The following is a 55,753-nucleotide window of genomic DNA, read 5'->3' on the forward strand; positions in this document are numbered from 1 at the left end:
CAGATGGTTGATCGCATAGAACGGCACGTTCCAGGCTGCGGCATATGCCTTCGCGGCGGCGACACCCACGAGCAGCGCGCCGGCGAGACCCGGGCCGATGGTGACACACACGGCGTCGGGCTTGGCGACGCCGGCAGCTGCCAGCGCACGGCGCATAGTCGGGACGATCGCCTCGAGATGCGCGCGGGACGCGATCTCCGGCACCACACCACCGAAGCGGGCGTGTTCGTCGACACTCGAAGCCACCTCGTCGGCGAGCAGTTCGAGCGTGCCGTCGCCGACCCACCGGACGATGCCGACACCCGTCTCGTCGCACGAGCTCTCGATGCCCATCACGATCACGGCCTTGGCTCCTCTCGCCGGTCCGGCCGGCACATGGTGTACGCGTCGGCGCCACTCGGCTGGTAGTAACGCTTCCTGGTGCCCACGATCTCGAAACCTTCACGTCGGTACAACGCGATCGCGGCATCGTTGTCGGTCCGAACCTCGAGGAACACCGGCCCACCCCACGCGTCGGCGACACGCAGCAACTCGCCGAGCAGCGCACCGCCGATACCCCGTTGCCGCAGGCCCGGGTCGACGCCGATCGTGTGCACCTCCGATTCGGGATGCACGCCGGTACCGAGTCGAGCCAGACCGGCGTACCCGATCAGGCGACCGTCATCGTCGCGGGCGGCGACGTAATGGTTGTGCGGAGACGCCAGTTCGGACCGGAACGCGTCCGCACTCCACGGGTCGTCCCCGGGAAACAGGACCTGTTCGAGTTCCGCGCAACGCTCGACATCGTCCGGGCGCAGCGCATCGACGAGCACACTCATTTCTTGCGGGCCGCCGTCTCCACCGCATCCGGCCGTCGCAAATACAACGGCACCAGCGGCTGCGGGGCGGCCCGGGCGGTCAGTTCGGACGCGGCCACCGTGACCAGACCGGCCGGCGACGGTGAATGCACCGGAACCACCGGCAGGTCGAACAGTTCGGCGTGGGCCGGCGAGCCCGCAACCCGCCGCGACGGCGCGGCCGTCACCTCTGCGGGTTTCCGCACCTCCGGGCCCTCCACCCGGCTACCACCGGAGTACCGCGCCCAGTACACCTCACGGCGACGGGCATCGGTGACGACGAGCAGATCGGAACCGGGGGGCACATCGGCCGCGAACACGTCCGCGGCGGTCACATCGGCCGCGAACACGTCCGCGGCAAGTGCATCGAGGGTGCACACTCCGTGCACGGGAATGCCCAGTGCATCACCGAACGCGGCGGCGGTCGCCATCCCGACCCGCAATCCCGTGAACGGCCCGGGACCGACACCGACGACGACCGCATCGAGGTCTGCCGGCTCGCATCCTGCTTCGGCGAGGCATTCGAGGATCAGGGGCGTGAGGACCTCGGCATGCGCCCGTGGATTTTCGGTGACCCGAACCGCAAGCGTCTCGAGATCCTGCGCGGCTCCGTCGCCGAGGCGGACCAGCCCCGAGGTCACGGCAGGGGTGGCGGTATCGACGGCGAGCACAAGCACGATTACCCAGGATACCGCCCTCATGGACGAGGGCAGCGACGGGGAACGGCTACCCGGGCGAGCGCAGCGACGGGGAACGGCTACCCGGGCGACTAGCCCACCCAACGCCAGGTGGCCCGGCGTACATCGGATTCCGGGTCGCGCCGCAACCGCACCCGCAGATGCCGGTCGGTGAGCTTTTCCACCAGACCCTCACCCCATTCGACGACGACAACGGCGGCGGTCAGGTCGGTGTCGAGATCGAGTGCGTCGAGCTCGTCCAGTGCACCGGGCCCATCGCCGAGCCGGTAGGCGTCCACGTGCACGAGTCCCACCGGTGTCCCGCCGGGGCGATTCCCCGGCCGGTGCTCGCGGGCGATCACGAACGTCGGCGATGTCACCCGCCCCTGCACGCCGAGTCCTGCGGCGATTCCCCTGGTCAACGCGGTCTTACCGGCGCCGAGCGGACCGTCGAGCACGACCAGGTCTCCCGCCTGAAGGCTCGCCGCGAGCCTGCGGCCGAGCGCTTCGGTGTCCTCGACCGTCGACAGTTCGGCGTGCTGCTCGGGCTCGGCGTACTGCTCGGGCACTGGGTCGTCCTTCACGTGTTCAGACACCCACAGCCCGCCGGTTGGACGCATCGTGTGCGAAGGCCCGCTGCACGAGCCGGTCCACTGCCTTGGACACGACCTCCGGGAACTCCAGTTGCACGAGGTGTCCGGCGCCTCGCACGCGCTTGAGTTCGCAGTGCGGCAACTCCGCGGCGAGCTCCTCGGAGCCCGAGAACGGGATCACCATGTCCGCGTCACCGCACAGCACCAGAACCGGCACCCTGCTGAGGGTGGGCAGCGCGGCTGATTCGTCGTGCAGTTCCAGAGTGCGAAGGAAGTTGACGATGGTGAGCACCGACGTCTCGCTGAGCATGCGGTCGGAGAACTCCACCAATCGGGGGCTCACGACGGTGCCGTACGACGCGGCCCGCAGGATCGGCGAGACGATTGCCTTCGCGGTACCGCGGGCGTACTGCACGAATCCAGGCGCGGTGCGAGCGGCGTAACGGAACCCGTCGATCACCGGGTTCTCCAGGTTGCGGCCGAGGCCGGTCTTGCTGAGGCCGGCCGCGGTCGTCGACAGCAGGCCGACACCCACGATCCGGGAATCGAACAGGTCGGGGCGTTGCGCGGCGAGCGCGATCGTGGTCATGCCGCCCATCGAATGCCCGACGACCACGACGGGCCCGCCCGGCGTGGTCTCGTCGATGACGCGGCCGAGGTCGCGTCCGAGCTGGGCGATGGTGCAGGACTTCGCTCCGGCAGCACCGGATTCGCCGTGCCCGCGCTGGTCGTAGAACACCGTGCGCACGTCACCGCCCCACCGCTCGGCGATATACCGCTGCTGCAGGTGCCAGGACTGCATGCGCAGGCAGTACCCGTGGACGAACACGATGGTCAGAGGCGCGCGAGGTGATCCGAACTCGCGCACCGCGAGCTCGACGCCGTCCTCGGTGACGACGATGCGCTTGGGTGCGGCGAGCATCGCGTCGAAGTCCTCGTCCGCGTAGATCTCCGGGGCGGGCATGCCCGCCGACCGCACCGCATACAGGCCGGCCGCGGAAGCGAGCGTGGCCAGACTCGCGGCGAAAAGCCCCATTCTGCCCATCACACTCATCGCGTCCTGCCTCCTTCGCCACCGATGTAGGTCCGCACGGTGCGCCCGCCCACCCCGGTCACGACCTCGTAGTTGATCGTGTCGAGGAGTTCCGCCCAGTCTTGAGCGGACGGTTCACCGTGACCGCCGTTACCGAAGAACAACGCATGGTCGCCTTCGTTTACTCCGCCGCCGTCCGGCCCGAGATCCACCACGATCTGGTCCATGCACACGCGGCCGAGCTGAGGACGGCGCCGGCCACCGAGAAACACCTCGAATCGGCCACTCAGATTCCGCCGGATCCCGTCCGCATATCCCATGGGCAGCACCGCCACCGTGGTGTCCGCGGGTGCCACCCAACGGTGCCCATAGGACACCCCGGATCCCGCCGTCAATCTCTTCACGAGTGCCACCCTCGTCCGCAACGTCATCACGGGCCGGAAACCGTAGTCGCCGATCTCCGGAATCGGAGACAACCCGTACATCGCGATTCCGGGCCGAATCATGTCGAACCGCAGGTCGGGGCGGGTGACGGCGGCCGCGGAGTTCGCCAGGTGCACCACCTCGGGGGCCATGCCGTGTCGGCGCAGATCGGCGACGGCCTCGATCAGCCGGTCTCGTTGCGAATCGATCTCCGGGTGGTGGAGTTCGTCCGCGTGCGCGAGATGGGAGAACGCCCCTCGGAACCGCACCGCGCCCTCGGCCTGGACGCGACCGAGGTCGTGGAGGAAGTCCGGCCATTCGTCGCGGGCGACGCCACCGCGGTTGAGTCCGGTGTCGATCTTGACGGTGACCACCGCAGTGATCCCGGTCTCGCGGGCGGCAGCGGCGACCGACGCGAGATGCCGGGGCGAGGACACACCGATTTCGACGCCGGCGGCGATCGCGGGCGCGAAATCGGCGTCGACGGTGTGCAGCCACGCCAGGATCGGCGCGTCGATACCGGCCGCACGCAGAGTCAGAGCTTCGGCAAGTGTGGTGACCCCGAGTTCCCGGGCGCCGGCGGCGAGCGCGGCCTTCCCGACCTGCACCGCGCCGTGGTTGTAGCCGTCGGCCTTGACCACGGCCATCACCGCGGCGTCCCCGGCGTACTCGCGCAGCAGGCGAACGTTGTCCGCGACCGCATCCAGGTCGATCACCGCCTCGGCCTGGGGCTGGGCGTGACGGTGCTGTTCCTGGGTGCGTTCTGCGGCGGTCATGACTTTCGATCCTGCCACTCCCGGATTCTCGCGCCGCGCGCCGGTGGCGGAGTTCGGATCACAATTCGGACATATATGCCCGCAGCGTGCGCACCGCAGCCCTGACCTGCGTCAGGATCGCGCTTGCGGACACCGGGGCGGCCCCCACACCGTCGCGGGCGGCCAGGTTCGCGGCGAGCGCATGTGCCCGCGCGCCGGCCGCCGCGGCGAGATCGGGTGCCATCCCCGCCGACATCAGCGCCCCGATCAGGCCGGACAGCACGTCGCCTGCGCCCGCGGTGGACGCCCACGACCCCCCCGCGTCGTTGACGAATGCGTGCCCGTCGGGGCGGGCGATGAGGGTGGCTCGGCCCTTGAGGAGCACGTGGACCTGCCAGTCCGCGGCCAGGGCCCGCACAGCGGCCACCCGGTCGGGTTCGGGGCGCGACCCGGTGAGCCGGGCGAATTCCCCGGCGTGAGGGGTGAGCAACGTCGGTGCCGGACGGTTGCGTACCGGGGACGGGTTCTGCGCGAGCAGCGTCAATCCGTCCGCGTCGACGAGCACCGGCAGATCCGTGGCCAGCACCTCCCGCAGGGTCCGCGCGGCCGCCTCGTCGGTGCCGCCACCCGGACCGACGACCCAGGCCTGTGCACGACCGGCTGCGGCGAACGACGGTGCCGCGACCACTTCCGGGTACCGGGCGAGAACCGCATCCGCTGCGGTTCCGGCGTACCGGACCATCCCGGACGTCGCGGCTACCGCGGCACCGGTGCACAGCACACCGGCCCCCGGGTAGGTGGCGCTGCCCGCGATGATGCCCACGACACCTTGGCTGTACTTGTCGTCGTCGGCACCCGGGACCGGCCAGATCGCACCGATCTCGGCGGGTTCGGCGGCAACCAGCTCGGCCGTCGGCAGGTCCAGGCCGATATCGACGAGTTCGACGCGGCCGCAGCGCGCCCCGGCGAGCGCGTGGACCGGTTTGAGAGCACCGAACGCGACCGTGACCGCGGCGCTGACGGCCGGGCCGTCGACGGCCCCGGTGTCCGGGTCGACGCCGCTGGGGGTGTCGACCGCGACGATCGGGGCGGTGATCGCGTCGACCAGGGCCGCGGCCGCTGGCCGCAGCGGGCCTCGGCCGGAAATGCCGACGATCCCGTCGAGCACGAGATCGGGGTCGCCGAGAGCATCCGGGACTGCCGGGGCCACCCGCCCCCCGGCCGCCCGCAACGCGGACAGTCCCGCGGGATGGGCACGGTCGGGCGCGAGCAGCAGCGCGGTCACCGCGACACCCCGGCGACGCAGGTACGCCCCGGCCCACAGCGCGTCGCCGCCGTTGTCGCCGGATCCGATGAGCAGGACCACGCGCCGCCCGGCGATCCCGCCGGTCCGGGATCGCAGTTCCGCGGCGGCGACCCGGGCGAGGCCGTGCGCGGCCCGTCGCATGAGTGTGCCGTCGGGTAGCGACGCGAGCAGCGGAGCCTCCGCCGCCCGGACCCGGTCGCACGGGTGGTAACTGCGCATCACCCCTCCGATCGGAGCGCGGGTCTATTCGACCGTGACGGACTTGGCCAGGTTGCGGGGCTTGTCCACGTCGTAACCGCGCGACTGCGCAACCTCGGCGGCGAACACCTGCAGAGGAACCGTCGACAGCAGCGGCTGCAGCAGCGACGGGGACGACGGGATCTCGATGAGATGGTCGGCGAACGGGCGCACGGTTTCGTCGCCCTCCTCCGCGATGACGACGGTGCGGGCGCCGCGCGCCTGGATCTCCCGGATGTTGCTGAGCAGCTTGCTGTGCAACACGGCACGGCCCTTCGGGGACGGCATCACCACGATGACGGGCAGACCGTCCTCGATGAGCGCGATGGGTCCGTGCTTGAGCTCGCCGGCTGCAAAGCCCTCCGCGTGCATGTACGCGAGTTCCTTGAGCTTGAGGGCACCTTCGAGCGCGACGGGATAGCCGACGTGCCGGCCCAGGAACAGCACCGCCGGGGACGCCGACAGTTCCCGGGCGAGCTCGCGCACCGGTTCCATCGTGGTGAGCAACTGCGCGATGCGTTCGGGCATGGCGGCGAGATCCTCGTACTCGCGGGCCACCTCGTCCGGGTACTTGGTGCCGCGGGCCTGCGCCAACGCCAGACCGACAAGCAGGTTCGCCGCCATCTGCGCGAGGAACGCCTTCGTCGACGCGACACCGATCTCGGGGCCGGTGCGGGTGTAGAGCACCGCGTCGGCCTCGCGCGGGATCTGCGCGCCGTTGGTGTTGCACACCGCCAGCACCCGAGCCTTCTGTTCCTTCGCGTGCCGGACGGCCTCGAGGGTGTCGGCGGTCTCACCGGACTGGGAGATCGCCACGACCAGTGTCGATCGGTCGAGCACCGGGTCGCGGTAGCGGAACTCGGAGGCCAGCTCCACCTCGACGGGCAGGCGCGTCCAGTGCTCGATGGCGTATTTGGCGACGAGACCGGAATGGTAGGAGCTGCCGCACGCGACGACGAACACCTTGTCGATGTCTCGCAGTTCCTGATCGGACAGGCGCTGTTCGTCGAGGACGATACGACCGTCGACGAAATGCCCGCGCAGCGTGTCGGCGACCGCTCCGGGCTGCTCCTCGATCTCCTTGAGCATGAAGTAGTCGTGGCCGCCCTTCTCGGCGGCGGCGAGATCCCAGTCGATCGTGAACGGCTGCGTCGGCACGTCCGGATTGCCGTCGAAATCGGTCACCACGTAGGAGTCCTTCGTGATGACGACGACCTGGTCCTGACCCAGCTCGACGGCGTCACGGGTGAACTCGATGAACGCCGCGACATCGGACGCGATGAACATCTCGCCGTCGCCGACACCGACGACCAGCGGCGTGGAGCGGCGGGCCGCGACGATCGTGCCGGGATGGTCGGCGTGCGCGAAGACGAGCGTGAACGCGCCCTCGAGCCTGCGCAGCACGGTCCGGGCGCTCTCCACGAAGTCCCCGGCCGTGGGGCCCTCGGCGTAGGCGCGGGCCACCAGGTGCACGGCGACCTCGGTGTCGGTGTCGGACGCCAGCTCGACACCCGCGTGCTCGAGTTCGGCGCGCAGCGGAGCGAAATTCTCGATGATGCCGTTGTGGACGACCGCGACGCGGCCGCTCGCGTCCCGGTGCGGGTGCGCATTGCGGTCGGTGGGCCGTCCGTGGGTCGCCCAGCGGGTGTGTCCCATGCCGGCGGTGCCCGCGAAGCGGTCCCGGCCGACCTCGTCGAGCTCGGCCTCGAGATTCGCCAGCCGACCCGCCTTCCGCTCGACGGCCAACCCCCCGCGACCGTCCAGGATCGCGATGCCAGCCGAGTCGTAACCTCGGTATTCCATTCGCCGCAGTGCCTCCACCACGACGTCGAGAGCATTGCGGTGCCCGACATAACCCACGATTCCGCACATGGTTAGCAGGGTACTGGGCGACGAGCGGGCGGTAACAACTCGTCGGAACCCCGCGGGCCCGGCTCGCGGCCGGTGGCGTACCGGGCCGCCGGGCGATCCGCTAACGTTCACTCCGTGGCGGCGAACCCGAAATCCCTGGCTCAGCAGCTCTCCCGGCGCGGACCGCATTCGGTTCTGCGCGGCGACCTGGCGCTGGCCGGTCAACCCGGCGTCGTCTACACCCCCGCCGAAGGATTCGGACTGCCTGCGGTGGCGTTCGGTCACGGCTGGCTGACCGGAACCTCGAACTACTCGGCGCTGCTCGAGCATCTCGCGTCGTGGGGCATCGTCGCCACGGCACCGAACACCGAGCGCGGACCGGTGCCGTCGGCGCTGGGTCTGTCCACCGATCTGATCACCGTCCTCGACATCTGCACGAGCGTCCGGCTGGGAACGGGCCGGATCAGCGTTCACCCCGACCGTGTCGCAGTGGCCGGTCACGGACTGGGCGCGGGAGCGGCAGTGCTGGCCGCGTCCCGGCGCGACGTGGCGGCGGTGGCGTCGCTGTTCCCAGCCCCGACCGCGCCGTCCGCCGCGGCCGTCGCGCCCCGCGTCGATGCGCCCGGGCTGGTCCTCGTCGGCGCGAAGAGCCTCGGCTCGATGAACAGCGACGCGGTCGCGGTCGCGCAGGGGTGGGGCGGCGACGTGCTGTTGCGGTCGGTCGACAAGGCCTCCGACGACGGTCTCGTCGAGGGCCGCAAACTGTTGTCGTACATCGGGCTCGGCGGCGGTGAGCGCCGCACGCAGCAGCGCACCCGCGCGCTGCTCACCGGGTTCCTGCTGCATCGCCTGACCGGCGACAAGAGCTACGCATGCTTCTCCGATCCGGAAGCCGAGATCCCCGGCTCCGAGGCGATCGCGGATCCGGCGGTGATCGAATCCGATCCGGCCGCTCAGATCAGCCAGCTCTTCGGCCGGTAGTACGGCTCGTCGCCCTCCGGTTCCTGCTCGCGCTCCGGCAGCGGCGGAAGCTGCCGGGGTAGGCGCACCGCCTCCAGCTCGCCGAGCCTGCGGCCGATCGCGGCTCGATACTCGGCGACGATCCGCTCGATACGCGCGTTCACAGCGGACCCGCTTCGGGGAGGATCACGCCGCCGTCGGGCATCGGTTCGGCCGCGTCCGCGGGACCGCGATCGCCCGCGGGCACGGTGCCGGTCCGTTCCGGCGCACCGCGACCGCCGCGACCTCGATCCGTACCGGACACACCGGAACCGGGTACGGGGGTCGCCGCCGGTGGTCCCTCAGCGGTCGGGCCCACCTGCGGGGTGTCCGCGGGCGGTGTCGGCGACGTGGGCGGTGTCGGCGACGTGGGCGGTGTGGTGTCCGTCGGCGTGGGGCCCGTGGACGGTGCCGGATCGGGCGGGCACTCGATGGGTGGCTCCACGGCCGGCGGGATCGTCCCGGAGCGGAGTTCGGACGCCGGTTCGGCGGCGGTCCCGTCGACCCCCGTGGTAGCCCCGTCGACCACCGCGGTCACCCCGTCGACCACCGCGGTCGCCAGTTCCACGACGGCACCGCTCAGCTCCCCGACCGCCGCGGCCAGTCCGAGTCCCGATTCGACCAGCGACACCCCGGCCTGCACCGCATCGGCGCGCCCTGCTTCGGCCTGCCCTGCTTCGGCCTGCGATGTGCCGGGCGAGCCCCACGCCGGCACGACCTCGCCACGGGACTCGGCGACGCGACCACCGGTCGACGGCATCTCCGTCCCGACTCCGGGAAACCGGTGCTCGTCGAGATTCTCGAACGCGCGTGTCAGTTCGTCGAATACCTCCCCGATCGCCCGGTCGGCGTCGTCGCACAGTCCGGCGAACGCGGCGGCGGCGGTCTCGACCCCCGGAACGAACACCTCGGTCAGCCATCGGGTACACCACTGGGCCACCGCCGGCGCGTCCGCGTCGGCGGCGAGGCCGGTGGACCAGCGGGAGAGCTGCTCGACGGTCGGGCCGGTGCCCGCACCGGACGCGCCGGCAAGAACCGCGTCGACGTCGGCCGGACCCAAGCCCCCGATCACGGGGTCAGCGAAAGTTGCTGCAGCACGGGACTTCTCGTCGACGATTGCACCGATCGCCGCGACGGCACCGGCCGTCGTCGCCGCGAGGACACCGACCGAGTCGTGCAGGCTCCGCGCCCGTTCGGCGTGGGCCGCGAGCGACTCGGTGGCGGAGCACGATGCGCCGCCCTGCCATGCCGGCGGGACCGCCGCGAGCCAATCGCGCTGCTCGTCGGCACCCGAGCCGACCACTGTCGAAAGCACCCTCAGGGCGTCCGCGTCGGATGCGAACCGCGCGATGTCGAAGCCGCGTTGCGCGTCGTACCGGTCCGTCAGGTGTGGCACCGTCACCGTCTGCGCCGCTCCCACCCGGTGTGCCCGCGGCAGGAACTCGACGAAGAATCGGAGACCGACGGCGCCGGCGTCGAGCAGGCCGTCGATACCCGCCGGGCCGGTCACCGGGGACCCCCCGCGGCGGGGTCGACGCGGGTCAGCGCGGCCACCTGCCGATCGACCTCGTACCCGTAGCTGTCGGCCGTGCGACCCAGGAGTTCCGCGACGCCGGCCGCCTCGTCGGACCACGCCTCGAGCACCCGCCGCAGCCGACGGTATCCCGCGTCCACCGCATCCCCGCGACCGCGGTGACCCGGACCGGCGGCGCCGGCATCGAATCCGAGTCCACCCACCGCGTGCTGCCACTGCCGCTCGGTGCCGGCGACCGCGCGACCGAGTCCGGCCGCAATCGCGCGGACCTCCGGCACGTCCACGCTCATGCCGTCGGCGTTCGTTCCCCCGTGCCCCACGCGCACCTCCCCCCGCGGCACCGCCACCGTGGCAGCACCGTCGTAGGGATTGGACGCAGCCGCGGGAGCATCGGTTCCCGCACCCCGAGTTTCCGCACCCCGAGTTGCCGGGGCCGGGATCAGACCGCGGCGACCGCGTCGGCGAGACGATCGGCGAGGACCCGCGCGACAGTGTCGTCGGCCGCTTCCACCATGACGCGCACGAGCTGTTCGGTCCCCGACGGACGCAGCAGCACCCGGCCGGAGTCCCCGAGCTCGTGTTCGGCGGCGGCGACCGCCTCGACCACCGCGGGATGGCCCGCGACCGCTGTCTTGTCGGAGACGGGCACGTTCACCAGCACCTGAGGCAGGGTCCGCATCACCGACGCGAGGTCGGCGAGCGACGAGCCCGTCACCGCCATGCGCTCCATCAACCGCAGACCGGTCAGCACGCCGTCACCGGTGGTGCCGTGGGACGGGAACACGATGTGGCCGGATTGCTCGCCGCCGAGGCTGAAGGAACCTCGCCGCAACTCTTCGAGGACGTAACGGTCGCCGACCCCGGCGGTCACGACCTCGATGCCGGCCTCCCGCATCGCCAGGTGCAGACCGAGATTGCTCATCACGGTGGCGACCAGCGTGTTCTCGTGCAGCTCTCCGCTGTCGCGCATCGCCAGCGCCAGCACTGCCATGATCGCGTCGCCGTCGACGATCGCCCCGGCGGCGTCGACGGCCAGGCAGCGGTCGGCGTCCCCGTCGTGCGCCAGCCCGAGGTCGGCGCCGTGCTCCACGACCGCCTTCTGCAGTCCGTCGAGATGCGTGGATCCGCAGTTGTCGTTGATGTTGAGACCGTCCGGATCCGCCCCGATCGCGATGACGGTCGCCCCGGCGGCCGCGTACGCGGCGGGCGCGACGCCCGAGGCCGCGCCGTGTGCGCAGTCGACGACGACCGTCAGACCGGTGAGCGGTGTCGTGGTCGCGCCGGCCAGGTGCTCGAGATAGCGGGCCGCGGCGTCGGTGGGAACGCGGACACGTCCGATGCCGGCGCCGGTCGGCCGGTCGAGTGTCCGCTCACCGTGCAGCAGTGCCTCGATGCTGTCCTCGACGGCGTCGTCGAGTTTGTGACCACCTGCCGCGAAGATCTTGATGCCGTTGTCCGGCATGGGGTTGTGCGACGCGGAGATCATCACACCGAGGTCCGCGGCGTAGGCGCCGGTCAGGAAGGCCACCGCCGGTGTCGGCAGTACCCCGACCGACAGCACGTCCACACCGGCGGACGTCAGGCCCGCGGTCACCGCCGCGTCGAGCATTTCCCCGCTCGCGCGGGGGTCCCGGCCCACCACCGCGACCGGCCGGCGGCCGTCGGTACCGGCTGCCAGCACCGCGGCCGCGGCACCTGCGATCCGGACGGCGAGTTCCACCGTCAACTTCGCGTTCGCCAGGCCGCGAACACCGTCGGTACCGAACAACCGCCCCATGGACAACCTCTCGTGTCGTAGATCCGGCGAGCCCCCCGCCGGAGAACCTCCCGGGATGAACCGGGCGGAAATGCACGAGAGCAGGCGTCCGGTAGGAGATTTCTACCGGCGCCTGCCCTCGTGGTCGAACAGGTGCCGAGGCCGACCACGAGGTCAGCGTCGGCAACACATCAGCGCTTGGAGTACTGAGGTGCCTTGCGGGCCTTCTTCAGGCCGTACTTCTTGCGCTCGGTGGCGCGGGCGTCACGCGTGAGGAAGCCGGCGCGCTTGAGAGCCGGACGATCCTCGGGCGAGACCTCGATCAGCGCACGCGCGATGGCGAGACGCAGCGCGCCGGCCTGGCCGGACGGGCCGCCGCCGTGCAGGCGCGCATGGATGTCGAACGACTCGACACGCTCGACGGTCACCAGCGGGGACTTCACGAGCTGCTGGTGCACCTTGTTCGGGAAGTAGTCCTCGATGGTGCGGCCGTTGAGCACGAAGTTGCCGGAGCCGGGAACGAGGCGGACGCGGACGACGGCCTCCTTGCGGCGGCCGACGGTCTGGACCGGGCGGTCGAGCACGATCGGTGCGGGTGCCGCGGCGACCTCGTCGACCGCGTACTCCTCGACCACGGTCTCGACCACGGTCTCGGCCGAATCGTCGTTGTACTCGTCGTTCACGTTCTGCTCAGTCACTGGGCCACCTGCTTGATCTCGAACGGAACCGGCTGCTGCGCGGCGTGCGGGTGGTTCGGGCCCGCGTAGACCTTCAGCTTCTTCGCGATGGCGCGACCGAGCTTGTTCTTGGGGAGCATGCCGGTGACGGCCTTCTCCACGAGGCGGTCGGGGTTCTTCTCGAGAACCTCGCCCACCGAACGCGCGCGGAGACCACCCGGGTGGCCCGAGTGGTGGTAGAGGAACTTGTCGGTCCGCTTGTTGCCGGAGATGGCAACCTTGTCGGCGTTGATGATGACGACGAAGTCACCGCCGTCGACATGCGGAGCAAAAGTGGGCTTGTGCTTGCCGCGGAGCAGGTTCGCCGCCTGCACCGCGAGGCGGCCGAGCACCACATCAGTGGCGTCGATGACGTGCCACTGGTGGGTCACGTCGCCGGCCTTCGGTGTGTACGTAGACACAGATCTTCCTCGTCTATCGTTTCGCTGCTGGCCCGCGCGCCGCCGATGATCACCCTCGGCGGCCAGTTGAGACCCGAGAAGCGACGTCCGCCGGGCAGGAAACCACGGCAGCGTACGACACGCCAAGCGGACACGATACCGGTCCTGTCACGCAGCGGTCAAAAGGCCGGCTCACCGGGACCGGAGACCGCGACGTCCCGGCGGCCTCTCCACCACCGGGACGTCGCGGTATCCGACCTGTTCGGAACGGGCTACACCGCCGTGCGCGTCACCTCGGAATCCACTGGCGGGTGAGCCCGTCTTCGAGATCGATCATGTTCCGGTTGCCCGACGCGACCGATGCACCGATCCGCCCGAGAATGAAGTTCAACTCGGACGCAGCGGTGTTCCACTTGGTCTGCGACTTGTAGTACTCGTCCTGCGCGGTGCCGTCCCACGTCTGCACGAATCGCTCGGCCGTCGTCCCGACGGAGTCGAGTTCGTCGTTCATCGCACCCTGCAACGCGGTGAGGTCCTTGAATACCTGATGGACACCCTCGAAGTCCTGCCTCATCGGTCGACTCACGGTCCTGTTCTCCTTGCCTCGTTGTCCCCGAAGGATGATGTTGTGCGCGCGGTGGCATCCAGGCGCCACGCCGTGACATTCAGGCGCCGCACGCCGTGACATTCAGGCGCCGCGCGCCGGGACGATCAGGTGTAGCTGCCCTTGAGGGTGCTGCCCACATCGGCGATCGCGCGCGCCTGGTCCTCGACCGCCTGGTCGTACGAGTTCCCGCTGGTCCGGATGCCGGCGGCAATCTCCTCCAGCGCGTCGTTCATGTTCCGGGAGGCCTTGTCCCAGTCCGCCATCACGATCCCGAACATGTCGTTGGAATCGCTGCTCCACACGTCGCTCGATCGCCCGACGATCGTCCTGAGCTGACCGAGAATGTCGCCGAGCACTTCACGTGAATTGTCGATCTGTTGCGCCGCGACCAGCATCTCCCCGACGTCGGCGACGACCCTCTGGCCGCCCGCCCCGCCGCCCTGCACTTCGGACATTTCGTCTTCCCCTCGTCGTTCTTCGCGCCCGGCCGGGCCCCTGCATCCCTGGCCGGATTGCGCCCTACATCTGGTTGGACGCCACCCGTCGCCGATCGGTTCCCTTCGGATCCCTTCGGACCGAAACTCGTTCGGGGCGGGTTTCGACCGGGCCCGGCGGCGTTACCGGACAACCAGGGTGTGGACCGCCTGTTCGCATTCCTTCCCGATGCCGGACCACTCCCCCACCAGGAACTGGCAGCCCACCGCAACCTGCCATCCGCGGTCCACGACGACGAACCAGCGCACCGTCGAGAACTCTTCGGGCACTTCGGTGTAGGCGATCACCGAGCGGTCCCCGAATGTGGTGTCGGCGTCGACGTCGCGGACGACTCCGCCGCGCTCGGCGGCCCGGCGTTCGAGCACGGCAGCGACCCCCGCCTCGTCCACGCCGTCGCCGAGTCTGCTGTGCACCACCACGATCCGCCGGTCCGCGCCCCCGACCGGAACGAGCTCGCTGCGTTGCCCGACCGTGCCCCGGAGCCGCCATTGCTCGGGCAGCTCGATGTGCACCGGTCCCAGTGCGAATCGAGTCGACGGTGACCGCGGCGACGTCGACGCCGCCGCGGGAACCGGACCGTCGGCTCCCTCCGCGACCGGATCGGCGCCCGGCGGAGCGACTGTTCCCGCGCCGCGACCGAGAAGTACCCCAGCGGCCACCGCGACCGCCACTGCGACGGCGGCGAGAACCCACCAGCGCCGCGTGGCCGGAGGCGGCGGCGCTGCCGTGCGCATGTCCGAGAGCCACTGAGCGGTCGCCGGAACGGTGGATACCGACACCGCAGCGGCGGGCGGAGCCGTGACCGCGGTGAGCATTTCCGACGCGGCGACGGGCACCACCCGGATGCCGCGGCCGAGCCGCTCCCCGATCAGCTCGCAGAGTGCGCCACCGGACGGCTCGCCCGGCGCACCCGTCACCGCGAGAACATCCGGATCGACCGGACCGGCGACGGAGCCGATGAGATCCTCGAAACGCGCGAATCCGTCCGTCGATTCCAGGTCCGCCGCGCCGAGTTCGCCGTCCACCGCCGTGCGGGTGACAACCGGTGCTGTGCCCGAGGCCGGGGCCGGTCCGAGCAGCGACGCGGTGATCCCGTCGTCCGCCACCTCCACGGCCACGCAGCGTTCCACCGCCGACGCGGTCACCACCTGCCGCGCCGCGACCGCCGCCGCGACCAGCGTCGCGTTGCGCGCGACGTTCCGCGCTGCGGTGTGGGCGATCTCGCGGCGCCGCTCGCTCCACCGCGTCGGATACACCATCGTGGCCGTACCCGCGTCCGGGGGAGCGGAGACCGCCGCCGCCGCGTACTGCACCAGTCCGGTCAGAGCGGCGGACAGCTCGGGGCCGCCGGTACCGGCCCGGGATCGGTCCCCGATCCGAGCGACGACGTCGATCCGGGTTTCGGCGGGGCGGCGGGCGGCCGCTTCCGCGAACACGAATCCGTCTCCGATGTCGGCGGCGACCGCGGGACAGTCGAGGGTGATCTCCCCCCAACGCGCGAAGACCCGGTCGGGGGCCAGGAGCAGGCCGAGCGTGTCGGACGTGCTCACTGTTCCGGGACCCACGCGACCTGCACGAGCGATTCCCCGTTGCGCTGCACCATGATGCCCCGCCCCGGAGGCATCCGGCTCGGCCGGATCGCGCCGACCAGTGCTCCTTCGTCGCGGTTTCCACTCATGACCAGACCCGCCGACGACAACTCTCGCAACCGCCCGATCACCGGTTCGAACAATGCGCGTCCCGCACCACCGGAGCGTCGGGCCACCACCAGGTGCAGGCCGATGTCCTTTCCCTGCGGCAGGTACTCGACCAGCGGCGCCAGCGGATTCTGTCCCGAGGTGGACACCATGTCGTAGTCGTCGACGACGACGAAGACCTCCGGTCCCGTCCACCAGGACCGGTCCCGTAGCTGCTGCTGGGTGGTGTCCGGTCCGGGCAGCCGCTTCTCGAACACCGTGGCGAGGTCGCGGGCCATCGCGGAGAGGACCGCCGCGGACGGCGCATATCCCCCGAGATGGTCGCCTTCGACGATACCGAGGAGGGTGCGCCGGTAGTCGCCGACGACGATGCGGGCCTGCGCACCGGTGTTCGACTTCATCAGGCTCCGGCAGATCCCGCGCAGCAGCGCGGTCTTGCCGCAGCCGGAATCCCCGAACACCAGGAGGTGCGGGTTCTCCGCGAAGTCGAGCCATACCGGCGCCAGCTCCGCTTCGTCGATGCCGATCGGGACCCGCAGCCGCTGTGCCGCCGGCGCGTGTGCCGGCACGGGCGTGCCCGGCGGCAGCGCTGTGGGCAGCTCCCGGTGCTCGACGAGTTCCGGCAGCATCCGCACCGGCGGGGCCGGCCGGCCCGGCGTGGCAGCGGTGAGCGCCTCCACTGCCGCGGCGATCCCGGCCCCGAGGTCGTCCGCCTCGGAACTGCCGTCGACTCGGGGCAGCGCCGAGAGAACGTGCAGCCCGTCGCGGTCGATGCCGCGACCGGGCCGGTTCGCGGGGACGGTCTCGGCCTTCTTCCGGCCGAACTCCGAATCCGACGGGTCGCCGAGGCGCAGCTCGAGCCGGGTGCCGAGGTGGTCGCGCATCGCGGGCCGCACATCACCCCAGCGCGGCGCGGAGATCACGACGTGGATCCCGTAGGACAGGCCCTGCGCCGCGAGAATGCCGATCGCCTGCTCGAGAGCTTCGAAGTCGTTCCGGATGCTGGGCCAGCCGTCGATGACGAGGAAAACGTCACCGAACGGGTCGGTGGACGTGTCGACGAGCCGGTCGCCGCGGAGCCGGCGCAGCTGCGCCATCGACTCGATCCCCCATTCGGCGAAGATCCGTTCGCGCCGCCGCAGTAATCCGGTCATCTCCGCGACGGTCCGGCGCACCCGGTCGGCGTCGAGCCGACTGGCCACCGAACCGACGTGGGGCAGGCCCGACAGTCCGGCGAGTGTGCCCCCACCGAAATCCAGGCAATAGAACTGGACCTGTTCGGCGGTGTGGCTCAACGCCATCGACATCATCAGGCTGCGCAGCAGCGTCGACTTGCCGGATCGGGGGCCGCCGACGACCACGACATTGCCCGCCGCGCCCGCCAGATCGACGATGAGCGGATCCCGGCGCTGATCGAAGGGCCGGTCCACGATGCCGATCGGGGTGCGCAAGGTGGCCTGGCGCAGCACGTCGCCCGTGAGCAGCGACCGCGGCACGATCCGGTCGAGACTCGGCGACTCGTCGAGCGGCGGCAGCCACACCTCGTGCGCGGGCGGGCCGTGGCCGTGGATCCGGTCGACGAGAACGTCGAGGACGGTCCGGCCGTCCGGCTCCGGTTCGGGGGCGGTCGTCGCGGGGACCGGCATCGGCGCCGGCACTTCGGCGGGCACCTCCCGCGCCGTGAACGGCCGGGACCGGGTCGCACCCGGCCCGTGGTTGTGCGGGGCCAGGCGGGTGGTGCGGCCCGGCTCGTAGGGTCCGGACACGTAGGCAGCGGCGAACCGCACGATCTCCGCCGAATCGCACTTGAGGTAGCCGGCACCCGGCGACGACGGCAGATGGTAGGCGTCGGGGACACCGAGCACACTGCGGGATTCGTTCGCCGAGAACGTTTTCAGGCCTATTCGATAGGACAGGTGACTGTCGAGCCCACGCAGCCGCCCCTCGTCGAGGCGCTGGCTGGCGAGCAGCAGGTGCATGTGCAGTGAGCGGCCGAGCCGGCCGATGGCCGCGAACAGATCGGCGAATTCCGGTTGCTGGGTGAGCAATTCGGAGAACTCGTCGACGACGATGAACAGTGCGGGAAGCGGCGCCAACGGCGCGCCCGCCACCCGCGCCCGCTCGTAGTCACCCACATTCGCGAAATTTCCTGCCGCGCGCAGCAACTCCTGCCTGCGGTTCATCTCGCCCGCGAGGGCGTCCTTCATCCGGTCCACCATCGCCAGTTCGTCGGCGAGGTTGGTGATGACGGCGGCGACGTGCGGCGCCCGGTCCAGACCGAGGAACGTGGCTCCGCCTTTGAAGTCGACGAGCACGAGGTTCAGCGCATCCGGTGCATGCGTCGCGATCAGGCCGAGGACCAAGGTGCGCAAGAACTCCGATTTTCCGGAACCGGTGGCGCCGATGCACAGGCCGTGCGGCCCCATGCCGTTCTCCGCGGCTTCCTTCAGATCCAGTTCGACGGGGGCACCGTCGACCCCGACACCGATGGGCACCCTCAGCCGGTCCCGGCCCCGCCGCGGCGCCCAGGCCCGCCCGGGGTCGAATCGCGCGAGGTCGCCGAGGCCCAGCAGATCCGGCCACGTCGACGGCCGTGCCTCGCCACCGGTGTCCCCGGCCGCCGTCCCGGTGGTCCGATACGGTGCCAGACGCCGCGCCACGGTCTGCGCCTGCGCGACGCTGATGCCGTCGACCCGCGCGAAGGTCTCGACGGTGTTGCCCGCACGGGCGCCGAGTTCTCCACCGTCGGCGATCAACTGCAATCCCCGGGTCGCGGCGAGCCGCGGCACGAACCGGCACAGATCGAGCACCACCACCGAATCGACTCCGCCGTCGTCGAGGACACCGGAACCGGAACCGTGGACGCCGCCGTCGACGACGACGACGATCTGCGGCACGCCCTCGACCGCCGGGGCGTTGCGCGCGAAACGTCCGCGCATCGCCAGCTGCGGCCCGAGGACCGTCTCGAGTTCGAGCATCGAACCGAACACGGTGCGGGCGCTTCCCGCACCGTCCCGCGCCTCCGGATGCTGGGCATGGGGAAGCCATTTCACCCATTCCCACTCCGGGGCCGTGTCGGGTCCGCACACCACGGCGATCTGCAGCACGTCCGGCCCGTGGAAGGTGCACAGTTGCACCAGCATCGCCCGGGTGAGCCGGCGCGCGGCGTCGCGGTCACCGTCGATCGCGACCGCCGGGAATCCGCGCAAGGACACCGCGGTGGGCAACGCGGCCACCACCGAGTGCGTGCGGACGAACCTGCGCAAGGAGACCGCCGCAACCGGTTCCAGGTCCTCGACCGGCCCGGTCTCGGGCGGGATCAGGCGCGTCGCGAGTCGCTGACCGCCGAGACCGACCCGCACGTGACAGTAGTCCGCATCCGTCACCCGGCGCTCCCACATGCGCACCGATCCGGCGAGCGTCCACGCCAGCGCCGGGTCGGGGTGCACCCACTCGAGTGCATGGCGCTGCTGGTCACCCGTTTCGGTCACGTCGCGGCGCAGCTGGTCGAGGTATCGCAGGTAGTCCTTGCGGTCCTCGTTCGCCTCGGCGGTGCGCGCACCGCCCCCACGGCCGCTGCCGGCGAGCATCCCGATCACCGACACCATCATCATGACGGGGAAGATCAGCGACATCGGGTTGCGCGCCATCCCGGAGGTGAACATCAACGCGACCATGCCGATCATCGCGGCCACCATCACCAGCGGCAGCAGTTTCATCAACAGGTTCCCCGGGGTGGAACGCGGAATCTCCGGGGGCGCTTGCAGACTCACCTCACCACCCGGTATGCGCGGAGCCTCCCGACGGGCTCTGCGCACGAACCGCACCGTACTCACGGCAAACTCCCCCCGACCGCTCTCGTCACCTCGGCCGCCCCCGCGCCGGCCGTCCCCACGGTCGACGAAGGGTAACGCATCGCACCGCCGCGTGCCCGCCCTGCGCCCCGGCGCCCGCCGCACGGATGTCGTATCGTCTGCGGCGGGTTCGGTCCGTCCGGAGGGGAATTTCGACGGACCGGACCGGGACACACTCGATGCGACTGGGGGACACATCGTTGACGGCTACACACAGCGACACGACGCGCACGGGCGCCGAACCGAGCCGGGGCGTCGGCGCTCCGGACCTGTGCCGGATCACCGTGCTGACCCGGCACAGCCAGGTCGATCTGGCCCTGCCACTGGGGGTGCCGGTGGCGCTGCTCGTTCCCGGGATCGTCGATCTCGTTGCGGCACACCGCACCGACAACGCCTTCGATTCCACCCCCGATCAGGTGGAGCCCGACCGGTGGACCCTCGCTCGGCTCGGCCGGGCACCGCTGTCCGGTGCGCTCGCACTCGAGGAACACGGTGTCCGGGACGGTGAACTGCTCGTCCTCGAGAACGCTGCCGCGCCCGCGCCGCCACCGCTGTTCGACGACGTCATGTATCACGTCGCGGTCGCCGACCGCGATCGCCTGCGCCGCTGGTCGTCGTCGGCCGCGCAGTCGGTAGCCACGATCGTCGCGGTCCTCGCCGTGGTGGTGGGTTCGGCTGCGCTGCTGCAGATCCCGGCAGGGAACGGCCGCGCGATCGCCGGCGCCGCGACAGCAACCCTGACGATACTGCTCGTCGTCGCGGCCGCCGTCCTGCACCGCGTCTACCAGGACCGCGCCACGGCCTGGCTCCTGTCGGTGTGCGCGACACCGGCCGCGTTCGCGACCGGACTGCTCGTCGTCCCGGGGGGATACGACCTGCCGCATCTGCTGCTCGGTTCGATCCTCACCGCGGCGGTCGCGGTCGTGGTCCTGCGCGTCGCCGTCGTCGGGACCGCCACGTTCACCGCTGTCGCGACGGTCGCGACGGTGGCGGCGGTCGCGTCCACGGTGGCGGTGGGCATCGCCGTTCCGGTGACCGCGGTCGGTGCCGGTCTCGTCCTGGTCGGGTTGCTCACTGCGACGCTCGCCCCCCGGGTCGCGATGATGCTGGCGCGGCTGCCGCTGCCACCGGTGCCGGCGCCCGGAACGTCCCTCGATCCGGTGGTCGCGGACCCCGACGACGCGAATCCGGCACCTACGTTCGAGGAACTCGAAGCGGGCGCAGCCCTGGCCAGGCGCTACCTCACCGGCCTCCTGTATGCCGTCGTCGTCCTGACCACCGCGGGTGCCTGGTGCGCGACGATTTCCCGGGCCGGCGACGGAATTCCGTGGCCCGGTGTCGCGCTCGCGATCGCCGCGGCGGTCGCCTTGATGTTCCGCGGCCGCACCTACGCCGGCGCGGACCAGGCCGCGCCGCTCGTTCTCGGCGGCGGTCTCATCCTGCTCGGTGTGCTCGCCGGTGCCGCGGTCGGCGGCGCCGCGCCGCCCGTCGCGCTGTTCTCGGCGGCGACCGTGCTGCTGGTCGGCGCCCTGGTCTTCGGGGTGGTCGCACCGCGGCGCACGTTCACTCCCGTTCAGCGCCGTATCGCCGAAATCACCGAGTACGCGGTGGTCGCGACGATCGTTCCGCTGGCCTGCTGGGTTCTCGGGCTCTACTCCGCCGTGCGCGGAATCTGACGTGCCGGGCTACCCCCGGGCCGTGGCCGCCGCGTTCGTCGCCGGATTGCTCGCCACCGCCGCACCCGCGAGCGCGTCCCCTCCGACGGTCGACCCGGGCGCGCTGCCCCCGGCGGGTGCGCCCGCGCCGCCGGACGAGACCGAGCAGCGCAACCTGTGCACGCAGGCACGGGACGCCGTGGACGGTCCGCAACCACCTGCGGCCCAGCGCATTCTGGACTTCGAGGCCGTGTGGCCGCTGACCCGCGGCGCCGGACAGAAGGTCGCGGTGATCGACACCGGTGTGGCGCGGCATCCCCGGCTGCCGAACCTGATCCCGGGCGGAGATTATGTCGCTACCGGCGACGGCACCGACGACTGCGATGCGCACGGCACCCTCGTCGCGGGGCTCATCGCGGCAAGCCCGATGGCGGGAGCGGGATTCGCCGGGGGCGCACCCGATGTCGAGGTGATCGCGATCCGGCAATCCAGCCGCAATTTCTCCGACCGCAACCACCGCCCCGACGACGCGACCGCGCGCAACTCCCCCGGGTACGGAGACGTCCGCACCCTGGGGGCGGCGGTCCGGACCGCCGCGGACCTGGGTGCGACCGTCATCAACATCTCGGAGGTCGCGTGCGTGGCGGCGGCGGACGGCCTCGACGATCGCACGCTCGGCGCCGCCGTCCAGTACGCGACCGACGTCCGCAACGCGGTGGTGGTCGTGGCGGCAGGCAACACCGGAGACCTGTGCCGATCGCCGAATCCCGGTGGTGTCGATCCGCTGACACCGGGCGGTGATCCTTGGTCCGCGGTCACCACGATCGCGTCACCGGCCTGGTACGACGAGTACGTGCTCACCGTCGGATCGGTCGAGGAGGACGGCTCCCCGTCGTCGTACAGCCTGCCCGGACCGTGGGTGGACGTGGCTGCACCCGGCAGCGGCATCGTCTCGTTGCATCCCACCTCCGGCGGGCTCGCCGACGCGTACCGGGGACAGGACGGACCGCAGCCGATCGCGGGAACCAGTTTCGCGGCGCCGCTGGTCGCGGCGACCGTCGCCCTGGTCCGTGCCCGGCATCCCGAACTCGACGCGCGCGCCGTGATGGCACGCATCGAGGCGACCGCGCACGCCCCGGCCGAGGGCTGGAATCCCCGGGTCGGGCACGGGGTGGTCGACCCGCTCGCCGCGGTCGCCGGTCCCGATCCCGTCGTCCGGTCCCAGGTCGCGGCATCCGTGCCGATCGAGCCGCCACGTCCGGCGCCGTCCCCGGACCACCGGCCGCGCACGGTCGCGCTGGCAGCCGGCGGCGGCGTGTGCGGGGTACTCGCGGTCGCGGTGGTCGCGTCCATTCCGCTCCGACGCCGCGCCCACCGCTCGCCCTGTCCGGGTGAGGGAAACCGTCACCCGGCCTGACCGAACAGTGCGTCCGATCAACGGAAGTCAGCCTCCGAAACGGACCTCAGCGGGCCGGGCATCGGGTGCGACACCGTCGTGGGCGACGAGCGCCTCGGCGCGCCCCAAGGCCGGCCCCGGGGCGAACAGCGACACGATCTGCCACGGTGCGCGGGCGGGATTCTCCGGGAAGCCGAGGGCGGCAGCGGACTCGGTGTCGACGATGCCGTACCGCACCCCGGTGTCCGCGACGTAGAACACCGCGCCGCGCCGCTCGCCGTCCGGAACGATGGACGTGCTCTGCACGTAGGCTCCCCGTCCGGGCGGAACATACGCGGCGTCCGCGTTCGGGCCTGCGCCGTCGGCCTGGGCCAGCCCCACCGGGGCAGCGCCCTCGGGGATCGGCAGCGCGCGGCCCGCGGAGAGCGTGAGCACCGAGCGTCGCTGTTCACCGGCACCGTCGGTCGGGGACCACGTCAGGCAGCCGACGGGCCGATCGGCCGCAGCGACGACAGTCGGGACGGTCTGCGGGAACGTGTCGACCGCCAGCTCGTGCACCGTCGGCGCCTGGTTCGTCGCATCCGGGGGGACGATCGGGATCTCTGCGGCGCCTTGCGAATCCGAGTAGTGGATGATCTGTGCGGTGGCCTTGGACACCTCCTGCACGCCGTCGCGCAGCACGACGTAGAACCGCTGGCCGTCCGGTTCGGCCATCGCGACCACCGAGCCCACCGTCAATCCGCCGATGGGGAAACCCGGTTCGGTGCCGGCACCGGCGATGACGGGTGCGGACAGTCGCGGCACCTCCGGGATCGCCTCGATCAACCCGGCCCCGATCGGACGGACCAGGGTCCCGTCGATGCCGAGCACGCGGGTCAATGCGCGGTCGTTCAGGTCGATCTCCGCGCGTGTCCCGTCGTAGATCAGATAATGCGTTCCCCCTGCGGCGACGAGCAGCGCCTCGCCGTCGAGGACGTCGATCCGCTCGTCGTTCTCGGGCGCACCGACCACGAGAGTCGTTGTCACTGACTGTGTTCCGTTGCCGACGGTGTCGCAGACGGTCCATGGTTCCTCGTCCGGTCCGTACGCCAGCGCGGACGGGGCGCCGGGGATCCCGACGAGCGGGCCGCGCGGGCGCGTCGCGAACTCCTCGTCCGCGACCACCACGGGTTCGGCCGCGCTTCCCAGCACGAGGCGCGCCGACGCGAGGTTGAGCGCCGGATGAAACGCTCCGTCGACGGCGACGAACATCGCCCCGGAGTCCCGGCCCAGCACGATCGCGGCGTCGCCGATCTTGTCCTGCGGCCGGAACAGTGCCAGCGCCGCGCACCCGGCGAGGCCGAGACACGCAACGACGGCACCGACCGCGAGCGCCCGCGTCTGCGAGCGCATCGGGTCCCCGATCATCCGCACATCCCGGCGGACCAGCGCATGTTCCATGCGCCGCACCAGGAATCGGTATCCGCTGACCTGCCACCGCGTGGTGGGTTGTGCTGCCATGCTTCCTCCCCCGTACCGCACGCCCCCTGCCGCAACACAGTACAGTTCGCTCGGGGAATGTCGGGTGGGCCCTGCGGCCCGCCTCGACCGGATTCGGGGGAAGAGCGATGGATCGAGTGGAATCCGCACGGGCACAACGGACGGGCCTCGTGCGGTTCGTCGCCGCCCAGTGCGTGGCCGTGGCGACTTGGGTGGTCGCGATGGCGTGCGGTGCACCCGGCGCGGTCGCCACCGCCGGCGCGATGTGCCCGGCCGCGGTGATGGTGGTCCGTATCCGCGGTCGCGGTGTTCCCGACCTCGCCGTGGTGCTGTGGCGGTACGTCACCGGGAGATACCGGCGACCGGGCCGGCCGGTCGACCATTCGCACGGATCCGGCTCCATCGGATTGATCCGGGACGGAACGTGCCTGAGCGCGGTCATCGAGATCCTGCCGCCGCCCGCGGACCTCACCCGGCTCGACCGCGACCGCGCCGACCCCGACCGGGTCCTGCCGCTCGCGGCGATCGCACGGTGCCTGTCGCACCACGACGTCACCCTCGACGCGATCGATGTGATCGCGCACGGTCGGCGCATTCTCGATACGACGCGGGCCGGTCAGGTCTACGCACAACTCGTCGGACCGCTTCCGGCCGCCTCGGTGCGCACGGTACGACTCGCGTTGCGGCTCGACGCGTCCCGATGCCCGGAGGCCGTGACGAGCCGCGGCGGCGGCGCCGAGGGCGCGGCACGGACCATGACGGTCGCCGCACAACGAGTCGAGCGCATTCTCGGTGAATATCGTCTCCGCGCAAGGATTCTCACCGCCGCCGAGGTCGAGACCGCCATCGCACGCATCACCCGGGGCGCCGACCCCGCCGAGTTCGAACGGCAATGGCGGAACGTCCCGGTGCCCGGCGGATTCAACAGCGGCGGCGTCGTCGAACCACGCCGGCTCGATCGCGCGACGCTCAACGGGATCTGGTCCCACCCGTCACTCGCATCGACGATCACGCTGCGACTGCGGACGGGATCGACACCCGAGCGTGTCCGGGCCGGTGCGCTCGTGCGGACCACGACCCGCTCCGCCGAGCCACCGGCCGTTACGGGAGTGCGCCCGGTGCGGGGTCGCGACCGTGACGCGCTCGTGGCCGCGTTGCCGCTCGCGGTGCCCGGCCTCGAGGATCTGACGACGCTGCGTTCCCTGACGCCCGCCGACCTCGACGCGCTGGCGCTGCCGGTGGCCGGGTGCGGTCAGCTCATCGGATCCGACGAGTCGGGTAGGGCCGTCGCCGCGCGGCTGACCGGCTCGGGCGTGCGCTCGGTGTACGTGGCCGGGGAACTGCATCTTGCGCTGCAGATCGTGTTCCGGGCGGTCGCGGTGGGCACCCGCGTCGTCGTCCACACCGACCGTCCGCAGGCGTGGCAGCCGCTGCTCGACGGCGCGGCCGGACCGGATCGGTTGCGCCTCGCGGGCCGCTACCCCAGCGACGTCGAATTCGACACAGTCGTCTACGACGGCGTGCGACCGGCGACCGTGCCGCCGCACGTCACCGCACTGCACATCCACACCCATCCGGAGCAGTGGCCCCGCGAACGACCCGACCTGACGCTCGTGCAGCCGGGGGCCACGGGCAACCGGGTGGTTCTCACCGCCGGATCGCGGCGCCTCGCGTTGACGCTGGTGACGATCGCCGCCGAGACGACGCACATCGGCCGGCCTCGCACGGCCGAACCGGCGATCGCACGCTGACGTCACCGCACGTCGCGTCAGCCCGGATAGGGTTCCGTGTCCCGCCCGGCCCGCACGGTGCGCGCCCACCACGCGAGCTGGTCGAGCATGCGCTCGGCCGAATCGATCGCCGCACCGTCGGATGTGCTGCCGTCGGCGGCGAAGGCGTGCTTGACGCGGTGGAAACTCACGGATTCGCGGACCGGCACCATGTGCACCTCGACGAGCACCTGGCGCAGCTGCTCGACGGCACGCAACCCCCCGGACAGTCCACCGTAGGAGACGAATCCGACCGGCTTGGTTCGCCATTCGTGTTTCACGGTGTCGATGGCGGTCTTGAGCGCCGCCGGGTAGCCGTGGTTGTACTCGGAGGTGACGATCACGAACGCGTCGGCCGCACCGATCTGCCGGGTGAACGCCTCGGCGCCGGCTCCCCCGGACAAGTCCTGCGGCAGCGGGATTTCGGCGAGGTCGACGATCCCGACCTCGAATTCGGACCGCCGGCGCGCGGTGCGCGCGAACCAGTCCGCGACGACGGGAGCGATGCGGCCCGCGCGCACGCTCGCCACGATGATGTCCAGCTTGATCGGCTCGGTCCCGTCCATGGTTGTCATCGAACCATCCCGGTCAGACGGTGAGGCCGTGGGTGAGCAGTGTCGCGAGTTCGCGATAGGCCTGGGCGTCGGCGAGCCCGGTCGCGGCGGCGACCTCCCGCTGCTGGATGCGGACCATGACGGAGGCGACGACGTCGGCGACGAACGCGGCGTGCACGTCGCGCAACTCTCCCGAGGCGACGCCCTCGCTGATGAGGGACCGGACCCGCTCGGCGGCGAGCCGGGTGTTGCGTTCGTAGACCTCGCGCGCCACGGAGGTCGCGGCCATGTCCTCCATGAAGCGGGGTGAGGCCGGTTCGAGTTGCCGGCCCACCGATTCCAGGTAGGTGCGGATGCGGGCCTCGGCCCCGGCGCTGCCGGCCAGTTCGGCTTCGACCCGTTCGGTGGCGCCGCGGAAGAAGTGCACGGTGACGGCGTGGACGAGACGGTCCTTGTTCTCCGCAAGCGCGTACAGCGTGGATTTCGAGCAACGGAGGCGGGAGGCGATGTCGTCGAGGGTGAAGTGGGCAAATCCCTCGGCCAGGAACAACGCCACGAGCTCGTCGAACAACTGCGCCCGCCGGGCCGTGGTGCGCCGGGCTCCCGCTCTTGTCATACGGAAAATAGTACTGGAGTATCGTCTTGAGTACTGATTCCCCCGATCGAGGAGCCCTCCGTGCCTGTCGAGCGCCTGCTGCCCACCCCCGAAGCCCGCGACCTGATCGAACTGACCCGGGACGTCGCCGACAAGGTCCTGGCCCCGCGCGTCGTCGAGCACGAACGCAACGAGACGTTCCCCGAAGGGGTGTTCCCCGCGCTCGGCGCGGCCGGACTGCTGAGCCTGCCGTATCCGGAGGAGTTCGGCGGCGGAAACCAGCCGTACGAGGTGTACCTGCAGGTGCTCGAGGAACTCGGCGCGCGGTGGGCCGCGGTCGCGGTCGCGGTGAGCGTGCACGGCCTGTCCTGCTTCGCGCTCGCGACGCACGGCACCGAGGAGCAGAAGAACAAGTGGCTCCCGGACATGCTCGGCGGCAACACCATCGGCGCCTACAGCCTGTCCGAGCCGCAGGCCGGATCGGACGCCGCCGCACTGGCGTGCCGCGCGACCGCCGTCGACGGCGGCTACCGCATCAACGGCGCGAAGGCGTGGATCACCAACGGCGGCAAGGCCGACTTCTACACGCTGTTCGCCCGCACCTCCGATGCCGGTTCCAAGGGCATCTCGTGCTTCCTGGTTCCCGACGGCACCGACGGACTGACCTTCGGCAAGCCCGAGGAGAAGATGGGCCTGCACGCGATCCCGACCACGACGGCGCACTACGACAACGCCTTCGTTCCCGAGGAGCGGCGCATCGGCGCAGAAGGCCAGGGCCTGCCGATCGCGTTCAGCGCGCTCGATTCCGGCCGCCTGGGCATCGCCGCGGTCGCGGTGGGCTTGGCACAGGCCGCACTCGACGAGGCCACCGCCTACGCGAAGGAACGCACCGCGTTCGGCAAGGCGATCATCGACCACCAGGGCCTGGGTTTCGTGCTCGCCGACATGGCCGCCGCGGTCGATTCGGCCCGTGCCACGTACATCGACGCCGCCCGCCGCAAGGACGCCGGACTGTCGTACTCGCGGCAGGCGTCGGTCGCGAAGCTCGTCGCGACCGACGCGGCGATGAAGGTCACCACCGACGCCGTGCAGGTTCTCGGCGGCTACGGCTACACCCGCGACTTCCCCGTCGAACGATTCATGCGCGACGCCAAGATCACCCAGATCTTCGAGGGCACCAACCAGATCCAGCGCCTTGTGATCGCCCGTAGCCTCGCGAACTGAGAGCTTTGTCACCGAACAAGATCAACAACACGCCGTTGGGATAGATATCAACCGTTCGGACCGTATCTAGGATTCGACACAGACAGGACATACCGCCCTGTCACCGACAAAACGGAGGAATTTCATGATTCTCGGATCTCTCGCTGCCACGCTGGCCACCCTGCTCGCCGGCCTCGGCATCCTGCTCTGACCCGAGCCTGGAAAAATCCGTGAGGGGTGAGGTCGTACGACCTCACCCCTCACGCATTCTTCCCCGGGTGCCGACCGACTCGGCGAACCGTCAACCGCCGATGGCCGCCGCTATCATCGGCCACGAGTCGTGCAGTGCATCCTGCCAGTAGCCCCACGAATGCGTTCCGTCCGGCCGCAGGTCGTAGGTGGCCTCGATACCGAGCCCGTCCAGCGTGTTCCGGAGCCTCTCGTTGCACTGCGACACCGCCGCCTCGATCGTGCCGAGCACGGCGTAGTCGACCGGATTCGGTGCCGACGAGAACTCGTGCGGGCCGGGCAGTCCCCCACCGGACGAGATGTACAGGGCCTTGCCGCGCAGCTTTTCCGCGTTGAGCGTGACATCCCGCGCGATCCACTCGGGCCCACCGACCGGCCCCCACATGTTCTCGACGTCACCGCCACCGAGGTGCACCACCAACTCGACGTAGTTCTGCCCGGGTTCCGAACTCGTCTGCGCGCAGCCGCTGTACGCCGCGACTGCCTGGTACAGATCCGGCGCGTCGGCTGCCAACGCCAGCGCCGATCCACCGGACATGGACATACCCGCGATCGCGTTGCGGCCGCTGGTGCCGAGCGCCTGGTCGAGGACCGGCGGCAGCTCCTCGGTGAGGAACGTCGTCCACCGCTGCCGGCCGAGCACCTGGTCGTCCTGCTGCCAGTCGGTGTAGTAGCTGTAGGCACCCCCGACGGGGATGACGACGTTGACGTCCTTGTCGTCGAAGAACTCTCGTACGTCGGTCTGCTGCTGCCAGGTCGCAGCGTCCTCGCCGCCGCCGGCTCCGTTGAGCAGATACAGCACCGGCCGGGGACCGCTCGCGTCCGCCGGGCGGATGACGTCCAGGCGCACGACCCGGTCCATCGCCGCCGAGTACACGTACATCGTGAGCTCCCGATCGCTCACTTCGTCGATACGGTCCACGTGCGCTGCAGTACTTCTCACGATGTCGCCCGACGCCGGCTCGGCGAGCGCAACACCTGCGACCGGCATCGCCACGACGATTCCCACCGCCGCGATACGCTGCCGCCAACGCGCGTCGGATACCATTGGTCCTCCCGAAATCCATTGACCGGCAACCAGATTCAAACTTCAAGACGCGACCGGGACGCCGTGGCCGGTCGGAGACGACAACGTCTCCGACGGGCAGGCTACCGGAGGCCGGCATCCCGACGCACCAGGCGCGCCGGGACCGCAGTCTCGTCAGCAGCATCCGGGAACGATCGGGCCCCGCACCTCGCGGGTCGCCACGTTCCGGGCGGCGAGGTCCTCATCGGCGGGGTAGTCCACACCGACGAGCGACAGTCCGTGTGCCGGCGCGACCGCGACCGACGCCGCGCGTTCACGCTCGTCGAGCAGCGCGGTCATCCACTCGACGGTCCGCCGGCCCTCGCCCACCGCGAGTGCCGCGCCGACGAGGCTGCGCACCATCGACCAGCAGAACGCATCGGCACTGACGTGCGCGGTGAGGATGTCCCCGTCTCGCGTCCACTTGTAGCGCTGCAGTTCCCGGACGGTGGTCGCGCCCTCGCGGCGTTTGCAGAACGCCGCGAAGTCGTGCAGGCCGAGCAGCGACTCCGACGCGCGCTGCATCGCGTCGAGGTCGACGATCTTCGGCCACGACACGGTGTCGCGGGCGCGCAGCGGTTGCGCGCCGTATGCGGAGGTGGTGACGCGGTACTCGTAGTGCCGCCGGATCGCCGAGAACCGGGCGTCGAAGTGTTCGGGGGCCACCGAGATTCCGGTCACCCGCACGTCGCGGGGCAGAAACCGGGCGAGGCGCCGCACCCAGCGGGACGGGTCGTCGGGCAACGCCGCGGTGGGCACGTCGACGTGGGCGACCTGCCCGGAGGCGTGCACCCCGGCGTCGGTGCGACCGGCGACGGTCAGCAGTACCGGGGTACGCACGATCGCGGAGAGCTTCTCCTCGATCTCCCCGCACACGGTGCGCAGGCCGGGTTGCCGCGCCCAGCCGGAGAAGTCGGTGCCGTCGTAGGCGATGTCGAGTCGCAGCCGGGTGATGTCCCCGGGCTCGGATGCGGCGAACCCGCCGTCCCCCGAGGGGACGACGGGTTCGGTCGCATCAGCGGATGCCGAAACCAAGTGGACTAGTCCTTCTTGGCCTCGTCGGCATCGGCGGCCGTTGCGGTGCTGTCCTCGATACCCTCGACGACGGCGTCCGCGTTCTCGACCTCGGCGTCGGTCGCGTCGGCTTCGACAGCCTCGACGACGTTCTCCTCGGCAGCCTGCGAGGCGGCGACGCGGCGGGCGCGATCGGCCTCGGAGGTGACCGTCTTCTCCTTGACGAGCTCGATGATCGCCATCGGAGCGTTGTCGCCCTTGCGGGGGACGGTCTTGATGATGCGGGTGTAGCCGCCGTTGCGGTCCTCGTAGAACGGACCGATCTCCGCGAACAGGGCGTGCACGACGTCCTTGTTGCGGATGACCTTCAGCACCTCACGACGGGAAGCCAGCGTGCCGGTCTTCGCGTGCGTGACGAGCTTCTCCGCGTAGGGACGCAGAGCCTTGGCCTTGGCCTCGGTGGTGGTGATGCGGCCGTGCTCGAAGAGCGCGGTGGCCAGGTTGGCGAAGATCGCCTTCTGGTGCGAGGCCGACCCGCCGAAGCGGGCACCCTTCTTGGGCTTGGGCATGATTTTCTCCTAGTAACGGACCGTGAGCTGCTACAGCTGTTCGGTCTCGGCGTAGTCCTCGTTGCCGTCGGCGTCGCCGAAGGAACCTGCATCGGTGTCGCTCCAGGTACCGGTGGCGGCGTCGTAGCCGGCCACGGTGCTCGGGTCGAACGATGCGGGGCTGTCCTTGAGCGACAGGCCGAGCGAGTGCAGCTTGACCTTGACCTCGTCGATGGACTTCTGACCGAAGTTGCGGATGTCGAGCAGATCGGACTCCGTGCGTGCCACGAGCTCGCCGACGGTGTGAACACCTTCGCGCTTGAGGCAGTTGTAGGACCGGACCGTCAGGTCCAGATCCTCGATGGGAAGTCCGAAGGAGGCGATATGGTCGGCCTCGGCGGGCGAGGGACCGATCTCGATGCCTTCTGCTTCGACGTTCAGCTCACGAGCCAGACCGAAGAGCTCCACCAGGGTCTTGCCCGCCGAAGCGAGCGCGTCCCGCGCGGTGATCGAGTTCTTGGTCTCCACGTCGAGAATCAACCGATCGAAGTCGGTGCGCTGCTCGACGCGGGTCGCCTCCACCTTGTACGTCACCTTGAGCACCGGCGAGTAGATCGAGTCGACCGGGATACGGCCGATCTCGGCGCCGGACGCCTTGTTCTGCACGGCCGGGACGTAGCCGCGACCGCGCTCGACGACGAGCTCGATCTCCAGCTTGCCCTTGTCGTTCAAGGTGGCGATGTGCAGGTCCGGGTTGTGGACGGTGACACCGGCCGGGGGCACGATGTCTGCCGCGGTCACGGTGCCGGGGCCCTGCTTACGGACGTACATGGTGACCGGCTCGTCCTCGTCCGAGGACACCACGAGGCCCTTGAGGTTCAGGATGATGTCGGTGACATCCTCCTTCACACCGGGGACGGTGGTGAACTCGTGGAGCACGCCGTCGATGCGGATGCTGGTGACGGCCGCGCCCGGGATCGAGGACAGCAGGGTGCGACGAAGCGAGTTGCCGAGGGTGTACCCGAAGCCAGGCTCGAGCGGCTCGATGATGAACTTCGAGCGGTTGTCGGCGATGACATCTTCGGTCAGCGTGGGTCGCTGCGAAATGAGCATGAGTTGCCTCCTTGTGGGCGTCCGCTATATGACGCCCTCGTGGGATGCGGTGTTCTCCCGGCTCGACATTCCGAAGAACGGGGGCCGGAAGAACACCGCAGCGCGTGTGCGCCTTACTTCGAGTAGTACTCGACGATCAGCTGTTCCTGCAGCGGGATGTCGATCTGCGCGCGCTCGGGGAGCTGGTGGACCAGCACCCGGAGACGCTGGCCGACGACCTGCAGCCAACCCGGGATCGGGCGATCGCCCTGGGTCTCGCGGGCAACCTGGAACGGCAGCGTGCTCAGCGACTTCTCGCGGACATCGATGATGTCGTACTGGGAGACGCGGTAGCTGGGGATGTCGACCTTCTTGCCGTTGACAAGGAAGTGGCCGTGGCTCACCAGCTGGCGGGCCTGCCGGCGCGTGCGGGCGAGGCCCGCACGGTAGACGACGTTGTCCAGACGCGACTCGAGGATGGTCAGCAGAACCTCACCGGTCTTACCGGGACGGGAGGCGGCTTCCTCGTAGTAGCGGCGGAACTGCTTCTCCATGATGCCGTAGGAGAAGCGAGCCTTCTGCTTCTCCTGCAGCTGGAGCAGGTATTCGCTCTCCTTGATCCGCGCGCGGCCGTGCTGGCCCGGCGGGTAGGGGCGACGCTCGAACGCCTGGTCGCCTCCGACGAGGTCGACGCGGAGACGACGCGACTTGCGGGTGACGGGACCGGTATAACGTGCCATTTTCTAGTACCTATTCCTTTCCCGTTAGACCCGACGCCGCTTGGGCGGACGGCAGCCGTTGTGCGGCTGGGGGGTGACGTCGGAGATGGTGCCCACCTCGAGGCCCGCGGCCTGGAGGGAACGGATCGCCGTCTCGCGGCCCGAGCCCGGGCCCTTCACGAAGACGTCGACCTTCTTGACACCGTGCTCCTGCGCCTTGCGGGCGGCGTTCTCGGCGGCGAGCTGCGCGGCGAACGGGGTCGACTTGCGCGAGCCCTTGAAGCCGACGTGGCCCGACGACGCCCAGGAGATGACATTGCCGTTCGGGTCCGTGATGGACACGATCGTGTTGTTGAAGGTGCTCTTGATGTGAGCAGCGCCGTGCGGAACGTTCTTCTTGTCCCTGCGCCGTGCCTTCTGGGTCTTCTTCGGACCGGTGCTGCGTGACTTGGGAGGCATTACTTCTTCTTTCCTGCGACGGTGCGCTTCGGACCCTTACGGGTGCGGGCGTTGGTCTTGGTGCGCTGTCCACGCACGGGCAGACCACGACGGTGTCGCAGGCCCTGGTAGCAGCCGATCTCGATCTTGCGGCGGATGTCCGCCTGGACCTCGCGGCGGAGGTCACCCTCGACCTTGTAGGACTCCTCGATGAACTCGCGGAGCTTCGCCAGGTCCTCGTCCGAGAGGTCCTTGCTGCGCAGGTCCGGGTTCACGCCGGTTGCCGCCAGGATCTCCTTGGAGCGGGTACGGCCGATGCCGTAGATGTAGGTAAGTGCGATCTCCATCCGCTTTTCGCGGGGAAGATCGACACCTGAGAGACGTGCCATGAGTGGCATTCCTTTTCGGTGTGCGGAGGTCTGCTCCCAGCCCGTCCCCTGCGTCTAGAAACTGTGTAGTCGACAAACACAGTGGGGCCCCGGCCTCCGAACCGGGGGTTGATCGCACAGCTCCCCGACGAATCGGGAATCGTAACCGTGCGACTGGTGCTGGAAGGTCTTCGTGCTCGTTTCCGAGCTGCTTGTTGCCAAGCCGATCTTCGCGAAGAAGAGTCGATCTAGCCCTGACGCTGCTTGTGACGCAGGTTCTCGCAGATCACCATGACCCGGCCGTTGCGGCGGATCACCTTGCACTTCTCGCAGATCTTCTTGACGCTAGGCTGAACCTTCACGTGCGTCCGATCTCCTGTATGTCCGCCCCCGAACACGGCAAAAGACCGTGTCGAAGACATGGTTCTCCCCGACCGTGTAGCCGGGGAAGCTCTTACTTGTAGCGGTAGACGATGCGTCCGCGCGACAGGTCGTAGGGGGAGAGCTCCACGACAACCCGGTCCTCGGGCAGGATGCGAATGTAGTGCTGGCGCATCTTGCCGCTGATGTGAGCCAGGACCTTGTGGCCGTTCTCGAGCTCAATGCGGAACATCGCATTGGGCAGCGGTTCGACAACACGGCCTTCGACCTCGATTGCCCCGTCTTTCTTAGCCATATCCTCCGCGATCCGTCGTTCGGTGTGTGGTTGCATCGACATCCGATACCGTGACGCTCGGCAGGAACCGGTTCACGAGCAAGCCGATCACCGGAGCGCAGAGCGCACCACCGATCAATGGTACGGGAAGTTTCCCACCAGGCCAAATGAGACAACACGAGGAGGACCACGGGTGCGGGCACTGGTTCAGCGGGTCACGACGGCGGCGGTGTCGGTCGACGGCACCGAGGTCGCGCGCATCTCCCCCGCCGACGGCGCACACGGACTGCTCGTTCTCGTCGGCGTCACGCACGACGACGACGCCGCGAAGGCCGCGACCCTGGCCCGGAAGGTCTGGACGATGCGCATCCTCGACGAGGAACGGTCGGCGTCGGATCTGAATGCCCCGCTGCTCGTCGTCAGCCAGTTCACGCTGATGGCCGACACCCGCAGGAGCCGGCGCCCGTCGTGGTCGGCGGCCGCACCGCGTCCGGTCGCCGAACCTCTCGTCGACGAGTTCGTCGCGGCTCTGCGCGCCCTCGGCGCGGACGTCGCTACCGGAGTGTTCGGCGCACACATGGAGGTGAGCCTCGTCAACGACGGCCCGGTCACCCTCCTCCTGGAGGTGTGAGTCCGCCCTCCTGGAGGTGTGAGTCCGCCTCCCCCATCCGAGCGAATGTACCGTTCGTCTCCTTCAATCGAGCGGGCGATACATTCGCTCCGCCACGGAGGGGTGGGACGGGGCGCCGGCCGGGTGGACCGGACTACTCGGGACGGAGCGTGAGGATGCGCGGTCCGTCCTCCGTGACCGCGACGGTGTGCTCCCAATGCGCGGCGCGGCTGCCGTCGGTGGTCACGACGGTCCACTTGTCCTCGAGCACCTCGGTGTCATACGTGCCGAGGGTGAGCATCGGCTCGATCGCGAGCACCGATCCGACGACCAGACGCGGTCCCTTGCCGGGTGCGCCCTCGTTGGGCAGGAACGGGTCCATGTGCATTTCGCGGCCGATGCCGTGGCCGCCGTACCCGTCGACGATTCCGTAGCTGCGACCGTGCAGTTTCTCCGCGGCGTGGGTGCCCAGTTCGATGGCGTGCGAGACGTCGGTGAGCCGGTTGTCGGGAAGCATCGCGGCGATGCCGGCCTCCATCGACAGCCGTGTGGCTTCGCTCAGTTCGGCGTCGGCCTGCGACAGCTCGCCGACGCCGAACGTCCACGCCGAATCGCCGTGCCATCCGTCGAGGATCGCGCCGCAATCGATGGAGACGAGGTCGCCTTCGGCAAGGACGTCGCCGGCGGACGGGATGCCGTGCACGACGCGGTCGTTGACCGACGAGCAGATCGAACCGGAGAACCCGTGGTATCCCAGGAACGACGGGACGGCCCCCGCATCGCGAATGACCGCCTCCGCCACCCGGTCGAGTTCGAGGGTGCTGACACCCGGCTTCGCGGCGTCGCGCACCGCGACCAGCGCGGCCCCGACGATCGCGCCCGCTGCCGCCATCGCGTCCAGTTCACCGGACGTGCGGAACGGGACGACCTTGCGCTTACGCCCGAAACCCATGTCGAATTCCTCGATCCTGCTTGTTACTTGCCGAGCGCGGCGAGTGCGCGGGCGTTGATCTCCTCGACCTCACCGACCGCGTCGACCGTGACGAGCGAATCGGCGTAGTAGTCGAGCAGCGGCGCGGTCTCCTCCCGGTACACCCGGAGGCGGTTGCGGATCACGTCTTCCCTGTCGTCGGCGCGACCGCGGGCGAGCATCCGCTCGACGACGATCTCCTCGTCGATCTCGAAGGACAGCACCCCGTCGAGGGCGGTGTCGAGGTCCTTCAGCATCGACTCGAGTTCGCGGGCCTGCTCCACACTCCGGGGGAACCCGTCGAGCAGGAAGCCGTTGACAGCGTCGGGCTCGGCGAGGCGAGCGCGCACCATGTTGTTGGTGATCTCGGCGGGCACGAGCTCGCCGGCGTCGATGTACTTCTTGGCCTCGACACCGAGCGGGGTGCCCTGCCCGATGTTGGCGCGGAAGAGATCGCCGGTCGAAATGGCAGGGACGCCGAGCTTCTCCGACAGGATTGCGGCCTGCGTGCCCTTGCCGGCACCGGGAGGACCGAGGAGTACAAGTCTCACTTGAGGAACCCTTCGTAGTTGCGCTGCATCAGTTGACTTTCGATCTGCTTGACAGTGTCCAGCGCGACACTGACGAGAATAAGCACCGCTGCGCCGCCGAAGATGCTCGACGCGGTCTGGCTGCCGGACAGGAAGAAGTGCGGCAGCGTTGCGATGAGACCCAGGTAGAGCGCGCCCGGCACGGTGATCCTGTTGAGCACGTACGTGAGGTAGTCCGCGGTGGGCCGGCCGGGACGGATGCCGGGAATGAACCCGCCGTACTTCTTCATCTCGTCGGCGCGCTCCTCCGGATTGAAGGTGATCGCCACGTAGAAGAACACGAAGAACACGATCAGCGCGAAGTAGATCGCGATGTAGACCGGGTTGTTCGGGTTGACGAGGTACTCGTTGATGAATCGCTGCCACCAGCTCGGATCGGTCGCAGTGCTCGAGCCGGTGAGCTGAGCGATGAGATTCGGCAGGTACAGCAGGGACGACGCGAAGATCACCGGGATGATGCCGGCCTGGTTCACCTTCAGCGGCAGGTAGGTCGACGAGCCGCCGTACATGCGGCGCCCGACCATGCGCTTGGCGTACTGCACCGGAATCCGGCGCTGGCCCTGCTCGACGAACACCACACCGGTGATGATCGCCAGAGCGACGACACAGACGATCGCGAAGACCAGGCCACCGCGCGACTCGAGGATCATGTTGCCCTCGGACGGCAGGCGCGAGGCGATTCCCGAGAAGATCAGCAGCGACATGCCGTTGCCGACACCGCGCTCGGTGATGAGCTCACCGAACCACATGACCAGCGCCGCGCCCGCGGTCATCACGAGCACGATCACGACCATCCCGAAGACACTGTCGTCGGCGAGGATCGGTTCGGAGCATCCCTGGAGCAGCTGGCCGCGCGCGGCGAGCGCCACGATGCCGGTCGACTGCAACACCGCCAACGCGATCGCGAGGTATCGCGTGTACTGCGTCATCTTCGCCTGACCGGCCTGGCCCTCCTTGCGGAGCTCCTCGAACCGGGGAATCACGACGGTGAGCAGCTGCACGATGATGCTCGCGGTGATGTACGGCATGATGCCGATCGCGAACACCGACAGCTGCAACAGCGCGCCACCGGAGAACAGGTTGATGAGCGAGTAGATTCCCGCCTGCTCACCGCCGGCGATCTGGTCGATACAGGCGCGCACGTTCCCGTAGTCGACACCCGGGGACGGCAGCGTCGCGCCGAGCCGGTACAGCGCGACCAGACCGATCGCGATGAGGATCTTCCGCCTCAGGTCCGGGGTCCTGAGGGCCGAAACGAAGGCGGAAAGCAAAGATCCTCCTGGCAGGCCGGGCGGGGACGACGGGTCGATGGGTACCACCCGTCGGACGGTGGACAACTCTTGAACTCTAACAGTGCAGCCCCGGGCGACGCCCACGCGAGGGGGCTCGCACACCTCTGGGCGCGGGGCCCGACGGGCCGCGCGGACGGGGGGACGTTCCCGTAGGGTACGTCAACACCCCGCAACGACGAACGGCCGCACCGCAGCAGAAGCTGCAGCGCGGCCGTTCGGCAGCCGTGCACGAGCACGAGCGAACAGGTCAGGCCTGAACGGTCGCCGTGCCGCCGGCTGCGGTGATCTTCTCCTTGGCGGAGCCGGAGAACTTGTCCGCGGTCACCTGAGCGGCCACGGAGATCTCGCCCTCGCCGAGCACCTTCACGAGCTGGTTCTTGCGAACCAGGCCCTTCGCGACGAGCTCGTCGACGCCGATGGTGCCACCCTCGGGGAACACGCGAGCGATGTCGCCGACGTTGACGACCTGGTACTCGGTGCGGAAGGCGTTCTTGAAGCCCTTGAGCTTCGGAAGCCGCATGTGCAGCGGCATCTGGCCACCCTCGAAGGCCGCCGAGACGTTCTTACGCGCCTTGGTGCCCTTCGTACCGCGGCCTGCGGTCTTGCCCTTCGAACCTTCACCGCGGCCGACGCGGGTCTTGTCCGTCTTCGCGCCCGGAGCGGGACGCAGGTGGTGCAGCTTGATGGTCATTTTCAGACCTCCTCAACGGTCACGAGGTGACGCACCACGTTGATCAAGCCACGGTTCTGCGCGTTGTCCTCGCGAACGACGGACTGACGGATCTTCCGCAGGCCGAGGGTGCGCAGGCTGTCACGCTGATTCGACTTGGCGCCGATGGTGCTCTTGATCTGGGTGATCTTCAGCTCTGCCATTAGTTCACGCTCCCAGCAGCCTGAGCGCGTGCACGCAGCATGCCGGCCGGAGCCACGTCCTCGAGGGGCAGACCGCGGCGGGCCGCGACTTCCTCCGGACGCTGCAGGCCCTTGAGAGCAGCAACGGTCGCGTGCACGACGTTGATGGCGTTGTCGGAGCCGAGAGACTTCGACAGGATGTCCTGGATGCCCGCGCACTCGAGCACGGCACGCACCGCGCCACCGGCGATCACACCGGTACCGGGGCTGGCGGGACGCAGCAGGACGACACCTGCGGCGGCCTCACCCTGCACCGGGTGGGTGATGGTCTTGCCGATGAGCGGGACGCGGAAGAAGCCCTTGCGAGCCTCCTCGACACCCTTCTGAATGGCCGCGGGAACTTCCTTGGCCTTGCCGTAGCCGACGCCGACCAGGCCGTTGCCGTCGCCCACGATCACCAGAGCGGTGAAGCTGAAGCGACGGCCGCCCTTGACGACCTTCGACACACGGTTGATCGAGACGACACGCTCGATGTAGTTCGACTTCTCCGCAGCGTTGCCGCCGCGCGAGTCGCGATCGCGGCGGTCGCGACCACCACGGTTGTCCCCGGTGTTGGGGCCATTCTGTCCGGCGGGGCCGTTGCCGCCGTCACGCCGCTGACGTCCCGGCATCAGGCGTTCCTTCCGTTCGAAAAAATGGTCATCAGAACTTCAACCCGCCTTCGCGAGCCGCGTCCGCGAGGGCCGCGATGCGGCCGCTGTAGGTGTGGCCGCCGCGGTCGAAGACCACAGCCTCCACGCCGGCAGCCTTCGCGCGCTCGGCGATCAGCTGACCGACCTTGGCGCCACGGGCCTTCTTGTCGCCCTCGAGGGCGCGGACGTCGGCTTCGATCGTCGAGGCAGCCGCGACGGTCGTACCCGTCAGGTCGTTGACCAGCTGCGCGTGCAGGTGACGCGACGACCGGTTGACAACGAGACGCGGACGCTCGGCGGTGCCCGAGATCTTCTTGCGGAGACGGAAGTGACGACGCGTCTTCGACAGCCGGCGCGTGGTGGACACGTCCTTGCCGCGCGGGATGCGCTTGGCCTTCTGGTTCTCTGTCTGCTCGCTCATGATCACTTACCCGTCTTTCCGACCTTGCGACGGACCTGCTCACCCTCGTAGCGGATGCCCTTGCCCTTGTACGGGTCGGACTTGCGCAGACGACGGATGTTGGCCGCGATCTGGCCGACCTTCTGCTTGTCGATACCCGAGATCGAGAACTTCGTCGGGGTCTCGACCGCGAAGGTGATGCCTTCGGGGGCCTCGATGAGCACCGGGTGGCTGTAGCCGAGGGCGAACTCGAGGTCCTGGCCCTTGAGCGCCACGCGGTAACCGACGCCGAAGATCTCCATCTTGGTGGTGTAGCCCTGGGTCACACCGACGATGAGGTTCTGCACCAGGGTGCGCGACAGACCGTGCAGCGCACGGCTGCGACGCTCGTCGTTGGGGCGCGTGACCTGCAGCGCGCCGTCCTCGTCCTTCGCAACGGCGATGGGCTCGGCGATCGTCAGCGACAGGTTGCCCTTGGGGCCCTTGACCGCGACGTCCTGGCCATCGATGGTCACCTCGACGCCGGCGGGGACGGTAACGGGAATCTTTCCAATACGCGACATGTGTTGGCCTCCCTTACCAGACGTAGGCGAGGACTTCCCCACCCACTCCCTGCTTGGCCGCCTGGCGATCGGTGAGCAGACCGGAAGACGTGGAGATGATCGCCACGCCGAGGCCGCCCAGGACCTTGGGCAGGTTGGTGGACTTCGCGTACACGCGCAGGCCGGGCTTCGACACGCGGCGCACACCGGCGAGGCTGCGCTCGCGGGACTGGCCGTACTTGAGGTCGACGATGAGGGTCTTGCCCACCTCGGCATCCTCGGTGCGGAAGTCGGCGATGTAGCCCTCACGCTTGAGGATCTCGGCGATGTTCGCCTTGATCTTCGAGTGAGGCAGCTTCACCTGATCGTGGTACGCCGTGTTGGCGTTGCGCAGACGAGTCAAGAAGTCTGCGATGGGGTCGGTCATGGTCATAGCTGACCTGTTCACCTTTCTCGCTGCGGTTCCCATGCAACACCGGCGCACCACCGCGACGAGAGGTCGCGGTCCGTGCCGGCCGTGGGCCTACAACGAACTTGGTTTCATGCGGGTCCGATCTGCGGGTGCGGATCGGACCCCTGACGGGTGTGAGGGCGGGCGGGTCACACAGCGGCGACCCGCCCGTTCACGTCACCAGGAGCTCTTGTGAACCCCGGGAAGTTCACCGCGGTGTGCCATCTCGCGAAGGCAGATGCGGCAGAGTCCGAACTTGCGGAAGACCGCGTGGGGGCGCCCGCAGCGCTGGCAGCGGGTGTAGGCGCGCACCGCGAACTTCGGCTTGCTGTTGGCCTTGTTGACCAGTGCCTTCTTAGCCATGGGCTCAGTTCTCCTTGAACGGGAAGCCGAGGTGCTTGAGCAGGGCACGGCCTTCTTCGTTGTTGGTAGCGGTGGTCACGACGGTGATGTCCATGCCGCGGGGGCGATCGATCCTGTCCACGTCGATCTCGTGGAACATCGACTGCTCGTTCAGGCCGAACGTGTAGTTGCCGTTACCGTCGAACTGATTGCCGTTGAGGCCACGGAAGTCCCGGATACGGGGAAGGGCGATGGACACGAGACGGTCCAGGAACTCCCACATGCGGTCGCCACGCAGCGTGACGCGCGCACCGATCGGCATGCCCTCACGCAGCTTGAACTGCGCGATGGACTTGCGGGCCTTGCGGATCTCGGGCTTCTGACCGGTGATGAGGGTCAGGTCCGCGACCGCACCGTTGATCAGCTTGGCGTCGCGAGCGGCGTCGCCGACGCCCATGTTCACGACGACCTTGACGACGCCCGGGATCTGCATGACGTTCGCGTAGTCGAACTCCGCGTTCAGCGCGTCCTTGATCTCGGCGCGGTAGCGGGCCTTGAGGCGCGGCTGGGTCTTGTTCTCGGTGGTGGTCATGTCAGATGTCCTTCCCGTTCTTCCGGGAAATCCGAACGCGCTTGCCGGATTCCTCGTCGGTCCGGTAGCCCACGCGGGTGGGGTTGCCGTCCGAGTCGATGACCGCGACGTTGGAAACGTGGATCGGGGCCTCCTGCGTCACGATGCCCCCGGAGGAGGCGCCGCGCTCGCTGGCCGAGACCGCCGTGTGCTTCTTGATCCGGTTCACGCCCTCGACGAGGACACGGTTCTCCTTCGGGAAGGCCGCGATGACCTTGCCCTTGGCACCCTTGTCCTTGCCCGAGATGACGAGCACGGTGTCGCCCTTGTGCACCTTCATCACAGCACCTCCGGAGCGAGCGAGACGATCTTCATGAACCGCTTGTCGCGCAGCTCGCGGCCGACGGGGCCGAAGATGCGGGTGCCACGCGGGTCGTTGTCACCCTTGATGATGACCGCGGCGTTCTCGTCGAACTTGATGTACGAGCCGTCCGGCCGGCGGCGCTCCTTGACGGTGCGCACGACCACGGCCTTGACGACATCGCCACGCTTGACGTTGCCACCGGGGATCGCGTCCTTGACGGTGGCGACGATGATGTCGCCGATTCCGGCGTAGCGACGGGACGAGCCACCGAGAACGCGGATGCAGAGAATCTCCTTGGCACCCGTGTTGTCGGCGACGCGCAGTCGCGACTCCTGCTGGATCACTAACTTCTCCTTGACCTGGATTGGTATATACGTCAGATTTCCGACCTGGACGTACGCGGTCGTCGGCTACTCGCGGCGCACGTGCGAAAGACACACGGGTCCCGCGAAGCAACCCGTCCAGGGTAGGCGATATACCGCATGCAGGGCAAATTCGCGAACTGTGAGGTCGCTCCCCTGTCCGGCACCCGGCCGACGCCGTCCCGAACGCCAACGCGCCCCGAACACCGACGGCACCCCGCCGCCCGTGGAAACGGGCGGCGGGGTGCCGCAGTCGAAAATCTCGCCGCCGATGCGGGAGAGGCCTACTTGGCCTTCTCGAGCACCTCGACCAGACGCCACCGCTTGCTGGCGGACAGCGGACGGGTCTCCATCAGCTGGACGCGGTCGCCGACGCCGGCCAGACCGTTCTCGTCGTGCGCCTTCACCTTGGTGGTACGGCGGATGATCTTGCCGTACAGCGGGTGCTTCACGCGGTCCTCGAGCTCGACCACGATGGTCTTTTCCATCTTGTCCGAGACGACGTAGCCGATGCGGACCTTGCGGCTCGCGCGCTCTTCGTTGTTGCTCACTGCCTTTTCCTCACTCATGCCACGTCACCCGCATTCGGGCCGGTGGACAGGCCGAGCTCACGCTCGCGCAGCACCGTGTAGATCCGGGCAATTTCGTTCCGCACGACGCGGAGGCGACGGTTGTTGTCCAACTGTCCGGTGGCCATCTGGAAGCGCAGGTTGAACAGCTCTTCCTTGAACTCACGGACCTTGTCGGCCAGCTCTGCGTCGCTCAGTTCGCGAAGTTCCGCGGCGGGGGTACCGGTAGCCATCAGAACTGCTCCTCCCTCGTCACGATGCGGCACTTGCAGGGGAGCTTGTGCATCGCGCGGCGCAGGGCCTCGCGGGCAATCTCCTCGTTCGGGTAGCTCATCTCGAACAGCACGCGACCGGGCTTGACGTTCGCGACCCACCACTCGGGCGAACCCTTACCGGAGCCCATTCGGGTTTCGGCCGGCTTCTTGGTCAGCGGGCGATCCGGGAAGATGTTGATCCAGATCTTGCCGCCACGCTTGATGTGCCGGGTCATGGCGATACGAGCGGACTCGATCTGCCGGTTGGTGATGTAGGCCGGCTCGAGAGCCTGGATCCCGTACTCACCGAAGGTCACCTGGGTACCGCCCTTGGCGGCACCCGAACGGCTCGGGTGGTGCTGCTTGCGGTGCTTGACCCGCCGTGGGATCAACATGCGTCAGCCCTCCTGATTCTCAGTCGAAGCGGGTGCATCGGCAGAGGCGGCGCGGCCGGCGTCCGTGCTGGTCGCCGTGGTGCCCGATGCACCGGAGCGACGCGGACGGCTGGGGCGTTCGCGACGCGGGCGATCCGCGGGAGCGGCCGCAGCGGCCAGCTCACGACGGCCACCGACGATGTCGCCCTTGTAGATCCAGACCTTCACGCCGATGCGGCCGAAGGTGGTCTTCGCCTCGTACAGGCCGTAGTCGATGTCCGCGCGCAGCGTGTGCAGCGGAACTCGACCCTCACGGTAGAACTCCGAGCGGGACATCTCGGCGCCGCCGAGACGACCGGAGCACTGCACCCGGATGCCCTTGACGTTCGGCTGACGCATGGCCGACTGGATGGCCTTGCGCATCGCACGACGGAACGCGACACGGTTGCTGAGCTGCTCTGCGACGCCCTGGGCAACGAGCTGTGCCTCGGACTCCGCGTTCTTCACCTCGAGGATGTTCAGCTGGACCTGCTTGCCGGTCAGCTTCTCGAGCTCGGCGCGGATGCGATCGGCCTCGGCGCCGCGGCGGCCGATGACGATGCCCGGACGCGCGGTGTGGATGTCCACCCGCACGCGGTCCCGGGTCCGCTCGATCTCGACCTTCGCGATGCCCGCGCGCTCCAGGCCGGAGGCCAGGAACTTACGGATCGCGACGTCTTCCTTCACGTACTCCGCGTACTGCTTGTCCGCGTACCACCGCGACTTCCAGTCGGTGGTGATGCCCAGGCGGAAGCCGTGCGGGTTGATTTTCTGGCCCACTACTGAGCTCCCTTCCGGCGGTTACGGTTGGACGCGGTCGACCGGGAGGCGACGCTCTCGACGATCACGGTGATGTGGCTCGTCCGCTTGCGGATCCGGAACGCGCGGCCCTGGGCACGCGGCTGGAACCGCTTCAGGGTCGCACCCTCGTCCACGTACGCCGTCGCGACGACGAGCGTGCTGGGGTCGAGGTCCAGGTTGTTCTGCGCGTTGGCAGCGGCGGAGGCGATCACCTTGGCGACCGGCTCGGCAGCGGCCTGCGGAGCGAACTTGAGGATCGCGAGGGCATCCTCGACCGACTTACCGCGAACGATGTCGACGACGCGACGCGCCTTCATCGGGGTCACACGCACGTGGCGCGCAACAGCCCGAGCGCTGGGGTTGGTGGTTTCAGTGCTCATCGACGCTTGCTCTTCCGGTCGTCCTTGATGTGGCCCTTGAACGTACGGGTCGGCGCGAACTCGCCGAGCTTGTGTCCGACCATCGAGTCCGAAACGAACACCGGCACGTGCTTGCGACCGTCGTGGACGGCAAACGTGTGACCGATGAAATCGGGCAGGATAGTGGAACGGCGCGACCAGGTCTTGATGACCTGCTTGGTGCCCTTCTCGTTTTGCAGATCCACCTTCGCCAGGAGGTGGTCATCGACGAACGGGCCCTTCTTGAGGCTGCGTGGCATTCTCTAACTCCCTCCTTGACTAGCGCTTCTTGCCGGTACGGCGACGACGGACGATGAGCTTGTCGGACGCCTTGTTCTTGCGGGTGCGGCCCTCGGGCTTGCCCCACGGGCTGACCGGGTGGCGACCACCCGAGGTCTTGCCCTCACCACCGCCGTGCGGGTGGTCGACCGGGTTCATCACGACACCGCGGACGGTCGGGCGCTTGCCCTTCCAGCGCATACGGCCGGCCTTGCCCCAGTTGATATTCGACTGCTCGGCGTTGCCGACCTCGCCGACGGTGGCGCGGCAGCGCACGTCGACGCGACGGATCTCACCGGACGGCATACGCAGCGTGGCGTAGGTGCCTTCCTTGCCGAGGAGCTGGATGCTCGCGCCGGCGGAACGGGCCATCTTGGCGCCGCCACCCGGACGCAGCTCCACCGCGTGGATGGTGGTACCGGTCGGGATGTTGCGCAGCGGCAGGTTGTTGCCGGGCTTGATGTCCGCGGTCGGGCCGGACTCGATCGGAGCGCCCTGCACCAGGCCCTTGGGGGCGATGATGTAGCGCTTCTCGCCGTCCACGTAGTGGAGCAGCGCGATCCGGGCGGTGCGGTTGGGGTCGTACTCGATGTGAGCGACCTTGGCCGGGATGCCGTCCTTGTCGTTGCGGCGGAAATCGATCAGGCGGTAGGCGCGCTTGTGTCCGCCACCCTTGTGACGGGTGGTGATGCGACCGTGCGCGTTACGACCACCGCGACCGTGCAGCGGGCGAACCAGCGACTTCTCGGGCGTCGACCGAGTGATCTCGGCGAAGTCCGAGACACTCGCGCCGCGCCGACCCGGGGTAGTCGGCTTGTACTTACGAATTGCCATGAGTCTTCTCGTCCTCTATCTCTCGAGTTCCGATCGCTTACGCGACCGGGCCTCCGAAGATCTCGATGGGCTTGCTGTCGGCGGCGAGGGTCACGAGCGCGCGCTTGGTGTCCTTGCGCTTGCCGTAACCGGAGCGGGTCCGCTTGCGCTTGCCCTGACGGTTGGCGGTGTTGACGCTGGTCACCTTGACGCCGAAGACCTTCTCGACGGCAATCTTGATCTGCGTCTTGTTCGAGTCCGGGTGCACCAGGAAGGTGTAGGTGCCGTCCTCCATCAGCCCGTAGGACTTCTCGGAGATGACCGGAGCCAGCAGGATGTCGCGCGGATCGGCGATCGTGCTCACTTGCTCTCCTCCTTCGCGAGCTGCACGGACTCGGCCGGCCCGTGGATGAACGTGTTGAGCGCCTCGACGCTGAAAACGACGTCGTCGCTGTAGAGCACGTCGTACGTGTTCAGCTGATCCGGCGCGATCGGGTGCACGTTCTGCAGGTTCTGCACGCTCTTCCACGCCGCGAGATCCTCACGGCCGACGACGAGGAGCAGGTTCTTGCGATCGGTCAGCTCCGCGAGGAAGCTGCGTGCGCCCTTGGTCGACGGGGTCTGCCCGGCGACGAGCTCGGTGATCACGTGGATGCGCTCGTTGCGCGCCCGGTCGGAGAGGGCACCGCGCAGGGCGGCGGCCTTCATCTTCTTCGGGGTGCGCTGGCTGTAGTCGCGCGGCTGCGGGCCGTGGACGACGCCACCGCCGGCGAACTGAGGCGCGCGGGTCGAGCCCTGACGGGCGCGGCCGGTGCCCTTCTGCCGGTACGGCTTCTTGCCACCACCGCGGACCTCGCCGCGGGTCTTGGTGGAGTGCGTGCCCTGGCGAGCCGCGGCGAGCTGCGCCACGACGACCTGGTGCAGCAGCGCGATGTTCGCGGGAGCGTCGAAGATCTCCGCGGGGAGATCCACGGTGCCGTTGGCCTTGCCACCCGGCGCCTTGACGTCCAGCGTCAGCTTGGTTGCGGTCTCGGTGCTGGTCATGCCCGTGCACCACCCTTCACTGCGGTCTTGACGATCACGACGCCGCCCTTGCGGCCCGGGATCGCACCCTTGATCAGCAGCAGACCGTTCTCGGCGTCCACCTTGTGGACCGAGAGGTTCTGCGTCGTGACGCGGTCGCTACCCATCCGGCCGGACATGCGCGTGCCCTTGAACACGCGGCCCGGGGTGGCGCAGCCACCGATGGAACCAGGACGACGGTGCACGGCCTGCGCACCGTGCGATGCACCCTGGCCGGCGAAGCCGTGGCGCTTCATGGTGCCCGCGAAGCCCTTGCCCTTGGAGGTGCCGGTGACGTCGACGTAGGCGCCGTCCTCGAAGACCTCTGCGGTGAGCTCCTGGCCGATCTCGTAGGCCGAGGTGTCCTCGACACGAAGCTCGACGAGATGGCGGCGGGGGGTCACGCCGGCCTTGGCGAATTGGCCGGAGACCGGCTTGTTCACCTTGCGCGGGTCGATGGCGCCGAAGGCGAGCTGCACGGCGTTGTAGCCGTCGCGCTCCTCGGTGCGGATCTGCGTGACCACGTTCGGTCCGGCCTTGACGACGGTGACCGGGACGACCCGGTTGTTCTCGTCGAAGACCTGGGTCATGCCGAGCTTGGTGCCCAGGATTCCCTTGATCTGGTTAGTCATGTGTTATCTCCGCTGCGTCTTCTACGAGCTCACTGAATGTTGACGTCGACGCTGGCCGGGAGGTCGATACGCATGAGCGCGTCGACCGTCTTCGGCGTCGGGTCGAGGATGTCGATCAGCCGCTTGTGAGTACGCATCTCGAAGTGCTCGCGCGAGTCCTTGTACTTGTGCGGCGAGCGGATGACGCAGTACACGTTCTTTTCGGTGGGCAACGGCACCGGGCCGACCACGCGGGCACCCGTACGGGTCACCGTCTCGACGATCTTGCGCGCAGACGCGTCGATCGCCTCGTGGTCATAGGCCTTGAGCCTGATGCGGATCTTCTGTCCCGCCACGCTTAGTGTCCTTTTCTTGCCGCGTTTCGTGGCACCCGAACGAGTCGGGAGCCACCTCGTCTGCACAGCCCCACCGGAACGGCGACCGAGAACAGCACTGACACGATGCGATACCGGGCGCACCCGATCCGCTGCCGCTGTTCATCTGTCAATAGTTCTCCGGTCCACGCGGTCGGGCGTGTCGCCTCTCCGCTCATTCCCCGGCCTTGGAGCTCGATGCCGGAGGAACCAACCGGATGCACCCATACGGGCGCACAGGGGTACTGCTTCCGTCTTGCATGTGGCCGCGACCAGGCCGTCAGGCTCGATCCGCGACTGTCACTTCAACCCGTTCCGAGCCGCAAAAAAACCATGACCCGGTCAAGGCAACCCGACCAGTATGCAGGACCGCCCCCGCAAACTCAACTCGGGACACCCGACGCACCTCCGGGCCGTCAACTCGGGCCGGTGGCGGTCGTGATCGCGGGAAGGATCGCCGCGCGCGCGTCGCGCGTGTTCGTCGGATCCGGTCCGGGTCCGGGCGCGACGACCGAGACCGCGGGGATCTCTCGTGGGGCCGCCGCCAGCGGCGGCACGTCCCGCCAAGCCGGCAACGCGTCCTGCAGCTCGACCGCGAGGGCGACGACCTCCCGGTCCTGCCAGGCCCGGGCACCGATCTGCACACCGAACGGGATCCCGGTCGCGGACGAGCGGCCGACCGGAAGCGAAACCACCGGCGCGCCTGCGTAGTTCGCCCACATCACATCGCCCTGCACACCTGCGGACACGGTGTACTCGAGGAATTCGTCCCGGCGCGCGCCGTCGACGAACGTTCCCGGATAGACCACCGCGTCGAGGTCGTGGTCCACGAACATCCGGTTGTAGTCGTACTGGAATCGGAGGCGGTCGCGTTCGAGGCCGAAGTACTCGGCCGCCGGGACTGCCAGCCCCGCCGCGGCCGCCGCCAGCGCGGGCAGCCGCTCGGGGCGGTAGAGGTGAAGCCGGTCCGAGAACTGCCGATGGTAGGTCCCGATCTCGACCATGTCGCCGGTGGCCATCGACGCCGGTTCGGCCGGAGCGACCACGGACACGATCTCGGCTCCGAGAGTGCGGGCCGTGTCGAGCAGCCCGTCGAAGAGCGAACGCAGCGGCGCGGGGAGCTTCGCGACGGCCGCGTCCGGCACACCGAGCCGCACCCCACCCAGCGGGTCCGCACCGCCGCGCACCGCCGTGGCGAACCCCTCCCCGGCGAGCGGCGGGCCGAGCAGGGTCGCGGGATCCGACGCGTCCTCCCCCGCCACCACCTCCAGCAGCAGCGCAGCATCGGCGACACTGCGACCGAGCACGCCGACGTGGTCACGGGTCGGGGTCAGCGGGATCATCCCGGACGTGGTGACCCGGCCGAACGACGGTTTGATCGAACTGATGCCGCACGCGCTCGCGGGCAGTCGCACCGAGCCACCGGTATCACTGCCGACCGACAGCGGAACGAACCGCGCAGCGAGCGCGGCGGCACTGCCGCCCGACGAGCCGCCGGGCGAGAAATCGGTGTTCCACGGGTTGCCGACCTGCGGGGTCGCGACTCCGATCGCGAACTCGTCGGTGTGCACGTGACCGAGGAGAACGGCCCCGGCATCGCGCAGTCTGCTCCAGACACCGGAATCCCCCGCCGCGATATTGCCCTCGAGCACCCGGCTCGACGCGGTCAGCGGCAGCCCCGACACCGCGAAGATGTCCTTCAGTGCGATCGGCAATCCGCACAGCGGCGATTCCGGGACACCGTCGCGGCCCGCGCGTCGGAGCCGGTCGGCGGCCGCATCCGCCGCCGCATACGCGACCTCCGGATACATCCGGATCCATGCGCCGATCTCGCCGTCGAACGCTCGGCTGCGCGCGATGCACGCGTCGAGCAGCTCGCGCGGATGCAGGTTCCCCGCGTGCAGCAACGCCGCGGCCGAGATCGCGCTCATCAGCGCCGGGTCGGTCTCCGAGACAGAGGCCGGGTCGGGCAGTCGACGGGCGGGGGTCGCGGCGCCGCCAGGCACCCGGGACATACCCCACACTGCGACGCCCGCCGCAGCTCCCCCCAGAAACCGCCGACGGTTGATGGTCGCAGTCACGGGACGAGAATAGACGGAACAACCCCGTCGTGCAGGCCCCGGAAGAACGCCGGAGTGGGATACTGCACCGACCGGATCCGGTCCCCCGCCGAGCCCCCGGACCCGAGGAGTGCCCATGACATCGTCCGCCCAGCCGCGTCCCGTCGGGTCCCGCGCGCTGCGCCGACGTCCTCAGCTGTCCGACGACGTCGCTGTTCACGTGCGCAATCGCATCATGTCCGGCGGCGTGCGGCCCGGCGAGTTCATCCGGCTCGACGAGACCGCCGCGGAACTCGGTGTGAGCGTCACCCCCGTGCGTGAGGCGTTGCTGACTCTGAGGGGGGAGGGGCTGGTCGAGCTGGTCCCGCACCGCGGGTACGTCGTCGCGCCGCTGAGTCGCGGCGACATCGACGACCTGTTCTGGCTGCAGGGGCAGATCGCCGAGGAACTCGCCCGGCGTGCCGCGCAGTCGATCACACCCGAGACGGTCGCCGAACTCACCGAACTCAACGAGCAGTTGCGTGAGGCCGTGCGCGCGAGCGAGGGCGCACGTATCGAGGACATCGAGTTCGTGTTCCACCGCACGCTGAACCGGGCGGCCGACGCGCGCAAACTCTCGTGGTTCCTGCTCAACGCCACCCGTTACACACCGGCGAGCTTCTATTCCTCCGATCCCGACTGGGGCGGGGCCGCGGTGCAGAGTCATTCCGATCTGATCGAGGCACTGGCCCGCGGGGATTCCGACACCGCCGGTGAGGTGACCCGCCGGCACTTCACGGACGGAGCCCGGAGACTGGTCCGCCACCTCGACGAAGTGGGCGTTTGGAACTGATCGGACACGTCGGGGACACCCCGTCCGGGTAGCATGTCAGCACACCTCGGCGGTCGTCGATCGGCGGCCCCCGCAAAGAACGACAAGGGAGTACAGACCTTCCCGACAATCGATTCGAGCGGAGCGTGATGCTGGGATATCAGGACTACGCGGTACTGGTGGAAGACGTCCACAAGTCGTTCGGCGAGGTGCACGCGCTCAGCGGGATCACCTTTTCCGCGACCCCGGGTAGTGTCCTGGGAATCCTCGGACCGAACGGGGCCGGGAAAACGACGACCGTCAAGATCCTGGCGACGCTGCTCCGGCCCACGAGCGGCCGCGCGCATATCGCCGGCTACGACGTGGTGACCAATGCGCCCGATGTCCGGCGCTCGATCATGATGACGGGTCAGTACGCCGCGCTCGACGAGGCGCTGACCGGCCGCGAGAACCTGATCCTGTTCGGGCGTCTGATGGGGCTCGACCGGTCGACGGCGAAGACCCGGGCCGATGCACTCCTGGAGGAGTTCGATCTCGTCGAGGCCGGTAGCCGCGCGGTCCGCCACTATTCGGGCGGCATGCGACGGCGTGTGGACATCGCGTGCGGACTCGTCGTGCGCCCCGAGGTGGTGTTTCTCGACGAACCGACGACCGGCCTGGATCCACGGAGCCGTCAGGGCGTGTGGTCGCTCGTCGCGGCACTGAAGAACCAGGGCATCACGGTGCTGCTGACCACGCAGTATCTCGAAGAGGCCGATCTCCTCAGCGACAACATCATCGTCATCGACAAGGGAACCGTCGTCGCGGAGGGCACCGCCGACGAACTCAAGGCCCGCACCGGGGGCAGCTTCTGCGAGATCGTGCCCGCCGACCCGGCGGCCGTTCGGTGGGTGGTGCACGCGCTCGGCGACCTGGTGCCCGACGAGGTACGCGCCGAGATCGCCCAGCACCCGAGCGTCGACCGCGTCTCGATTCCCGCGCCGGGCGGCGCAGCGACGTTGGCCGAGGCACTGCGCCGGCTCGACTCCGAGGAGATTCCGCTCGCGGACATCGGACTGCGCCGGCCGTCGCTCGACGACGTGTTCCTCACCCTGACCGGCCACTCCACGTCTCCGGCTGCGGACGCCTCCGCGGAGGAGGTGGCCACGTGACGGCGACCGCGAAGAGCGTGACCGCACAGGGCAGCCTCCGACGCGATGCCACGCTGTCGCTTCCCGAGAAGAACGTCGGTGTGCACCGCCGGCCCGAACCGTCGGGGTTCCACCAGTGGCGCGCCCTGTCGGGCCGGTCGATCCGGTCGATGGTCCGCGAGGGTGATCTGCTCATCGCGGTGATCGCGCCCCTGGTCTTCACGATCGGCTTCTATCTGCCGTTGAAGTTCGTCATGCAGATCCGGGGCGTCGACTACGCGCAGTTCCTCATGCCGATCATCGTGTTGCAGGCGATGGCATTCACCGCGATCTCCGCGTCGCAAACCGCCGCCTCCGAGACCGCGAACGGTTTCACCACCCGGCTCAAGACGATGCCGGTGTCGGCTCCGGTCCCGCTCGTCTCCCGCATGACCAGCAGTTTCGTCCGGTCGGCGGTGGCGCTGGCCGCCGCGGTGGTCTTCGGGTACGCCATCGGGTTCCGATTCAGCGCCGGTTTCTGGCAGGCTGCGGCGTTCTGCGGGTTCGGTCTGCTCATCGGCATCACCCTCTCCCTGGGAGCCGACGCGATCGGATCGTTGTCGAAGAGTCCCGAGGCGACCGCGCAGGCGCTGGCCCTGCCCCAACTGATCCTGGGCATGCTGTCCTGCGGGTTCGTTCCGGAGGAAGGCTTCCCCGAGTGGATCCGTCCGTTCGTCCGCAACCAGCCGATCTCCCAGTTCTCCTTCGCGATGCGTGACATGGCGGAAGGCGGCATCACCGCGTCCGTGCTGCTGCCGGCGGCACTGTGGTGCGCCGGCCTGCTCGTTGTGTGCGCACCGCTCGCGATCTGGGCGAGTGTGAGGCGCGGATGAGCACGAACACCGACCGGGATCTCCCACAGGGCGCCTTCGACGCCGACCGGATGTTCGATTTCCCGGAGCCCGACGCGGCGCATCCGGAAGGATCGGCGCGCGCGCTCGTCGACCACAGCCTGATGCAGTTCACCCGACTGCTGCGACGCTGGTCCCGCGACCCGGCCACCATGATCCAGGCGCTGCTGTATCCGGCACTGACCCTCGTGATGTTCCGACTCGTGCTGGGCGATTCGATCGCCTCGGCGACCGGGCAACCCGCGATCTACGGCAACGTCCCGTTGATCGCGCTGATCGGTGCGATGTTCGGATCGGTCGTCAGCGCCGTGGGGTTGCGGGAAGAACGTAAGAAGGGCCTGCTCAGCAGGTTCTGGGCGATGCCCGTCCACCGTGCGTCGGGTCTGCTCGGCCGCATGATGGCCGAGGCGGTGCGGATCTTCGCCACGACCGTGCTCATCGTGGTGGTCGGAACAGCCCTGGGCTTCCGGTTCCTCCAGGGACCGCTCGCCGGTGTCGTCATGCTGCTGATCCCGATTCTGTTCGGGATGGGCTTCGCGGTGATGGTCACCGCGCTGGCCGTGATGTCCGGCGATTCCCCGCTCGTGGAGACCGTGTCGATCGTCGCCACGCTGCTCATGTTCTTCAATTCGGGGTTCGTTCCGGTGATGGCCTATCCGACGTGGCTGCAGCCGGTCGTGCAGTACCAGCCGCTCTCCTGCGCGATCGACACGATGAAAGGTCTGTCGCTCGGCGGTCCCGTCCTCCAGCCGCTGCTGCTCACGTGCGCGTGGTCGCTCGGGATGATCGTGGTGTTCCTGTATCCGGCTGTCCGCGGTTACCGCCACGCCGCCGCCCACAGCTGACCGAGGTCCACTACCGTGACCTCATGACTGATTCCGCAGCCACGCCACTCCCATCGACACGCCCGGTCGCGCTGGTCACCGGCCCGACCTCCGGCCTCGGCACCGCATTCGCCCGATTGCTCGCCGAGCGGGGGCACGATCTGGTCCTGGTGGCCCGCGACGAGGCACGGCTGCACGCGCTGGCGGACGAACTCGCGGGCACATACGGTATTCGCGCCGAGATCATCGCCGCGGATCTCGCGTCGGAGGCCGGGCGGGACGCGGTCTCCGAACGGCTCGCGAAAGGTGTCGACGTCCTCGTCAACAATGCCGGTTTCCTCACCAACGGTGAGTTCTGGGACGCGGACCTCGATCTGTTGCGCGGGCAGCTCGGTGTCAACGTCACGGCGGTGCTCGAGTTGACGCACGCCGCGCTGCCGCCGATGCGGGCAGCGGGCCGCGGCACGATCGTCAACGTGGCGAGTGTTTCGGGTTTGTTCACGGGCCCGGCGTCGACGTACAGCGCGAGCAAGGCATGGGTCGTCAAGTTCTCGGAGGGTCTCGCCCACAAGGTCGCCACCGACGGCGTGCGCATGGTCGCGCTGTGCCCCGGCTTCATGGACACCGAGTTCCATCCCCGAGGCGGGCAGGACGTGTCCGGCGTTCCGAAGCAGCTGTGGCTCGACACCGCGGAGGTCGCGCGGACGGCGCTCGAGGACGCGGAGAAGGGCCGGGTCGTGAGCATCCCCGGCAGGCGCTACCGGCTGTGGACCACGCTCGACCGGCTCAAGCCGCGCCGGCTCGTGTGGCGGGCCTGAAACCCCCGGCAGAAACGACCGCGGGGCCGGTGACGAATCGTTCGTCACCGGCCCCGAGGTCTTCCGTCGCAGCCGCCGCGGTTCGCTGGCGGATCAGCTCTCGTCGATGTCGAGCGCGCGGGCCAGCACCGGCCACGACTCCTTGAGCTCGTCCTCCCAGTAGCCCCACGAGTGGGTGCCGTCCTCGCGGAACTTGAAGGTCGCCGGGATGCCGAGCTCGTCCAGCCGATTCTGCAGGTTGTGCGTGCAGTAGTTGGTGGCGGCTTCGATCACGCCACCGACGATGACCTGGTTCGCCACGTTGCCGGCATCGCCGTTCATACCCGGCCCGTCACCGTTGTCGTACCGGCCGGGCAGGCCGGTGCCGTTCGAGACGTACAACTCCAGGCCGCGCAGCTTCTCCGCGTGCAGGTAGGGGTCGTTCGCCTCCCACGCCGGGTCGTCGTCCGACCCCCACATGTTCTGGATGTCGCCGCCACCCCACGTCTCGACCGTCACCTTGACGAACTGCTTGCCGATGGGGTCCGACGTCTGCGCGCAGCCGCTGTACGCGGCGACACCGCCGAACAGGCCCGGCTTCGCGGTCGCGAGGGAGAACACCGAAGTGCCGGACGACGACAGGCCGGCGATGGCATTGACGCCGTTGGTGCCGAGCGCGGCGTCGACGATGGGCGGCAGTTCCTCGGTGATGAACGTCGTCCACTTGTTGTTGCCGAGCGCCGGATCCGGTGAGTACCAGTCGGTGTAGTAGCTGAACCGGCCGGCCAGCGGCGATACGACGTTGATGTTCTTGTCGGTCAGGAAGTCGATCGCATCGGTCTGCAGGCGCCACGTGCCCGCGTCCTCGCCGCCGCCGGCGCCGTTGAGCAGGTACAGGGTGGGACGCGGTTCGCTCGTGTCGGCCGGACGCCACACGTCGACCGGGATCTCACGTCCCATCGACGCCGAGTAGACCCAGATGATGATCGAGTGTTCGTCGTACACCTCGGTCTTGGTGATCTTCGAACCGTTGGGCGACTCGACCGAGGACAGAACGTT

Annotated in this window: 67 protein-coding genes (2 of these 67 cut by a window edge); 11 read left to right on the plus strand and 56 right to left on the minus strand. The window is 69.1% G+C overall.

All coding sequences use genetic code 11. From position 1 onward, the window contains the following. The 8 genes from tsaD to glmS form a co-directional block, all read right to left on the minus strand. Positions 1-342: the 5' end (the start) of a tRNA (adenosine(37)-N6)-threonylcarbamoyltransferase complex transferase subunit TsaD gene (gene tsaD / locus RZ1_RS17105; RefSeq protein WP_072813763.1), read on the minus strand. It extends 690 nt beyond the left edge of the window; 342 of the gene's 1,032 nt are visible here — the first part of the coding sequence; the start codon lies at positions 340-342; its stop codon lies off the left edge, out of view. Next, on the minus strand, positions 339-818 hold the full coding sequence (gene rimI / locus RZ1_RS17110) for a ribosomal protein S18-alanine N-acetyltransferase (RefSeq protein WP_072813700.1): 480 nt from the start codon (positions 816-818) through the stop codon (positions 339-341). The genes tsaD and rimI overlap by 4 nt, the downstream gene beginning before the upstream one ends. Further along, positions 815-1,513, minus strand: coding sequence for a tRNA (adenosine(37)-N6)-threonylcarbamoyltransferase complex dimerization subunit type 1 TsaB (tsaB, locus tag RZ1_RS17115; RefSeq protein ID WP_072813701.1), 699 nt, complete (start codon positions 1,511-1,513; stop codon positions 815-817). Before tsaB ends, rimI begins: the two co-directional genes overlap by 4 nt. Positions 1,514-1,605: 92 nt before the next feature. Next, entirely contained in the window at positions 1,606-2,082 is a 477-nt protein-coding gene (tsaE, locus tag RZ1_RS17120; protein ID WP_072813764.1) for a tRNA (adenosine(37)-N6)-threonylcarbamoyltransferase complex ATPase subunit type 1 TsaE, read from the minus strand. Positions 2,083-2,101: 19 nt separating this feature from the next. Then, positions 2,102-3,160, minus strand: coding sequence for an alpha/beta fold hydrolase (locus RZ1_RS17125; protein ID WP_072813702.1), 1,059 nt, complete (start codon positions 3,158-3,160; stop codon positions 2,102-2,104). Beyond that, positions 3,157-4,338, minus strand: coding sequence for an alanine racemase (gene alr, locus RZ1_RS17130; RefSeq protein ID WP_072813703.1), 1,182 nt, complete (start codon positions 4,336-4,338; stop codon positions 3,157-3,159). The genes RZ1_RS17125 and alr overlap by 4 nt, the downstream gene beginning before the upstream one ends. Before the next feature lie 58 nt (positions 4,339-4,396). Next, positions 4,397-5,842 (minus strand): NAD(P)H-hydrate dehydratase, encoded by a 1,446-nt coding sequence (locus tag RZ1_RS17135; protein ID WP_072813704.1) that lies wholly within the window; start codon positions 5,840-5,842, stop codon positions 4,397-4,399. Between the two features lie 24 nt (positions 5,843-5,866). Next, on the minus strand, positions 5,867-7,732 hold the full coding sequence (glmS, locus tag RZ1_RS17140) for a glutamine--fructose-6-phosphate transaminase (isomerizing) (RefSeq protein WP_072813705.1): 1,866 nt from the start codon (positions 7,730-7,732) through the stop codon (positions 5,867-5,869). Positions 7,733-7,846: 114 nt separating this feature from the next. Here glmS and RZ1_RS17145 point away from each other — a divergent pair, with 114 nt between their 5' ends. Beyond that, the gene (locus RZ1_RS17145; protein WP_072813706.1) at positions 7,847-8,692 is read left to right on the plus strand and encodes a dienelactone hydrolase family protein; all 846 of its coding nucleotides are present in this window, start codon (positions 7,847-7,849) and stop codon (positions 8,690-8,692) included. Here the strand turns inward: RZ1_RS17145 and RZ1_RS30575 are convergent. The 10 genes from RZ1_RS30575 to eccCa form a co-directional block, all read right to left on the minus strand. Beyond that, entirely contained in the window at positions 8,665-8,835 is a 171-nt protein-coding gene (locus RZ1_RS30575; RefSeq protein ID WP_169917987.1) for a hypothetical protein, read from the minus strand. The genes RZ1_RS17145 and RZ1_RS30575 overlap by 28 nt on opposite strands. Beyond that, positions 8,832-10,220, minus strand: coding sequence for a hypothetical protein (locus tag RZ1_RS17150; protein ID WP_072813707.1), 1,389 nt, complete (start codon positions 10,218-10,220; stop codon positions 8,832-8,834). The genes RZ1_RS30575 and RZ1_RS17150 overlap by 4 nt, the downstream gene beginning before the upstream one ends. Next, a complete protein-coding gene (locus tag RZ1_RS17155; protein WP_139281878.1) occupies positions 10,217-10,564 on the minus strand; it encodes a hypothetical protein in 348 nt (115 codons plus the stop codon). Before RZ1_RS17155 ends, RZ1_RS17150 begins: the two co-directional genes overlap by 4 nt. Positions 10,565-10,683: 119 nt before the next feature. After that, the gene (gene glmM / locus RZ1_RS17160) at positions 10,684-12,021 is read right to left on the minus strand and encodes a phosphoglucosamine mutase (protein ID WP_072813709.1); all 1,338 of its coding nucleotides are present in this window, start codon (positions 12,019-12,021) and stop codon (positions 10,684-10,686) included. A gap of 170 nt (positions 12,022-12,191) precedes the next feature. Then, entirely contained in the window at positions 12,192-12,698 is a 507-nt protein-coding gene (gene rpsI, locus RZ1_RS17165) for a 30S ribosomal protein S9 (protein WP_072813710.1), read from the minus strand. Then, a complete protein-coding gene (gene rplM, locus RZ1_RS17170) occupies positions 12,695-13,138 on the minus strand; it encodes a 50S ribosomal protein L13 (protein WP_068154396.1) in 444 nt (147 codons plus the stop codon). Before rplM ends, rpsI begins: the two co-directional genes overlap by 4 nt. A gap of 268 nt (positions 13,139-13,406) precedes the next feature. Then, positions 13,407-13,703, minus strand: a complete 297-nt coding sequence (locus RZ1_RS17175) for a WXG100 family type VII secretion target (RefSeq protein WP_169917989.1) — start codon at positions 13,701-13,703, stop codon at positions 13,407-13,409. Positions 13,704-13,828: 125 nt separating this feature from the next. Continuing rightward, the gene (locus RZ1_RS17180; RefSeq protein WP_072813712.1) at positions 13,829-14,179 is read right to left on the minus strand and encodes a WXG100 family type VII secretion target; all 351 of its coding nucleotides are present in this window, start codon (positions 14,177-14,179) and stop codon (positions 13,829-13,831) included. Between the two features lie 162 nt (positions 14,180-14,341). Next, entirely contained in the window at positions 14,342-15,769 is a 1,428-nt protein-coding gene (locus tag RZ1_RS17185; RefSeq protein WP_072813713.1) for a type VII secretion-associated protein, read from the minus strand. Beyond that, positions 15,766-19,752 carry a type VII secretion protein EccCa gene (gene eccCa / locus RZ1_RS17190; RefSeq protein WP_072813714.1) on the minus strand — a complete coding sequence of 1,329 codons (3,987 nt, stop codon included), beginning with the start codon at positions 19,750-19,752 and terminating at the stop codon, positions 15,766-15,768. The genes RZ1_RS17185 and eccCa overlap by 4 nt, the downstream gene beginning before the upstream one ends. 218 nt (positions 19,753-19,970) lie before the next feature. Between eccCa and eccD the strand changes: the two genes are divergently transcribed. Together eccD and mycP are read left to right on the plus strand one after the other, a co-directional pair. Beyond that, positions 19,971-21,446, plus strand: a complete 1,476-nt coding sequence (gene eccD, locus RZ1_RS17195) for a type VII secretion integral membrane protein EccD (protein ID WP_072813765.1) — start codon at positions 19,971-19,973, stop codon at positions 21,444-21,446. 1 nt (position 21,447) lies between these two features. Further along, a complete protein-coding gene (mycP, locus tag RZ1_RS17200) occupies positions 21,448-22,842 on the plus strand; it encodes a type VII secretion-associated serine protease mycosin (RefSeq protein ID WP_139281879.1) in 1,395 nt (464 codons plus the stop codon). 27 nt (positions 22,843-22,869) lie between these two features. On the opposite strand, the gene eccB is transcribed toward mycP, so the two are convergent. Next, the gene (eccB, locus tag RZ1_RS17205; protein WP_072813715.1) at positions 22,870-24,321 is read right to left on the minus strand and encodes a type VII secretion protein EccB; all 1,452 of its coding nucleotides are present in this window, start codon (positions 24,319-24,321) and stop codon (positions 22,870-22,872) included. A 107-nt stretch (positions 24,322-24,428) separates the two neighbouring features. On the opposite strand from eccB, the gene eccE reads away from it, so the two are divergent. Beyond that, complete coding sequence (eccE, locus tag RZ1_RS17210) at positions 24,429-26,051, plus strand: type VII secretion protein EccE (RefSeq protein WP_072813716.1); 1,623 nt, start codon at positions 24,429-24,431, stop codon at positions 26,049-26,051. 17 nt (positions 26,052-26,068) lie between these two features. Here eccE and RZ1_RS17215 read toward each other — a convergent pair whose 3' ends face one another. Continuing rightward, complete coding sequence (locus RZ1_RS17215; protein WP_072813717.1) at positions 26,069-26,635, minus strand: NADPH-dependent FMN reductase; 567 nt, start codon at positions 26,633-26,635, stop codon at positions 26,069-26,071. A gap of 22 nt (positions 26,636-26,657) precedes the next feature. Further along, positions 26,658-27,239 (minus strand): TetR/AcrR family transcriptional regulator, encoded by a 582-nt coding sequence (locus RZ1_RS17220; RefSeq protein ID WP_072813718.1) that lies wholly within the window; start codon positions 27,237-27,239, stop codon positions 26,658-26,660. Positions 27,240-27,299: 60 nt separating this feature from the next. On the opposite strand from RZ1_RS17220, the gene RZ1_RS17225 reads away from it, so the two are divergent. Beyond that, positions 27,300-28,442, plus strand: a complete 1,143-nt coding sequence (locus RZ1_RS17225; RefSeq protein ID WP_072813719.1) for an acyl-CoA dehydrogenase family protein — start codon at positions 27,300-27,302, stop codon at positions 28,440-28,442. Positions 28,443-28,722: 280 nt separating this feature from the next. Here RZ1_RS17225 and RZ1_RS17230 read toward each other — a convergent pair whose 3' ends face one another. The 9 genes from RZ1_RS17230 to infA form a co-directional block, all read right to left on the minus strand. After that, positions 28,723-29,661, minus strand: a complete 939-nt coding sequence (locus RZ1_RS17230; RefSeq protein WP_139281881.1) for an alpha/beta hydrolase — start codon at positions 29,659-29,661, stop codon at positions 28,723-28,725. Between the two features lie 210 nt (positions 29,662-29,871). Then, positions 29,872-30,771, minus strand: a complete 900-nt coding sequence (gene truA / locus RZ1_RS17235; RefSeq protein WP_083583748.1) for a tRNA pseudouridine(38-40) synthase TruA — start codon at positions 30,769-30,771, stop codon at positions 29,872-29,874. Between the two features lie 5 nt (positions 30,772-30,776). After that, the gene (gene rplQ, locus RZ1_RS17240) at positions 30,777-31,319 is read right to left on the minus strand and encodes a 50S ribosomal protein L17 (protein WP_072813721.1); all 543 of its coding nucleotides are present in this window, start codon (positions 31,317-31,319) and stop codon (positions 30,777-30,779) included. A gap of 30 nt (positions 31,320-31,349) precedes the next feature. Next, complete coding sequence (locus RZ1_RS17245) at positions 31,350-32,411, minus strand: DNA-directed RNA polymerase subunit alpha (protein WP_072813722.1); 1,062 nt, start codon at positions 32,409-32,411, stop codon at positions 31,350-31,352. A gap of 113 nt (positions 32,412-32,524) precedes the next feature. Continuing rightward, complete coding sequence (gene rpsD, locus RZ1_RS17250) at positions 32,525-33,130, minus strand: 30S ribosomal protein S4 (protein WP_072813723.1); 606 nt, start codon at positions 33,128-33,130, stop codon at positions 32,525-32,527. A gap of 24 nt (positions 33,131-33,154) precedes the next feature. After that, on the minus strand, positions 33,155-33,568 hold the full coding sequence (gene rpsK / locus RZ1_RS17255; RefSeq protein ID WP_003938066.1) for a 30S ribosomal protein S11: 414 nt from the start codon (positions 33,566-33,568) through the stop codon (positions 33,155-33,157). Then, positions 33,568-33,936, minus strand: a complete 369-nt coding sequence (rpsM, locus tag RZ1_RS17260; RefSeq protein WP_072813724.1) for a 30S ribosomal protein S13 — start codon at positions 33,934-33,936, stop codon at positions 33,568-33,570. The genes rpsK and rpsM overlap by 1 nt, the downstream gene beginning before the upstream one ends. Positions 33,937-34,163: 227 nt before the next feature. After that, positions 34,164-34,277 carry a 50S ribosomal protein L36 gene (gene rpmJ, locus RZ1_RS17265; protein WP_003938068.1) on the minus strand — a complete coding sequence of 38 codons (114 nt, stop codon included), beginning with the start codon at positions 34,275-34,277 and terminating at the stop codon, positions 34,164-34,166. Positions 34,278-34,369: 92 nt separating this feature from the next. Then, on the minus strand, positions 34,370-34,591 hold the full coding sequence (gene infA / locus RZ1_RS17270) for a translation initiation factor IF-1 (RefSeq protein ID WP_003418601.1): 222 nt from the start codon (positions 34,589-34,591) through the stop codon (positions 34,370-34,372). Between the two features lie 172 nt (positions 34,592-34,763). On the opposite strand from infA, the gene dtd reads away from it, so the two are divergent. Further along, on the plus strand, positions 34,764-35,201 hold the full coding sequence (gene dtd / locus RZ1_RS17275; RefSeq protein WP_072813725.1) for a D-aminoacyl-tRNA deacylase: 438 nt from the start codon (positions 34,764-34,766) through the stop codon (positions 35,199-35,201). A 133-nt stretch (positions 35,202-35,334) separates the two neighbouring features. On the opposite strand, the gene map is transcribed toward dtd, so the two are convergent. The 25 genes from map to RZ1_RS17400 all read right to left on the minus strand — a co-directional run bounded on the left by map (position 35,335) and on the right by RZ1_RS17400 (position 50,263). Next, positions 35,335-36,132, minus strand: a complete 798-nt coding sequence (gene map, locus RZ1_RS17280) for a type I methionyl aminopeptidase (RefSeq protein ID WP_072813726.1) — start codon at positions 36,130-36,132, stop codon at positions 35,335-35,337. A 23-nt stretch (positions 36,133-36,155) separates the two neighbouring features. After that, positions 36,156-36,701 carry an adenylate kinase gene (locus RZ1_RS17285; protein ID WP_072813727.1) on the minus strand — a complete coding sequence of 182 codons (546 nt, stop codon included), beginning with the start codon at positions 36,699-36,701 and terminating at the stop codon, positions 36,156-36,158. Further along, complete coding sequence (secY, locus tag RZ1_RS17290) at positions 36,698-38,011, minus strand: preprotein translocase subunit SecY (protein WP_072813728.1); 1,314 nt, start codon at positions 38,009-38,011, stop codon at positions 36,698-36,700. Before secY ends, RZ1_RS17285 begins: the two co-directional genes overlap by 4 nt. A 268-nt stretch (positions 38,012-38,279) precedes the next feature. Continuing rightward, positions 38,280-38,723, minus strand: a complete 444-nt coding sequence (gene rplO, locus RZ1_RS17295) for a 50S ribosomal protein L15 (protein WP_068163632.1) — start codon at positions 38,721-38,723, stop codon at positions 38,280-38,282. A 2-nt stretch (positions 38,724-38,725) separates the two neighbouring features. Continuing rightward, the gene (rpmD, locus tag RZ1_RS17300; protein ID WP_006554593.1) at positions 38,726-38,905 is read right to left on the minus strand and encodes a 50S ribosomal protein L30; all 180 of its coding nucleotides are present in this window, start codon (positions 38,903-38,905) and stop codon (positions 38,726-38,728) included. Continuing rightward, positions 38,905-39,555: a 30S ribosomal protein S5 gene (gene rpsE, locus RZ1_RS17305; RefSeq protein ID WP_072813729.1), complete on the minus strand. Its 651-nt coding sequence runs from the start codon at positions 39,553-39,555 to the stop codon at positions 38,905-38,907. Before rpsE ends, rpmD begins: the two co-directional genes overlap by 1 nt. 31 nt (positions 39,556-39,586) lie before the next feature. Next, complete coding sequence (rplR, locus tag RZ1_RS17310; protein WP_068163690.1) at positions 39,587-39,997, minus strand: 50S ribosomal protein L18; 411 nt, start codon at positions 39,995-39,997, stop codon at positions 39,587-39,589. Between the two features lie 2 nt (positions 39,998-39,999). After that, positions 40,000-40,539, minus strand: coding sequence for a 50S ribosomal protein L6 (rplF, locus tag RZ1_RS17315; RefSeq protein WP_072813730.1), 540 nt, complete (start codon positions 40,537-40,539; stop codon positions 40,000-40,002). A 13-nt stretch (positions 40,540-40,552) separates the two neighbouring features. Beyond that, the gene (gene rpsH, locus RZ1_RS17320; RefSeq protein WP_072813731.1) at positions 40,553-40,951 is read right to left on the minus strand and encodes a 30S ribosomal protein S8; all 399 of its coding nucleotides are present in this window, start codon (positions 40,949-40,951) and stop codon (positions 40,553-40,555) included. A gap of 195 nt (positions 40,952-41,146) precedes the next feature. Continuing rightward, positions 41,147-41,332, minus strand: a complete 186-nt coding sequence (locus RZ1_RS17325; protein ID WP_072813732.1) for a type Z 30S ribosomal protein S14 — start codon at positions 41,330-41,332, stop codon at positions 41,147-41,149. Positions 41,333-41,336: 4 nt separating this feature from the next. Further along, entirely contained in the window at positions 41,337-41,903 is a 567-nt protein-coding gene (gene rplE / locus RZ1_RS17330) for a 50S ribosomal protein L5 (protein WP_072813733.1), read from the minus strand. Between the two features lies 1 nt (position 41,904). After that, on the minus strand, positions 41,905-42,222 hold the full coding sequence (rplX, locus tag RZ1_RS17335; protein ID WP_072813734.1) for a 50S ribosomal protein L24: 318 nt from the start codon (positions 42,220-42,222) through the stop codon (positions 41,905-41,907). Next, complete coding sequence (gene rplN / locus RZ1_RS17340) at positions 42,222-42,590, minus strand: 50S ribosomal protein L14 (RefSeq protein WP_068163686.1); 369 nt, start codon at positions 42,588-42,590, stop codon at positions 42,222-42,224. The genes rplX and rplN overlap by 1 nt, the downstream gene beginning before the upstream one ends. 302 nt (positions 42,591-42,892) lie before the next feature. After that, complete coding sequence (gene rpsQ, locus RZ1_RS17345) at positions 42,893-43,177, minus strand: 30S ribosomal protein S17 (protein ID WP_072813735.1); 285 nt, start codon at positions 43,175-43,177, stop codon at positions 42,893-42,895. Continuing rightward, positions 43,174-43,410, minus strand: coding sequence for a 50S ribosomal protein L29 (rpmC, locus tag RZ1_RS17350; protein WP_068163609.1), 237 nt, complete (start codon positions 43,408-43,410; stop codon positions 43,174-43,176). The genes rpsQ and rpmC overlap by 4 nt, the downstream gene beginning before the upstream one ends. After that, a complete protein-coding gene (gene rplP, locus RZ1_RS17355) occupies positions 43,410-43,826 on the minus strand; it encodes a 50S ribosomal protein L16 (protein WP_072813736.1) in 417 nt (138 codons plus the stop codon). Before rplP ends, rpmC begins: the two co-directional genes overlap by 1 nt. A gap of 3 nt (positions 43,827-43,829) precedes the next feature. Continuing rightward, positions 43,830-44,624, minus strand: a complete 795-nt coding sequence (gene rpsC, locus RZ1_RS17360) for a 30S ribosomal protein S3 (protein ID WP_068163602.1) — start codon at positions 44,622-44,624, stop codon at positions 43,830-43,832. Further along, the gene (rplV, locus tag RZ1_RS17365) at positions 44,624-45,025 is read right to left on the minus strand and encodes a 50S ribosomal protein L22 (RefSeq protein ID WP_068163599.1); all 402 of its coding nucleotides are present in this window, start codon (positions 45,023-45,025) and stop codon (positions 44,624-44,626) included. Before rplV ends, rpsC begins: the two co-directional genes overlap by 1 nt. Further along, positions 45,022-45,303 carry a 30S ribosomal protein S19 gene (gene rpsS, locus RZ1_RS17370; RefSeq protein WP_068163597.1) on the minus strand — a complete coding sequence of 94 codons (282 nt, stop codon included), beginning with the start codon at positions 45,301-45,303 and terminating at the stop codon, positions 45,022-45,024. The genes rplV and rpsS overlap by 4 nt, the downstream gene beginning before the upstream one ends. A gap of 19 nt (positions 45,304-45,322) precedes the next feature. Next, entirely contained in the window at positions 45,323-46,156 is an 834-nt protein-coding gene (gene rplB, locus RZ1_RS17375) for a 50S ribosomal protein L2 (RefSeq protein ID WP_072813737.1), read from the minus strand. 37 nt (positions 46,157-46,193) lie between these two features. Then, on the minus strand, positions 46,194-46,499 hold the full coding sequence (gene rplW / locus RZ1_RS17380) for a 50S ribosomal protein L23 (protein ID WP_072813738.1): 306 nt from the start codon (positions 46,497-46,499) through the stop codon (positions 46,194-46,196). Continuing rightward, positions 46,496-47,179 (minus strand): 50S ribosomal protein L4, encoded by a 684-nt coding sequence (gene rplD, locus RZ1_RS17385; protein WP_072813739.1) that lies wholly within the window; start codon positions 47,177-47,179, stop codon positions 46,496-46,498. Before rplD ends, rplW begins: the two co-directional genes overlap by 4 nt. Further along, entirely contained in the window at positions 47,176-47,829 is a 654-nt protein-coding gene (rplC, locus tag RZ1_RS17390; protein WP_072813740.1) for a 50S ribosomal protein L3, read from the minus strand. Before rplC ends, rplD begins: the two co-directional genes overlap by 4 nt. A gap of 29 nt (positions 47,830-47,858) precedes the next feature. Next, the gene (gene rpsJ / locus RZ1_RS17395; protein ID WP_003938093.1) at positions 47,859-48,164 is read right to left on the minus strand and encodes a 30S ribosomal protein S10; all 306 of its coding nucleotides are present in this window, start codon (positions 48,162-48,164) and stop codon (positions 47,859-47,861) included. 434 nt (positions 48,165-48,598) lie between these two features. Then, on the minus strand, positions 48,599-50,263 hold the full coding sequence (locus tag RZ1_RS17400; RefSeq protein WP_072813741.1) for an amidase: 1,665 nt from the start codon (positions 50,261-50,263) through the stop codon (positions 48,599-48,601). 115 nt (positions 50,264-50,378) lie between these two features. On the opposite strand from RZ1_RS17400, the gene RZ1_RS17405 reads away from it, so the two are divergent. From RZ1_RS17405 to RZ1_RS17425, 5 genes are all read left to right on the plus strand, one after another. Beyond that, complete coding sequence (locus tag RZ1_RS17405; protein WP_072813742.1) at positions 50,379-51,074, plus strand: GntR family transcriptional regulator; 696 nt, start codon at positions 50,379-50,381, stop codon at positions 51,072-51,074. A 128-nt stretch (positions 51,075-51,202) separates the two neighbouring features. Next, on the plus strand, positions 51,203-52,204 hold the full coding sequence (locus RZ1_RS17410; RefSeq protein ID WP_072813743.1) for an ATP-binding cassette domain-containing protein: 1,002 nt from the start codon (positions 51,203-51,205) through the stop codon (positions 52,202-52,204). Then, entirely contained in the window at positions 52,201-53,055 is an 855-nt protein-coding gene (locus RZ1_RS17415; protein ID WP_072813744.1) for an ABC transporter permease, read from the plus strand. The genes RZ1_RS17410 and RZ1_RS17415 overlap by 4 nt, the downstream gene beginning before the upstream one ends. Then, a complete protein-coding gene (locus RZ1_RS17420; protein ID WP_072813745.1) occupies positions 53,052-53,918 on the plus strand; it encodes an ABC transporter permease in 867 nt (288 codons plus the stop codon). Before RZ1_RS17415 ends, RZ1_RS17420 begins: the two co-directional genes overlap by 4 nt. A gap of 23 nt (positions 53,919-53,941) precedes the next feature. Beyond that, the gene (locus RZ1_RS17425; RefSeq protein WP_072813746.1) at positions 53,942-54,715 is read left to right on the plus strand and encodes an SDR family NAD(P)-dependent oxidoreductase; all 774 of its coding nucleotides are present in this window, start codon (positions 53,942-53,944) and stop codon (positions 54,713-54,715) included. 93 nt (positions 54,716-54,808) lie between these two features. Here RZ1_RS17425 and RZ1_RS17430 read toward each other — a convergent pair whose 3' ends face one another. Then, positions 54,809-55,753, minus strand: partial view of an alpha/beta hydrolase gene (locus tag RZ1_RS17430; protein ID WP_072813769.1) — the 3' portion only. The gene runs 129 nt beyond the window's last position; 945 of the gene's 1,074 nt are visible here — the last part of the coding sequence; its start codon lies off the right edge, out of view; its stop codon occupies positions 54,809-54,811.

Origin of the sequence: Rhodococcus zopfii NBRC 100606 = JCM 9919 (assembly GCF_001895025.1) — a bacterium.
GTDB lineage: Bacteria > Actinomycetota > Actinomycetes > Mycobacteriales > Mycobacteriaceae > Rhodococcus > Rhodococcus zopfii.

Coding starts and splice junctions, on each gene's coding strand:
- rplF (WP_072813730.1), bottom strand. CDS start 40,539: ATGTCGCGTATTGGAAAGATTCCCGTTACCGTCCCCGCCGGCGTCGAG.
- rpsK (WP_003938066.1), bottom strand. CDS start 33,568: ATGCCTCCCAAGTCACGCAGCACCGGTCCGAAGAAGACCCAGAAGGCA.
- RZ1_RS17135 (WP_072813704.1), bottom strand. CDS start 5,842: ATGCGCAGTTACCACCCGTGCGACCGGGTCCGGGCGGCGGAGGCTCCG.
- RZ1_RS17220 (WP_072813718.1), bottom strand. CDS start 27,239: ATGACAAGAGCGGGAGCCCGGCGCACCACGGCCCGGCGGGCGCAGTTG.
- glmS (WP_072813705.1), bottom strand. CDS start 7,732: ATGTGCGGAATCGTGGGTTATGTCGGGCACCGCAATGCTCTCGACGTC.
- alr (WP_072813703.1), bottom strand. CDS start 4,338: ATGACCGCCGCAGAACGCACCCAGGAACAGCACCGTCACGCCCAGCCC.
- eccE (WP_072813716.1), top strand. CDS start 24,429: ATGGATCGAGTGGAATCCGCACGGGCACAACGGACGGGCCTCGTGCGG.
- RZ1_RS17125 (WP_072813702.1), bottom strand. CDS start 3,160: ATGAGTGTGATGGGCAGAATGGGGCTTTTCGCCGCGAGTCTGGCCACG.
- eccB (WP_072813715.1), bottom strand. CDS start 24,321: ATGGCAGCACAACCCACCACGCGGTGGCAGGTCAGCGGATACCGATTC.
- rplR (WP_068163690.1), bottom strand. CDS start 39,997: ATGAGCGAGCAGACAGAGAACCAGAAGGCCAAGCGCATCCCGCGCGGC.
- rplV (WP_068163599.1), bottom strand. CDS start 45,025: ATGAGCACTGAAACCACCAACCCCAGCGCTCGGGCTGTTGCGCGCCAC.
- infA (WP_003418601.1), bottom strand. CDS start 34,591: ATGGCTAAGAAAGACGGGGCAATCGAGGTCGAAGGCCGTGTTGTCGAA.
- rplX (WP_072813734.1), bottom strand. CDS start 42,222: ATGAAGGTGCACAAGGGCGACACCGTGCTCGTCATCTCGGGCAAGGAC.
- rpsQ (WP_072813735.1), bottom strand. CDS start 43,177: ATGAGTGAGGAAAAGGCAGTGAGCAACAACGAAGAGCGCGCGAGCCGC.
- rplD (WP_072813739.1), bottom strand. CDS start 47,179: ATGACCAGCACCGAGACCGCAACCAAGCTGACGCTGGACGTCAAGGCG.
- RZ1_RS17325 (WP_072813732.1), bottom strand. CDS start 41,332: ATGGCTAAGAAGGCACTGGTCAACAAGGCCAACAGCAAGCCGAAGTTC.
- rpmD (WP_006554593.1), bottom strand. CDS start 38,905: ATGGCAGAGCTGAAGATCACCCAGATCAAGAGCACCATCGGCGCCAAG.
- rplO (WP_068163632.1), bottom strand. CDS start 38,723: ATGACCATCAAGCTGCACCACCTGCGTCCCGCTCCGGGCGCGAAGACG.
- RZ1_RS17405 (WP_072813742.1), top strand. CDS start 50,379: ATGACATCGTCCGCCCAGCCGCGTCCCGTCGGGTCCCGCGCGCTGCGC.
- rpsD (WP_072813723.1), bottom strand. CDS start 33,130: ATGGCACGTTATACCGGTCCCGTCACCCGCAAGTCGCGTCGTCTCCGC.
- rplQ (WP_072813721.1), bottom strand. CDS start 31,319: ATGCCCAAGCCCAAGAAGGGTGCCCGCTTCGGCGGGTCGGCCTCGCAC.
- RZ1_RS17215 (WP_072813717.1), bottom strand. CDS start 26,635: ATGGACGGGACCGAGCCGATCAAGCTGGACATCATCGTGGCGAGCGTG.
- rpsE (WP_072813729.1), bottom strand. CDS start 39,555: ATGCCGGGACGTCAGCGGCGTGACGGCGGCAACGGCCCCGCCGGACAG.
- rpmC (WP_068163609.1), bottom strand. CDS start 43,410: ATGGCTACCGGTACCCCCGCCGCGGAACTTCGCGAACTGAGCGACGCA.
- rpsS (WP_068163597.1), bottom strand. CDS start 45,303: ATGCCACGCAGCCTCAAGAAGGGCCCGTTCGTCGATGACCACCTCCTG.
- map (WP_072813726.1), bottom strand. CDS start 36,132: ATGGGTTTCGGGCGTAAGCGCAAGGTCGTCCCGTTCCGCACGTCCGGT.
- RZ1_RS17420 (WP_072813745.1), top strand. CDS start 53,052: ATGAGCACGAACACCGACCGGGATCTCCCACAGGGCGCCTTCGACGCC.
- rplP (WP_072813736.1), bottom strand. CDS start 43,826: ATGTTGATCCCACGGCGGGTCAAGCACCGCAAGCAGCACCACCCGAGC.
- rplB (WP_072813737.1), bottom strand. CDS start 46,156: ATGGCAATTCGTAAGTACAAGCCGACTACCCCGGGTCGGCGCGGCGCG.
- RZ1_RS17410 (WP_072813743.1), top strand. CDS start 51,203: ATGCTGGGATATCAGGACTACGCGGTACTGGTGGAAGACGTCCACAAG.
- rimI (WP_072813700.1), bottom strand. CDS start 818: ATGAGTGTGCTCGTCGATGCGCTGCGCCCGGACGATGTCGAGCGTTGC.
- rplC (WP_072813740.1), bottom strand. CDS start 47,829: ATGACTAACCAGATCAAGGGAATCCTGGGCACCAAGCTCGGCATGACC.
- glmM (WP_072813709.1), bottom strand. CDS start 12,021: ATGGGGCGGTTGTTCGGTACCGACGGTGTTCGCGGCCTGGCGAACGCG.
- rpsH (WP_072813731.1), bottom strand. CDS start 40,951: ATGACCATGACCGACCCCATCGCAGACTTCTTGACTCGTCTGCGCAAC.
- rplE (WP_072813733.1), bottom strand. CDS start 41,903: ATGACCACCACCGAGAACAAGACCCAGCCGCGCCTCAAGGCCCGCTAC.
- RZ1_RS17425 (WP_072813746.1), top strand. CDS start 53,942: ATGACTGATTCCGCAGCCACGCCACTCCCATCGACACGCCCGGTCGCG.
- RZ1_RS17230 (WP_139281881.1), bottom strand. CDS start 29,661: ATGCCGGTCGCAGGTGTTGCGCTCGCCGAGCCGGCGTCGGGCGACATC.
- rpsM (WP_072813724.1), bottom strand. CDS start 33,936: ATGGCACGTCTCTCAGGTGTCGATCTTCCCCGCGAAAAGCGGATGGAG.
- RZ1_RS17180 (WP_072813712.1), bottom strand. CDS start 14,179: ATGTCCGAAGTGCAGGGCGGCGGGGCGGGCGGCCAGAGGGTCGTCGCC.
- RZ1_RS17245 (WP_072813722.1), bottom strand. CDS start 32,411: ATGCTCATTTCGCAGCGACCCACGCTGACCGAAGATGTCATCGCCGAC.